The sequence below is a fragment of the Thiomicrorhabdus sp. 6S3-12 genome (genome assembly GCF_017571475.1).
Classification (GTDB): Bacteria; Pseudomonadota; Gammaproteobacteria; order Thiomicrospirales; family Thiomicrospiraceae; genus Thiomicrorhabdus.
On record NZ_JAGETW010000007.1, the window covers coordinates 1 to 56,569 of the forward strand.

55 protein-coding genes (1 of these 55 cut by a window edge) are annotated in these 56,569 nt (G+C 49.4%); 30 read left to right on the plus strand and 25 right to left on the minus strand.

Annotation, left to right across the window (positions count from 1 at the left end):
• Window positions 1–402 (plus strand): hypothetical protein (locus J3999_RS08810; protein ID WP_208127537.1); only part of this gene is annotated, 402 nt, incomplete at its 5' end.
• A gap of 81 nt (window positions 403–483) precedes the next feature.
• Here the strand turns inward: J3999_RS08810 and J3999_RS08815 are convergent.
• The gene (locus J3999_RS08815) at window positions 484–894 is read right to left on the minus strand and encodes a hypothetical protein (protein ID WP_208127538.1); all 411 of its coding nucleotides are present in this window, start codon (window positions 892–894) and stop codon (window positions 484–486) included.
• Between the two features lie 117 nt (window positions 895–1,011).
• On the opposite strand from J3999_RS08815, the gene J3999_RS08820 reads away from it, so the two are divergent.
• A complete protein-coding gene (locus J3999_RS08820; protein ID WP_208127539.1) occupies window positions 1,012–1,530 on the plus strand; it encodes an adenine phosphoribosyltransferase in 519 nt (172 codons plus the stop codon).
• 82 nt (window positions 1,531–1,612) lie between these two features.
• Here the strand turns inward: J3999_RS08820 and argH are convergent, their stop codons facing one another.
• Both argH and J3999_RS08830 read right to left on the minus strand, forming a co-directional pair.
• Window positions 1,613–3,010, minus strand: a complete 1,398-nt coding sequence (gene argH / locus J3999_RS08825; protein WP_208127540.1) for an argininosuccinate lyase — start codon at window positions 3,008–3,010, stop codon at window positions 1,613–1,615.
• A gap of 58 nt (window positions 3,011–3,068) precedes the next feature.
• On the minus strand, window positions 3,069–3,617 hold the full coding sequence (locus tag J3999_RS08830; RefSeq protein WP_208127541.1) for a thioredoxin fold domain-containing protein: 549 nt from the start codon (window positions 3,615–3,617) through the stop codon (window positions 3,069–3,071).
• 229 nt (window positions 3,618–3,846) lie between these two features.
• Here J3999_RS08830 and hemC point away from each other — a divergent pair, with 229 nt between their 5' ends.
• From hemC to J3999_RS08850, 4 genes are all read left to right on the plus strand, one after another.
• Entirely contained in the window at window positions 3,847–4,791 is a 945-nt protein-coding gene (gene hemC, locus J3999_RS08835; protein ID WP_208127542.1) for a hydroxymethylbilane synthase, read from the plus strand.
• 5 nt (window positions 4,792–4,796) lie between these two features.
• Window positions 4,797–5,591, plus strand: coding sequence for a uroporphyrinogen-III synthase (locus J3999_RS08840; protein ID WP_243755417.1), 795 nt, complete (start codon window positions 4,797–4,799; stop codon window positions 5,589–5,591).
• A gap of 131 nt (window positions 5,592–5,722) precedes the next feature.
• Entirely contained in the window at window positions 5,723–7,009 is a 1,287-nt protein-coding gene (locus J3999_RS08845) for a hypothetical protein (protein ID WP_208127544.1), read from the plus strand.
• Between the two features lie 8 nt (window positions 7,010–7,017).
• The gene (locus tag J3999_RS08850) at window positions 7,018–8,226 is read left to right on the plus strand and encodes a heme biosynthesis HemY N-terminal domain-containing protein (RefSeq protein WP_208127545.1); all 1,209 of its coding nucleotides are present in this window, start codon (window positions 7,018–7,020) and stop codon (window positions 8,224–8,226) included.
• Between the two features lie 34 nt (window positions 8,227–8,260).
• On the opposite strand, the gene J3999_RS08855 is transcribed toward J3999_RS08850, so the two are convergent.
• The 4 genes from J3999_RS08855 to xthA all read right to left on the minus strand — a co-directional run bounded on the left by J3999_RS08855 (window position 8,261) and on the right by xthA (window position 11,383).
• A complete protein-coding gene (locus tag J3999_RS08855) occupies window positions 8,261–8,617 on the minus strand; it encodes a PilZ domain-containing protein (RefSeq protein ID WP_208127546.1) in 357 nt (118 codons plus the stop codon).
• Window positions 8,618–8,746: 129 nt separating this feature from the next.
• Entirely contained in the window at window positions 8,747–9,784 is a 1,038-nt protein-coding gene (locus J3999_RS08860) for a phospholipase A (protein ID WP_208127547.1), read from the minus strand.
• Window positions 9,785–9,843: 59 nt separating this feature from the next.
• On the minus strand, window positions 9,844–10,518 hold the full coding sequence (locus J3999_RS08865) for an NAD(P)H-flavin reductase (protein WP_208127548.1): 675 nt from the start codon (window positions 10,516–10,518) through the stop codon (window positions 9,844–9,846).
• A gap of 43 nt (window positions 10,519–10,561) precedes the next feature.
• Window positions 10,562–11,383 (minus strand): exodeoxyribonuclease III, encoded by an 822-nt coding sequence (gene xthA / locus J3999_RS08870; RefSeq protein WP_208127549.1) that lies wholly within the window; start codon window positions 11,381–11,383, stop codon window positions 10,562–10,564.
• A 210-nt stretch (window positions 11,384–11,593) separates the two neighbouring features.
• On the opposite strand from xthA, the gene J3999_RS08875 reads away from it, so the two are divergent.
• A complete protein-coding gene (locus tag J3999_RS08875; protein WP_208127550.1) occupies window positions 11,594–12,019 on the plus strand; it encodes a rhodanese-like domain-containing protein in 426 nt (141 codons plus the stop codon).
• A 150-nt stretch (window positions 12,020–12,169) separates the two neighbouring features.
• Complete coding sequence (gene purU, locus J3999_RS08880; RefSeq protein ID WP_208127551.1) at window positions 12,170–13,027, plus strand: formyltetrahydrofolate deformylase; 858 nt, start codon at window positions 12,170–12,172, stop codon at window positions 13,025–13,027.
• A gap of 40 nt (window positions 13,028–13,067) precedes the next feature.
• On the opposite strand, the gene J3999_RS08885 is transcribed toward purU, so the two are convergent.
• Both J3999_RS08885 and msrB read right to left on the minus strand, forming a co-directional pair.
• Window positions 13,068–15,227, minus strand: coding sequence for a GNAT family N-acetyltransferase (locus J3999_RS08885; protein WP_208127552.1), 2,160 nt, complete (start codon window positions 15,225–15,227; stop codon window positions 13,068–13,070).
• Entirely contained in the window at window positions 15,227–15,628 is a 402-nt protein-coding gene (gene msrB, locus J3999_RS08890) for a peptide-methionine (R)-S-oxide reductase MsrB (RefSeq protein ID WP_208127553.1), read from the minus strand. Before msrB ends, J3999_RS08885 begins: the two co-directional genes overlap by 1 nt.
• Before the next feature lie 75 nt (window positions 15,629–15,703).
• On the opposite strand from msrB, the gene mnmC reads away from it, so the two are divergent.
• Window positions 15,704–17,719 carry a bifunctional tRNA (5-methylaminomethyl-2-thiouridine)(34)-methyltransferase MnmD/FAD-dependent 5-carboxymethylaminomethyl-2-thiouridine(34) oxidoreductase MnmC gene (mnmC, locus tag J3999_RS08895; protein WP_208127554.1) on the plus strand — a complete coding sequence of 672 codons (2,016 nt, stop codon included), beginning with the start codon at window positions 15,704–15,706 and terminating at the stop codon, window positions 17,717–17,719.
• Between the two features lie 95 nt (window positions 17,720–17,814).
• Window positions 17,815–18,045, plus strand: coding sequence for a hypothetical protein (locus J3999_RS08900; RefSeq protein WP_208127555.1), 231 nt, complete (start codon window positions 17,815–17,817; stop codon window positions 18,043–18,045).
• A gap of 4 nt (window positions 18,046–18,049) precedes the next feature.
• On the opposite strand, the gene thiD is transcribed toward J3999_RS08900, so the two are convergent.
• Window positions 18,050–18,919 carry a bifunctional hydroxymethylpyrimidine kinase/phosphomethylpyrimidine kinase gene (gene thiD / locus J3999_RS08905; protein WP_208127556.1) on the minus strand — a complete coding sequence of 290 codons (870 nt, stop codon included), beginning with the start codon at window positions 18,917–18,919 and terminating at the stop codon, window positions 18,050–18,052.
• A 154-nt stretch (window positions 18,920–19,073) separates the two neighbouring features.
• On the opposite strand from thiD, the gene J3999_RS08910 reads away from it, so the two are divergent.
• From J3999_RS08910 to gorA, 5 genes are all read left to right on the plus strand, one after another.
• Window positions 19,074–19,820, plus strand: a complete 747-nt coding sequence (locus J3999_RS08910) for a molybdopterin-binding protein (protein ID WP_208127557.1) — start codon at window positions 19,074–19,076, stop codon at window positions 19,818–19,820.
• Window positions 19,820–21,025: an NAD(P)/FAD-dependent oxidoreductase gene (locus tag J3999_RS08915; RefSeq protein WP_208127558.1), complete on the plus strand. Its 1,206-nt coding sequence runs from the start codon at window positions 19,820–19,822 to the stop codon at window positions 21,023–21,025. Before J3999_RS08910 ends, J3999_RS08915 begins: the two co-directional genes overlap by 1 nt.
• A gap of 20 nt (window positions 21,026–21,045) precedes the next feature.
• Complete coding sequence (locus J3999_RS08920) at window positions 21,046–21,495, plus strand: hypothetical protein (protein WP_208127559.1); 450 nt, start codon at window positions 21,046–21,048, stop codon at window positions 21,493–21,495.
• A gap of 255 nt (window positions 21,496–21,750) precedes the next feature.
• Complete coding sequence (locus J3999_RS08925; RefSeq protein WP_173283795.1) at window positions 21,751–22,491, plus strand: glutathione peroxidase; 741 nt, start codon at window positions 21,751–21,753, stop codon at window positions 22,489–22,491.
• Window positions 22,492–22,623: 132 nt separating this feature from the next.
• Entirely contained in the window at window positions 22,624–23,979 is a 1,356-nt protein-coding gene (gene gorA, locus J3999_RS08930; RefSeq protein ID WP_208127560.1) for a glutathione-disulfide reductase, read from the plus strand.
• Between the two features lie 86 nt (window positions 23,980–24,065).
• On the opposite strand, the gene J3999_RS08935 is transcribed toward gorA, so the two are convergent.
• Window positions 24,066–24,470: a PilZ domain-containing protein gene (locus J3999_RS08935; RefSeq protein WP_208127561.1), complete on the minus strand. Its 405-nt coding sequence runs from the start codon at window positions 24,468–24,470 to the stop codon at window positions 24,066–24,068.
• Window positions 24,471–24,746: 276 nt separating this feature from the next.
• Between J3999_RS08935 and J3999_RS08940 the strand changes: the two genes are divergently transcribed.
• Window positions 24,747–25,280 (plus strand): gamma carbonic anhydrase family protein, encoded by a 534-nt coding sequence (locus J3999_RS08940; RefSeq protein WP_208127562.1) that lies wholly within the window; start codon window positions 24,747–24,749, stop codon window positions 25,278–25,280.
• A 108-nt stretch (window positions 25,281–25,388) separates the two neighbouring features.
• Here J3999_RS08940 and aroE read toward each other — a convergent pair whose 3' ends face one another.
• From aroE to hemB, 3 genes are all read right to left on the minus strand, one after another.
• The gene (gene aroE / locus J3999_RS08945) at window positions 25,389–26,231 is read right to left on the minus strand and encodes a shikimate dehydrogenase (RefSeq protein ID WP_208127563.1); all 843 of its coding nucleotides are present in this window, start codon (window positions 26,229–26,231) and stop codon (window positions 25,389–25,391) included.
• Window positions 26,232–26,296: 65 nt separating this feature from the next.
• Entirely contained in the window at window positions 26,297–27,052 is a 756-nt protein-coding gene (locus J3999_RS08950) for a hypothetical protein (RefSeq protein ID WP_208127564.1), read from the minus strand.
• A gap of 136 nt (window positions 27,053–27,188) precedes the next feature.
• The gene (hemB, locus tag J3999_RS08955; RefSeq protein WP_173283802.1) at window positions 27,189–28,190 is read right to left on the minus strand and encodes a porphobilinogen synthase; all 1,002 of its coding nucleotides are present in this window, start codon (window positions 28,188–28,190) and stop codon (window positions 27,189–27,191) included.
• A 209-nt stretch (window positions 28,191–28,399) separates the two neighbouring features.
• Here hemB and J3999_RS08960 point away from each other — a divergent pair, with 209 nt between their 5' ends.
• From J3999_RS08960 to glp, 7 genes are all read left to right on the plus strand, one after another.
• Window positions 28,400–28,846 (plus strand): hypothetical protein, encoded by a 447-nt coding sequence (locus J3999_RS08960; protein ID WP_173283803.1) that lies wholly within the window; start codon window positions 28,400–28,402, stop codon window positions 28,844–28,846.
• Between the two features lie 246 nt (window positions 28,847–29,092).
• Window positions 29,093–30,454 carry a sulfite dehydrogenase gene (gene soxC / locus J3999_RS08965; RefSeq protein WP_173283804.1) on the plus strand — a complete coding sequence of 454 codons (1,362 nt, stop codon included), beginning with the start codon at window positions 29,093–29,095 and terminating at the stop codon, window positions 30,452–30,454.
• Window positions 30,441–31,511, plus strand: a complete 1,071-nt coding sequence (locus J3999_RS08970; protein WP_208127694.1) for a c-type cytochrome — start codon at window positions 30,441–30,443, stop codon at window positions 31,509–31,511. Before soxC ends, J3999_RS08970 begins: the two co-directional genes overlap by 14 nt.
• Before the next feature lie 341 nt (window positions 31,512–31,852).
• Window positions 31,853–32,854, plus strand: a complete 1,002-nt coding sequence (gene moaA / locus J3999_RS08975) for a GTP 3',8-cyclase MoaA (protein ID WP_173283805.1) — start codon at window positions 31,853–31,855, stop codon at window positions 32,852–32,854.
• A gap of 31 nt (window positions 32,855–32,885) precedes the next feature.
• Window positions 32,886–33,134, plus strand: a complete 249-nt coding sequence (moaD, locus tag J3999_RS08980; protein ID WP_173283806.1) for a molybdopterin converting factor subunit 1 — start codon at window positions 32,886–32,888, stop codon at window positions 33,132–33,134.
• Window positions 33,135–33,158: 24 nt separating this feature from the next.
• Window positions 33,159–33,620 carry a molybdopterin synthase catalytic subunit MoaE gene (moaE, locus tag J3999_RS08985; RefSeq protein ID WP_173286861.1) on the plus strand — a complete coding sequence of 154 codons (462 nt, stop codon included), beginning with the start codon at window positions 33,159–33,161 and terminating at the stop codon, window positions 33,618–33,620.
• Between the two features lie 267 nt (window positions 33,621–33,887).
• Complete coding sequence (gene glp / locus J3999_RS08990; RefSeq protein ID WP_208127565.1) at window positions 33,888–35,096, plus strand: gephyrin-like molybdotransferase Glp; 1,209 nt, start codon at window positions 33,888–33,890, stop codon at window positions 35,094–35,096.
• 138 nt (window positions 35,097–35,234) lie between these two features.
• Here glp and J3999_RS08995 read toward each other — a convergent pair whose 3' ends face one another.
• The 4 genes from J3999_RS08995 to J3999_RS09010 all read right to left on the minus strand — a co-directional run bounded on the left by J3999_RS08995 (window position 35,235) and on the right by J3999_RS09010 (window position 40,250).
• The gene (locus tag J3999_RS08995; RefSeq protein ID WP_173283808.1) at window positions 35,235–35,879 is read right to left on the minus strand and encodes a peroxiredoxin; all 645 of its coding nucleotides are present in this window, start codon (window positions 35,877–35,879) and stop codon (window positions 35,235–35,237) included.
• A 127-nt stretch (window positions 35,880–36,006) separates the two neighbouring features.
• Window positions 36,007–36,693 (minus strand): Fe2+-dependent dioxygenase, encoded by a 687-nt coding sequence (locus J3999_RS09000; protein ID WP_208127566.1) that lies wholly within the window; start codon window positions 36,691–36,693, stop codon window positions 36,007–36,009.
• On the minus strand, window positions 36,686–37,798 hold the full coding sequence (locus tag J3999_RS09005; RefSeq protein ID WP_208127567.1) for an alpha-hydroxy acid oxidase: 1,113 nt from the start codon (window positions 37,796–37,798) through the stop codon (window positions 36,686–36,688). Before J3999_RS09005 ends, J3999_RS09000 begins: the two co-directional genes overlap by 8 nt.
• A gap of 112 nt (window positions 37,799–37,910) precedes the next feature.
• Window positions 37,911–40,250 carry a TonB-dependent siderophore receptor gene (locus J3999_RS09010; RefSeq protein WP_208127568.1) on the minus strand — a complete coding sequence of 780 codons (2,340 nt, stop codon included), beginning with the start codon at window positions 40,248–40,250 and terminating at the stop codon, window positions 37,911–37,913.
• Window positions 40,251–40,564: 314 nt separating this feature from the next.
• Between J3999_RS09010 and moaC the strand changes: the two genes are divergently transcribed.
• Window positions 40,565–41,062 (plus strand): cyclic pyranopterin monophosphate synthase MoaC, encoded by a 498-nt coding sequence (gene moaC / locus J3999_RS09015; protein ID WP_208127569.1) that lies wholly within the window; start codon window positions 40,565–40,567, stop codon window positions 41,060–41,062.
• Window position 41,063: 1 nt separating this feature from the next.
• Here moaC and J3999_RS09020 read toward each other — a convergent pair whose 3' ends face one another.
• Window positions 41,064–43,400, minus strand: a complete 2,337-nt coding sequence (locus J3999_RS09020; protein WP_208127570.1) for an EAL domain-containing protein — start codon at window positions 43,398–43,400, stop codon at window positions 41,064–41,066.
• Entirely contained in the window at window positions 43,397–44,239 is an 843-nt protein-coding gene (locus tag J3999_RS09025) for a phosphate/phosphite/phosphonate ABC transporter substrate-binding protein (RefSeq protein WP_208127571.1), read from the minus strand. The genes J3999_RS09020 and J3999_RS09025 overlap by 4 nt, the downstream gene beginning before the upstream one ends.
• Window positions 44,240–44,543: 304 nt before the next feature.
• Between J3999_RS09025 and J3999_RS09030 the strand changes: the two genes are divergently transcribed.
• Entirely contained in the window at window positions 44,544–44,939 is a 396-nt protein-coding gene (locus J3999_RS09030; RefSeq protein WP_208127572.1) for a hypothetical protein, read from the plus strand.
• A 76-nt stretch (window positions 44,940–45,015) separates the two neighbouring features.
• Here the strand turns inward: J3999_RS09030 and J3999_RS09035 are convergent, their stop codons facing one another.
• A complete protein-coding gene (locus tag J3999_RS09035; protein ID WP_208127573.1) occupies window positions 45,016–46,776 on the minus strand; it encodes a DEAD/DEAH box helicase in 1,761 nt (586 codons plus the stop codon).
• Window positions 46,777–47,533: 757 nt separating this feature from the next.
• On the opposite strand from J3999_RS09035, the gene J3999_RS09040 reads away from it, so the two are divergent.
• The 4 genes from J3999_RS09040 (at window position 47,534) to J3999_RS09055 (ending at window position 51,513) form a co-directional block, all read left to right on the plus strand.
• Complete coding sequence (locus J3999_RS09040) at window positions 47,534–47,800, plus strand: hypothetical protein (protein ID WP_208127574.1); 267 nt, start codon at window positions 47,534–47,536, stop codon at window positions 47,798–47,800.
• 172 nt (window positions 47,801–47,972) lie between these two features.
• Window positions 47,973–48,650 (plus strand): YjbF family lipoprotein, encoded by a 678-nt coding sequence (locus J3999_RS09045; protein WP_208127575.1) that lies wholly within the window; start codon window positions 47,973–47,975, stop codon window positions 48,648–48,650.
• On the plus strand, window positions 48,647–49,402 hold the full coding sequence (locus J3999_RS09050) for a capsule biosynthesis GfcC family protein (RefSeq protein WP_208127576.1): 756 nt from the start codon (window positions 48,647–48,649) through the stop codon (window positions 49,400–49,402). Before J3999_RS09045 ends, J3999_RS09050 begins: the two co-directional genes overlap by 4 nt.
• Before the next feature lie 32 nt (window positions 49,403–49,434).
• Window positions 49,435–51,513 (plus strand): YjbH domain-containing protein, encoded by a 2,079-nt coding sequence (locus J3999_RS09055; protein ID WP_208127577.1) that lies wholly within the window; start codon window positions 49,435–49,437, stop codon window positions 51,511–51,513.
• A gap of 323 nt (window positions 51,514–51,836) precedes the next feature.
• Here the strand turns inward: J3999_RS09055 and J3999_RS09060 are convergent, their stop codons facing one another.
• The 4 genes from J3999_RS09060 to J3999_RS09075 form a co-directional block, all read right to left on the minus strand.
• A complete protein-coding gene (locus J3999_RS09060; protein ID WP_208127578.1) occupies window positions 51,837–53,210 on the minus strand; it encodes a TRAP transporter large permease subunit in 1,374 nt (457 codons plus the stop codon).
• The gene (locus J3999_RS09065; protein WP_208127579.1) at window positions 53,210–53,764 is read right to left on the minus strand and encodes a TRAP transporter small permease subunit; all 555 of its coding nucleotides are present in this window, start codon (window positions 53,762–53,764) and stop codon (window positions 53,210–53,212) included. The genes J3999_RS09060 and J3999_RS09065 overlap by 1 nt, the downstream gene beginning before the upstream one ends.
• A gap of 150 nt (window positions 53,765–53,914) precedes the next feature.
• Window positions 53,915–54,367, minus strand: a complete 453-nt coding sequence (locus tag J3999_RS09070; protein WP_208127580.1) for a hypothetical protein — start codon at window positions 54,365–54,367, stop codon at window positions 53,915–53,917.
• A gap of 51 nt (window positions 54,368–54,418) precedes the next feature.
• Window positions 54,419–55,030: a hypothetical protein gene (locus tag J3999_RS09075; protein WP_208127581.1), complete on the minus strand. Its 612-nt coding sequence runs from the start codon at window positions 55,028–55,030 to the stop codon at window positions 54,419–54,421.
• Window positions 55,031–55,339: 309 nt separating this feature from the next.
• On the opposite strand from J3999_RS09075, the gene J3999_RS09080 reads away from it, so the two are divergent.
• Window positions 55,340–56,569: the 5' portion of a primosomal protein N' gene (locus J3999_RS09080; protein WP_208127582.1), read on the plus strand. Its footprint extends 1,065 nt past the window's final position; the window shows 1,230 of its 2,295 coding nt (coding positions 1–1,230); it begins with the start codon at window positions 55,340–55,342; its stop codon lies beyond the right edge, outside the window.

The following is a 56,569-nucleotide window of genomic DNA, read 5'->3' on the forward strand; positions in this document are numbered from 1 at the left end:
GTTGGCGGTGTAACAGATGTTGTCGATCAGCTTTTGGGAACCGACACCACTTCAACGGACGACGGTCTGAACTTGGTTACCACCGATGTTCAGCAACTGTTGACCGGCGAAGACGATCTGATTTCTTCGGTTAATGATCTGCTTGGCGGTCATGCAGCTGACGATACTGCTGGTTCAGTCGATCAGCTGGTTGATGGTGTTACAGATGCAGTCGATCAGTTGCTTGGTACAGATACGGAGCAGGTTGATGATCTGTTGAACGAGGTTACCACTCTGGTCAGTGATCTATTGGGCGGAAATATTTCGCTTGATGCTGACGCAGGTGCGTCTACTTCCGGAGATGGCGGTTTATTAAGCCTGAATTTATTGAGCATTAATGACAATGATTTTAACAACGGCTAAGGTTTAGTCGTTTACAAAAGATCCCTTGTTGCCCGCTTTAGTTTACTGAAGCGGGTTTTTTTGTTTTCGAGTGTTACTTTTTTAGGCGTGGCGGATCTGGATCATTTGCGCAGCTTTGTATAGCCAGGCGCTGAAGAGAGGCATGCGGGTCTGTTGAGCGCTGATGACTTCGTTGAGCGAATATTCACTCAGTGGTTGGCCTAAGACTGCGCAGGCGCTTTTAACGAGGTAGTAGAGCTCTTCGGAAGAAAAGTTTTTCTGTATGTTGATATAGCTGAATTTCGCGATAATGGCGGCTTGCAGCGCCAAAGGCCATTCCTTTTCCTGGACCTTGAAGCTTTTTAACAGTTCGGTGTCGCTTTGGCGGCTTTCCCATAGCTCAAGCATCTCTGCCAAAGAGTAAGTGGTGAACAGATGGTCAACCAGATCTCTGGAGTTTGCCGGCAGGGCATTTCTTAAACTGAACTCGTAGTTTTCGTTGTATAGACTCATTTACGTTCTCTATCGATTCTCAGAATTGAGCAAAGCGAGTAGAATAAGGATAATTTCGAGCATATCAGGTTTCTGTTATCGCTTACAACTTAATTTATTTTTGTGAAAGAGTCTTTTATGTCACTGCATCCACTAGCTCAATATCTTGCCCAGGTTCCTGATTTTCCAAAGCCGGGAATTCTCTTCAGCGATATATCGCCTTTATTGAAAACGCACTTCAATGAAACCATTGATGCCATAAGTGACCTTTTTTCCGAAGAAGAGTGGGCGAAGATCGATTGCATTGCCGGTATTGAATCGCGAGGCTTTATTTTTGCTTCCGCTCTTGCCTACAAACATAACAAGGGATTTATCAAAGTTCGTAAACCGGGCAAGCTTCCGAACGTCCATGCTTCCGTAGAGTACGATCTGGAGTACGGTAAGGATAAATTGGAGATGCAGAAAGGCGACGGCAGTAATCTGATTCTACTGGATGATTTGATTGCGACAGGCGGCTCTATGGGCGCGGCGGCCGAACTATGCGAAAAGGTGGGTTATAAAGTTGTCGGATTGGCCTGTTTGATTGATTTAAAAGCGCTAAACAGTTTTGTTTATAAAGAGATGAAAGTACGTTCGGTTATGCAGTTTGACGATTAAACGATCGTAGTTTGTTTCCGTCCTTAGTAAAAACCCGGAGATTTTATTCTCCGGGTTTTGTTTTTTTACAGCAAAGACGGTTTTAAATCGTTTCCAGATAAGCTTTCGCGCGTCCGACTGCTTCCAGAACCTGTTTCGGTGCAGTCCCGCCAAAGTGATCGCGCGCGGCGACAGAGCCTTCCAGCGTCAGAACGTCATACACATCCTCACCGATTTTTTCGCAGAAGCCTTGCAGGGTCTCCAGGGACATTTCGGACAGATCCTGGCCGGTTTTTATCCCGTGAGCGACAGCAAGCCCAACGACTTCATGTGAGTCGCGGAACGCCAGTCCTTTGCCAACCAGATAATCTGCCAGATCGGTAGCGGTTGAGAAGCCGCGTTTCGCCGCTTCGTAGGTCATCTCTTTTTTAACGATCATTGCCGGGACCATATCGGCAAAAGCACGCAGACTGCCTTTCACTGTATCGACCGTATCGAACAAAGGTTCCTTGTCTTCCTGATTGTCTTTGTTATAAGCCAGAGGTTGAGATTTCATCAGTGTCAGCAGGCTGATCAAATGACCATAAACGCGACCGGTTTTTCCGCGAACCAGTTCCGGTACATCCGGGTTTTTCTTCTGAGGCATAATTGAAGAACCGGTACAGAAACGATCCGGAAGATCGATAAACTGGAATTGTGCCGAAGACCAAAGCACCAGTTCTTCCGAGAAGCGTGACATGTGCATCAGCAGTGTCGCGGCAAAATGGGTGAACTCAATGGCAAAATCACGATCGGAAACGCCGTCCAGCGAGTTTTCGCTGATACGTTCGAAGCCAAGCAGTTCCGCCGTATAATGGCGATCGATCGGGTAGGTTGTTCCGGCAAGTGCCGCTGAACCTAGAGGCATGGTGTTAACGCGTTTGCGGCAATCCTGAAGGCGTTCGATATCACGTTTAATCATTTCAAACCAAGCCAACATATGATGTCCGAAGGTGACCGGCTGGGCGGTTTGCAGATGGGTAAAGCCGGGCATAATGGTCTGAGCTTCCCGTTCCGCCAACGTAATCAATCCTTGCTGCAGACGCTTCAGTTCCGGCAGGATCTGATCGATTTCGTCACGCAGATAAAGGCGGATATCGGTTGCCACCTGATCGTTACGCGAGCGTCCGGTATGCAGTTTCTTACCGGTAATACCGATAATATCGGTCAAACGGGCTTCGATATTCATATGAATATCTTCCTGCTTGATCGACCAGTTGAAGTCACCGGCTTCGATCTCCTGCTGTACCTGACCCAGACCGTCGATAATATCTTGCAGTTCCTTGTCATTCAGGATTCCGACTTTATTGAGCATTCTGGCATGTGCCATTGAGCCCTGAATATCCTGCTTATACATGCGTTTATCGAACATGATTGAAGCGGTAAAAGCTTCAACAAAGGCGTCGGTGGATTCGCTGAAGCGTGCGCTGGAGAGTTTTTCTTGATTGTGTTGATTGCTCATAAATGTGCTCAAAGTTTTTAAAATGAAATTGATCGCTCTTTGCGGCGAGTGGATGCGGCTACCTTGAACCCTTCTGTTTTTCCAGAAGCTCCGGAGTCGCCGGTATGCGCTTGTCGAGCCCCATATTTTTATAGGCTTGATTAATCCGGCTATGGATCAGGCTGGCAAACAGCGTGATTTCCGAAATGCCGACAATGCGCTCCGCGACCTCCTTGCCTTTGCCATCGAAAAATACGATCGTCGGCGTCAGGTCGGCGTTCAGTTGATAGGCCCACTTGCTTTTAATAATCGGTTTGCCGTTCCAGTCGGGTATCGGGTCTTTTTCATCAATACCGACATGGCGCAGATAAACCACTTTTCCTTGATACATGCCGTTGAAAATCATCGGGTTCAGGACTTTTTCCTTTAGAACCTGACAGTATTCACACCATTCGGCGCTAAACAGCAGCAGAATCGGCAATTGTTGGGTTTGCGCCTGCTGCCCGAGAGTTTGCAGGTTCTGCAGTTCCGGCAGTCCGTCTGTCTGGGCAAAAACAGGCTTGCTGCCGAGGCTGAGCGCGAAGCCGGCAACAAATAACAGTAAGCGTTTGGAAACAATGGAAAACATAGCGTTTGTCTGCCTTATGGTTTTGTAAATGCCTAGCCCAAGCGTTTTTCAAGTCTGTGTAATTGTTGTACTATGTAACCCTTTATTTTAGCGAAAACGCTTAAGGGTTTTTCAGTAAAATGGCAAAACTTTAAGCGGTCTTTTTTAAAAAGATGGCACCTGCCGGAAGCCTTGCATAGCTGAGGTATCCGGCATAGATGATATTTTTACTGGTTAGATTGGAAGAGAAATGAGAGATACACTGCGGATCGCAACACGTAAAAGCCCACTGGCAATGTGGCAGGCCGAATTTGTTAAGGCGGAACTGGAAAAAGCGTACCCAGAACTGAAAGTCGAACTGCTTCCAATGACCACCAAGGGCGACAAGATCCTGAATGTGCCTCTGGCTAAAATCGGCGGCAAAGGGCTTTTCACCAAAGAGCTTGAAGATCGCATGATGGACGGCGATGCGGATATCGCCGTGCACTCGATGAAAGACGTTCCAATGGAATTACCGGAAGGATTTGCTTTGGGAGCGATTCTTGAACGACACAGCCCGACGGACGCCTTTGTTTCCAATAATTACGTCGCTTTCGAAGAACTGCCGCAAGGTGCGGTGCTCGGGACTTCCAGCCTGCGCCGTAAGGCGCAATTGATGGCAATCCGTCCGGATCTGGATGTTCGCGATCTGCGCGGTAACGTCGGAACGCGTCTTGGCAAACTGGATGCCGGTGAATACGATGCCATCGTTTTAGCGACGTCAGGACTGCAGCGTTTGGAACTGGACGAGCGTATCCGCCATGAAATCGTGCCGGAAGTCTGTTTGCCGGCGGTTACTCAGGGAACGCTGGGGATCGAGTATTTCGCCAAGGATAAAGATGTTAAAGAGATTATTTCGGTGCTTAACCATGAGCCGACTGAAATTCGAACCATTGCCGAACGTGCGATGAACCATCGTCTTGAAGGCGGCTGTCAGGTTCCGATCGGCGTTTTCGCCGAGCTGCTTGACGGCGATCGCATTCGAATTCGCGGTCTGGTGGCGAGTCTGGACGGTTCCACCGTTATTCAGAATCAGGTGGAAGGAGCGCAATCCGATGCACACGCTCTGGGTACTCAGTTGGGTGAGATGCTTCTGGACCAGGGGGCGAAAGAAATTCTGCAAGAGGTATATGCATCGGATCTGCATAAGGGTTGATCGTGATGCTCCGGCTTGCGGATCTGACGCTGTTGAATACCCGTCCGTCGCATCAGGCGACGGAACTTGAGAGTCTGCTGCAAGGGCATGAGGTCGCGGTGATCCCTTGTCCAACCATGGCGATCGAGTGGTTGCAGGACTTTTCCGTATCGGCGGATCTGGCGGATTACGATCTGGTGATATTTACCAGTGTCAATGCGATACAGGGATGGCGTCAAGCCGTCAGCAAGAGTCTCTCACAACAGGCTGACGCTCCGGCCAGAGTGCTGGCCATAGGTCGGGCAACCGCCGAGGCTGGGAAAAAACTGGGTTTGCCGATTCAGACTCTGTCCGAGGATCGCTTTGACAGCGAAAGTCTGCTGGCGCACCCAAGTATGCAACAGCTTCAGGGGCTCAAGGTTCTGCTTGTCAAAGGCGAAGGCGGTCGCGACCTTCTGCCGACTGCACTGGCCGCGCGTCAGGCGCAGGTATTCAGTCTACCCGTTTACCGTCGCACAGCACTTCCGTTCTGTCTGCAACAATGGTTGCGTTTCAAGGAAAGCCCCCATCCTGTATTATTGATCAGCAGTTATGAAAGTTTCCGCAATCTGGTGCAGGAAGCGGCTGTCGTGTCCCCGCAATATGGTGCTTTCGATAGCTCTGCATGGGATTTTCTGGAGCTGGCGGTGGTTTTCAGTCAAAGGATTGCCGACCATTTACGTCAAAACGGCTGGAAACGTCCGATTGAAGTTTTGCAGACACAGAGCAACCATGGTGTTCTGGACGCTTTACAGAGCTATATTGAAAAGTCGGCTTTGTGATACTTTTAGGTTGATAGCAACCTGAAAGTAAAGGCCGAACGGTCTTGACGAGATCTTTATGTGTTTCTCGGTCAAGCCCCTTGCGCACTCAACTTTTTCGCCCTACGGGCATGATCTGGAGCTTATAAGTTATGTCAGATACACAGAATAATAAATCCGACAGTGAAATTATCGAGGCGGAAGTCATTTCTGAATCCGACGCTGACCGGAATGCCGAGCGCAAAGAGAAGGGTACGGGTCAGTATCGCTCGACAAAACATGCTGCAAAACCAGCTGAAGGGCTGATCAGCCGAATTAAGCATGTCCTGTTGCATTTTGCGTTCGCCATCGCGGTGATTCTGGCGTTAATTTTCCTTTATAGCGAGCAGAGCTGGTTATCAAGCCGTTTTGCCACTGTAGACGGTGATTTACAGACTTTGGATCAGAAAATCAGACAGGCGCAGGCGATCGCGGCCGACGCTGAAAAAGCGCGCCAGGAGCAGCTGCAGAACATTGAAACGCTCAGTAAGCAGGTAGCACAGATCAAAGCTTCCCTTGAGGAGAATACCGCAGTTACTCCGGACAGTCTGGCTAAGCTGAAACAGCAACTGGAAACACAATTCGAGCAAAAACTTTCTTCGCTTCCTGTGCCAGAGGTTTCGTCCGATTCGGCGGATCAGCCGGCTGCGGTTGCAGAAAGTCGGGTCGAGGCGCTGGAACTTAAACTGGCGGCGTTGCAGAGCGCACAGGCTGCGCTCGAGGGTAAACAGGATCAACCGACGACCACAAATAAAAATGTTGAGCCACTGTCGCTTGACGAACTTAAGACTTGGGCGATCAAAATTAATACTCAATGGTTGTTGCAGGTTCCTCAGGAACAGGTCGAGCAGCAGTTATTGGCTTTCAAGCAAGCTTTGCAAGTGATGCCTGCGGCAACCGGCAACTCTTTGTCTTTGCTGCTGGAGCAGGATTTGACGCAGCTTAAAGAGCAGCAGATTGCAACACAGCAGCAGAAACCGTCGGTTGCTCCTCTACGGCGGTTGATTGAACAGATGTCTGCTCCGAAGACGGATTTTCAGGGAGAGTCCGAGCAATCGCCTGCCGAGCAAAGTGCCTGGGGCGCTTTATTGGAGAAGTTTTCAGGGTTGATCAAAATCCAGAAGCGGCAAAGCGAGCAGGTGAGCCATGTTGAGGCTTTGATGTTGCACGAAGTTATTCAGCAGCGCCTGTTGATAGAGATTGACCGTCTGGATTATGCATTGCAGATCGGTTCCGAGCCAATGCTTAAACGTTCTATAGAGCGTTTGCAGACGGTTGTTGCAGGACAAGCTCCGCAGATTGCCGACGAGTTCAAAGCGGCACTGGTGCCTTTCAAATCGTTGCGAGGGTGGCAGCGTCAGCCGTTGTTGATTACCCAAATCGCTGCTGTGAATCAATAGGAGGCGGTATGAAACTGGTTGTGACCTGGATTCTGGCGCTGTTACTGGCCTCTGCGGTAGCGACGCTCATGCTGTATGACAACGGTATCGTGTCCATGGCATGGGGCGAATGGATTATCGAAACCAGCCTGAGCTTTTTCGTTGCGGCAGTGGTGGTGTTTTTTATTTCCGCTTATGTCTTGATTCGTTTGCTTTTTATACTTTGGAATCTGCCTAAGTTCTGGCGAAATCACCGTCAGATCCGCCGTATCAGTAAAGCGCAGGACGCTATGACCGAAGGGATGATCGCGTTGGAGTACGGTGAGTGGCACAAGGCGGAAAAGGCTTTGATTCGGAGTGCCCGGCAGAGCGAAACGGGACTGGTGAATTATCTCAGTGCAGCGAAGATGGCCCAGAATCAGGGCGCCGAAAAGCGTCGCGACCGCTATCTGCAACAGGCGCGGGATGCTTATCCGGAAGAATATATGCTGATCGGTCTGGTTGAGGCGCGTCTGTTGCTTGAAAAGGCACCGTGGGAAGCACTCGCTCTGCTTCAGGCATTGCATGAGCAGGAACCGAAACACCAGACGGTATTGCAGGAATATGCGCAAGTGTTGATTCAATTGCATCAGTGGGGTGAGCTGGAATCCCTGATGCCGGAGATCAAGCGCAGCAAGGCTTATGTTCGGGAAGAACTCTGGTCTCTGCAACGCAAACTTTGGGCCGGAAAACTCAGTGTGACTAAAGACATCGACGAGTTGGATGCGCTGTGGCATGAGCTAAGCTCGAAAGAGCAATTGGAGCCGGAAATCTTGTCCGAGTATATCGAACAGCGAATCGGATTTTCCGAAGAAGTCGGATTGGAAAAACTGATCGAAAAGGCGCTTTCCAAACAGTGGGATAACCGTCTGGTCTATCAGTACGGGAGAATCTCGCTGGGGCCGGCATTCGATCGTCTTAAAAAAGCGGAAAAGTGGCTCAAGAGTCAGCCCGACAATGCGATTCTTTTATTAACTTTGGGGCGTTTGGCGTGCTGCGGTCAGATGTGGGCGATGGGAAAAAGTTATCTGAAACAGAGTCTTAAAATTGAACCGCAGCTCGAGACATTTCACGCCTTGGCTCGCTGTTATGAGGCGGAAGGACAGGAGTCGCAAGCGGCTTTGGTGTACAAGGAAGCGATCGAGCAGTTACAGGAAAAAAATCAGGTTCTGACCTATAAAGAAATTTCCGAAACTTGAGGTTATAAGACAGAAATGTGCCGTTATTAGGGGTTTAAGCTCGTCTTAAGCGTTTTGCTTTGTGCGAAGTGGAATCATGCACGACGCTTTCGAAAAATTCGCTGAATGCCTCCGGCGTCTTGTCCAGATGGCAGCCTACCCGGTCTATGCGCAAGCGGTTACAGCGGTTTTTGGCACTCAGTTTCAGTCTCAGCTGGCGCTCCCAATGAGGACTCCAGTCATCCACGACTAGCTCAACCTGATGGATTGCGCTCAGGGGCGGAACGTGACAGATAAAGGCTACGCCCGCAGCACTGATATCGACAATGGTTCCGTCAAGTTGTTTGCCGTCCAATATCAGCTTGCACGGTATGCAGACCGGATATCTTTGACAGTTCCTTCTTTCTCGCATGCAAAATAAAACATATTCATTAATATTAATGCTCTATTTTCAATGCTTTTTGTCTTTTGTAAAGTCGAATTCTGCCTTGATCTGTAGAAGCGCGTTACACCGAAGCCGGTATTTTTCATCGATAAGCGCTTAAATACGGTCTGCCAGAACAATGCCTATGCCCAGTTTTCTCGAGAAATACTGCATATCGATCAGGCTGTCGCCATAGCCGTTAAAGTATTGAACGTAGCCTTTTAAGCGACGATTGATCGGATAAGTGTATTCCAGTTGAACCGAGCCGTAACGATTGGCGTCATAGCGATTTCGCAAAGTCATCGCGAAAGTGTTCTTGTTCCACTTGTAGGCGGCTTCGAGCTCGTAATCGCCGAGATACTTCTGATAGTTGAAGCTGTTGTCGAATTCGTCTTTCTCATCAAAACGGCGCCAGGTTTTAAAGCTCAGGAAACTGTTTTTGTGTTGCAGGAAGCCCTGCAGAAAAATCCGGTTCCAGCCGCGCGACAAAATACTGGTCTGGCCGTTTGACTGGTGGTTGACGCCGAGCATCAGCTTATGCAGATTGAATTCGAACGGGAAATCGAAGTCGGCATCCCACTCGACCCAGACTTCCGGCTCATGATTGGTCTCGCGGAAGGGGATTGAATCCTGATCATCGAAAAACTGCCAGAAAGAACGGTTGGTATAGGCGGCATAAAAATCGAACGATTTGTCGAACAGTACAAGATCCTTATATAAAGGAAACTTGAAGCTGAGCTGAAACTGGACTTCTTCATCGTGGTAGGCCAGTGTTTTGCCGGCCTGTTCTTCAAACGGAGTTTCATTTACACCGTTGGCATAGTGAGACAGCAGGGCGTAGTTCAGCCTGTGCGGCGTTAGAACGAATGGGTTCTGTTCCGTGACCTCTTCGTTCAATTTTCGGCTGGAGAGCGGTTTGGGTTGATCAACCTGACGGCAACGGTTGCGGATGTCGCCCAGTGTGGTCGTATCGTCTTCGCTAAGCAGGGCTTTCTGCAGGCAGCTGGTATAGTCGAGATAAGACACACTGTCCTGAATCGGCTCTTGTGCATAGCTGTTAAGAGCGAGGCACAGCTGTCCCAGAGGTAACATGCGTGTTGCCCAGCCCCGGCTCTGAGCGGATCGGGGTTTCAGGTTGAGATTGAAAACTCGCATAGCACTATTTCTCGATTTATTTCCCGATTTTTGGATTCTGCAGCAGTTGTGCTCCGCGTTCAGGCGACAAAGTTATCAGGTGAGAGACCTGCTTCGATAAAGTCCGCTTTAGCGGTTTGCTGCATTGCCCATGGGCCGCAAAGATAAACTTGATATTTCTCGAGGTGAGGATGATCCTTGAGAACCTGCTGATGTACCAGGCCTGTAGCACCGTTCCAGTTCTCGACCTCGTCGGAAATGACCGGAATGTACTCGATGTTCGGGTGTTTCTGGCTCAGGTCGATCATCTGCTGATGCATATACAGGTCTTCCTTGCAGCGAGCACCCCAGTAGAAATCGATCGGCATGCCGGCCTGCTGTCTGATCAACTCTTCCAACAGCGCCTTCATCGGAGCAAACCCGGTGCCTCCGGCAACAAAGATCACCGGCTTATGATTGTCCGCCACCTGCATCTGTTCTTTCGGACCCTGCATTAAAAGCTGGTCACCGGTTTGCAGCGCGAAGAGACGTTGCATCCACTCGCCGTTGTCATGGTCACGGATATGGCATTCAATCAAACCGTCTTCACGCGGTGCAGCGGCGATGGAGAAAGGTTTGAGATCCGCTGAATCAAAGCCAAGCATAATGTACTGACCAGCATGATATTGAATCGGCTGCTGCGGCTTCAGAAGAAGGCTTACGATGGTTGGAGCCAGGGTTTCTTTATGAACCAAAGTAACGAGTTTGTCTGACATTTAAATTCTCTAGGATTATGGGTTTTAACAGCTTCGGGCGTAATTAAAATTTGAATTCAGTCCACACCGGAGCGTGATCGGACGGTTTTTCCATTCCGCGGATGTCGTAGCCTATATCACTGGAAACCGCTTTGGCATTCAAGGGTGCCGTGGCCAGAACCGTGTCAATCCGCAGGCCGCGTTTCGGTTCGCGGTCAAAGCCTTTGGAGCGATAGTCGAACCAGCTGAAACGGTCGCTGACTTCCGGGTGAAGGGTACGGAAGGTGTCGATTAGCCCCCAGTTGGTCAATTCGGCCCACATTTCACGCTCTTCCGGAAGGAAACTGGTTTTTCCGTCGCGTAGCCAGCGTTTGCGGTTCTGCTCTCCGATACCGATATCCAGATCGGTCGGCGAGATATTGAAGTCACCGATGACGGAGATATTCTGATCCGGGCGGCACTCCGAGTTCAAGTATGCCATCAGATCGGCATAGAATTTCTGTTTTGCCGGAAATTTTACCGGATGTTCACGATTTTCTCCCTGAGGGAAATAACCGTTGATGACGCGGACTTCGTTGCCGTCCGGCATAACGAAATCACCAATGATCATGCGTTTCTGGGCGTCTTCGCCATCGGTTTTCCAACCTTTCTGAAGCGCTTTTAATTCAATGCCTTTGCGGTACAGAAGGGCGACGCCGTAGTGGGTTTTCTGGCCCATAAATTCGGCGTTAAAGCCCATGGCTTCGATTTCTGCAAGCGGGAATTCATGATCCTGAACCTTCGTCTCTTGTAGACCGATAATATCCGGCGCAATTTCTTGGTTTAAGGCTTCGAGCTGGTGTAAACGCAGGCGTACACTATTGGTATTGAAAGAGACAATTTTCATAAATTTTCCAATGATTTAGCTGATTAATCAGGGTATAAAATTTAGTTCAAGATTATAACGGATAATTCCCGTTACTTTGGGGAAACTCGATTCAGTCCGCCTGTTGTGAGTAAAAATCCGTAAAAACCTGTCAGGCATTTATGTAATTTTCGGATAAATTGAGTATGATTAATGCACAATTGAATTCATGTATATCAAGAGGAAACCGTGATGAGTAAAGGGTTAATGGACTATGTTCAATCGGCAATGGCCAACATCAAAACCGCAGATGTGGCTGAAGCGAAAGAATTGATTGCCGCAGGTTATAAAGTATTGGATGTACGTGAGCCGGGTGAATACCTGACCTCCGCAATTCCGGGAGCGATCAATATTCCTCGCGGTGTTCTGGAACCGGCTGCCGACTTGAATTACCCAGGTGCCAATCCGGCTTTGCGCGATGCTCGCGACGCCGACTGGTTGATTGTTTGTAAATCCGGTGGTCGTGCGGCATTAGCCACTCAAACTCTGCAAGAGATGGGTTTCGGTAATGTCGTTAATATGATCGGTGGCATGGATGCCTGGACGGAATCCGGCGGCGATACAGAAATTCCGTCAGGGGAAAATTCGACGGTCATTCTTAAAGAGCCTTGCATCTAACCGCGCAGGAAGCTGCACCGTTCAAGCCCCTGCTTGCGTCTGCGCGTTCGGGGGCTTTTTGCTATGGGGGCCTTTGGGATGCAAAACGGTTGCTTTCTGATAAGATAAAAATTTGTCGTCATTTCATTTATTTAAGAGAGAATTAAAACTATGAGCCATGTCTATCGCCTGGTGATTTCTTGCCCCGACCAGATCGGGATTGTTGCTTCCGTTGCCCAGTATATCGCCGATCAGGGTGGGACTATCGTGGAGGCCAACCATCATACGGACGCCGCCAATAACTGGTTTTTTATGCGCCACGAGATTTTGGCATCGTCTCTGAAAAGTGGGTTGGAAGCTTTTGAAGAGGGCTTTAGACAAGTTGCCGAGCAATTTGAGATGGAATGGTTTATTTCCGATTCAAATCGTCCGAAAAAGATTGCCCTTTTTGCTTCTAAGGAATCGCACTGTCTGGCCGACCTGCTGCACCGCTGGCATGAAAAAGAACTGCCGGGCGAAGTGGTTTGCGTTATCGCCAATCACGATGATCTGCGTTCCATGGCCGAGTGGTATCAGGTGCCTTTCCATCACGTTGCGGTGACGCCGGATACTAAACCGAAGGCGTTTGCCGAAACCGAACGTCTGGTTGATGAATATGGCGCAGAAGTGATTGTGCTGGCTCGCTACATGCAGATCCTACCGCCTAAGATGTGTAAGGACTACACGGGGCAGGTGATTAACATTCACCACTCTTTCCTGCCTTCTTTTGTCGGTGCCAGACCTTATCATCAGGCAAGTGAGCGTGGCGTAAAACTGATTGGCGCAACCTGTCATTACGTAACCGAAGTGTTGGATGCTGGCCCGATTATCGAGCAGGACGTAATACGCATCAGTCATGCGCATAGTATCGACGATATGAAACGTCTGGGGCGTGATGTCGAGAAGACCGTTCTGGCTCGTGGTTTGCGTTACCACCTTGAAGACCGCGTTCTGATTCACGGCAATAAAACCGTGGTTTTCGATAACTGAGGAATTTTCCTTGGCTCAGGCGCGGCAAAGCGCCTGAGATCTATTTGTCCGTTTCCTGTTCCATCGTCTTCGTTAAAGCCTTTTTGAACGCCTGTTCTGCCTGCTTTTTCCCATTCAAATGATGTTTTTCAGCCAGTTGCGTCCAGTCTAGTCGTTTCAATAATTTGTCGTTCAGAATTTCACCTTGCGCCGCGTCTATTTTCGTCAGCAAGTCTGCTTGCTGCAGGATGAATTGATGAATGAAAGCGCTACAGGTCGTGAAAGGTCGCTTGCCCTGAAGATACAGTGAGACGATAGTGCGAGAGCGCGTAAAATCTTGGTGCTGCTCGTCTGGCGAGGCTTCAAGAAGCAGTCGCAGCTGGGTAAATTCCAACTCTTTGAGCTCATCGGACAGCAGGAAAGGCAGTTGCCGATAGAATTCTCGGCGGACGTTTTCCAGCGCTAGCACTGTATCCTTGAGCGGCTGGTACACCACGAGATTGTAACTGCCGCTGGCTTTGTCGCGCTTACAGCCGAGGTGCAAAGGTCGCATTTTTTGTTTAAGCCAGAAGCGGATCAGGTCGGAATCGGCGCCGAAACTGCTGCTTAGGAAATCGATTTGCTGTAATCTGGCAGCATCTTGCCATGCCTGAACCAGTAGCGAACCGACGCCGAAATTCTGCCACTGCGGTTCGACGGCGATGCGCATCAGCCTCCAGGAGCGCATTTGCAGAGCTTCGCCAAAAGCATACTGGCGGTTCAGAAGTTGCGGAACCAGATGACCATGCAGGCTTTGCGCGTTTTCCAGGTCGCCTTCCTGCTGGCTGAGAAGAATGCCTACGGTCTGGTCATGGTAGTACGCTGCCCAAAGATGGTTCGGGGCATCCAATAGTTGCTGCAGATCGTTCGGGCTGGTCTGGTAATGGGCTTTAACCAGTAGGCCGAAGATCTGTGGCAACCGTTCGATGAGTTCGCTTTTGCAGATCGGTTTGATAACGATCTGCTGTATCAGTTGCTGCTTGGTTTGAGTGTGCGGCGGGAACGACAGTTGATCCGCACTCTGTAAAAGCAAGGCCTGGTTGATCGCTTTTTCCAGAGGATCGTTACTGTTCCAGCGTAAAGGTTCAAGTAGATGCAGGCGTGTCCAATCGGGAGTCAGTTTGTGCAGTGTTTTGGTGAAGCGCAGTTCGAAACCGCGGCCGGAGCCTTCGTAGCCGTGTAGCGTCGTGGAAAATACTGTTCGATGGTACTTCTGTAACAGCTCGGCGAGAAGCGGGGTTGGAATCTGAGCGGCTTCATCGATCAGCAGCAGATCGCATTCCACCTGATTGAGATGCAAATAATCGGGCGCATAAAACTTGAGCTGTTTAGATTGATTGCCGTACTCGAATTCGATCCGGTCTTTGTGAATTTTCAGCTTGTTGAATTCAGGACCCGTCTGCCGTTCCAGCCACTGCTGTGCATGGGCGAATGCGGTTTGTGTTTGTTCAGGTGCGGCGGCGCTGATGGCAATCCGTTGTTTGCCCTTGATTAACGCCTGTACGGCAGCCAACCCGAGTGCGGCGCTTTTCCCGCGACCGCGGTCGGCACTGAGAACCAGCGGGCGCTTGCGATGCCCGAAAGCGACTTTCAATATCATTTGAATCGCCTGATGCTGTTCCTGGGTAGCGGCGCCATCGGCATGGTTTTCCCGCAAGGTTGGAATAAGTCTGCGAGCGGATTCCAGCTCCGTAACCAGAAACGCTTTGTCATCCTGTTGTCGGATCCAGATAACGTCGTTTTGCCAGCTGGCGACTAACTGGCGGTAAAACCAAGGTTCCTGTTCCCGGTAACAGAGTGGCGAATTTAAAAAGCGTTTATTTTCCGGATTGGGTATTTCCGGCCAATCGGGAGGGGTAACGAGAATCAAAAATCCACCGGCGCGGATCATCCCGGAGACGATACCGAGGGTATCGGCCCGCAGTCCTTGTGCTACCGATACGAGAACGTGGGAGAATTCTTGTCCCAACCAGTGCTTGAGCTGGTTTTGTGCGACTTCTTGCAGGTTTTCCCGCGCCGAAAAATCACCGATCGCCAGAGTCCTGGCATCGCTGCAGAGTGCATCAATAAGCGCCTGAGCCCAATTCGTATCGCCTTGCAGTATGCACAGTGCACGGTGGCCTCTCTGTTGCAGAGTCTGTTGCTGCTGCCGAAGGTAAGATAAAGGCTGATCGAGATGCATCATGCTTCGGCAATGAAATCCAGCGAGGCGGAATTGATGCAGTAGCGCAATCCGGTTGGTTCAGGGCCGTCGGTAAAGACATGTCCTAAATGGCTGTCGCACTTGGCACAGCGTACTTCGGTTCGCAGCATGCCGTGGGAGCTATCACTCACTTCTTTGATAGCGCCTGTGGAAATCGGTTGCCAATAGCTGGGCCAACCCGAACCGGAGTCGTATTTGTGTTCCGATGAAAACAGCGGCGTGCCACAACAGGCGCAGACATAGGTGCCTTTTTCCTTATGCTGCCAGTATTTTCCGGTAAAAGCGCGCTCGGTTCCGCCACAGCGGCAGACCTCATACTGCTCGGGCGTCAGCTTTCTTTGCCACTCTTCGGAAGATAAATCTTCAGGCTGTTTGTTCATATCGCCACTCCTGTTGCTTAGGCTGTTCACTCTATCCATTATAATGGTCACAGTTTTGATTAAGAAAATACAACCATGAAAAAAATTGCTTTGCAGCCGGCAGAATTGTTTTGGCAGGATAAGGTTCCCTTTGCCAGCGAATTTGATGACAGCTATTTTTCCCAGCAGGACGGGCTGAATGAAACCCGTTACAACTTTCTGCAACACAACTTTCTGGCGCAGCGTTTTGCAGACTTGAATCGCGGTCTGCCGAATAAGGTTTTTCGCATTGCCGAAAGCGGTTTTGGCTCCGGATTGAATTTTCTCGCAGCGGTGCAGCTCTGGCAGCAGATTTGGCAGGGGAAGGCGCCGGTGGGCGAGTTACATTTTATCTCCTTTGAAAAGTATCCGATGCGCCTGCAGGACCTGTGTCGGGTGCATCAGACGTTTCCGGAAATTGCCGAGCAATCGGCCCTGCTGCAGGCGATTTATCCGCCGTTGTTGCCCGGCTGGCATGATCTTTACCTCCCCGAATTGAATATCCGTTTAAGTCTGTGGTTCGGCGATATTCAGGAAGGGTTTAAAGAGTGTGATTCGAGCCCGATGGGTGCGGTCGATGCCTGGTTTTTGGACGGATTTGCGCCGTCGAAAAACCCGCAGATGTGGCAGGCTTCGCTGTTTCAGAATATGGCGCGTTTAAGTCATGCCGGGACAACGTTTGCCACCTTTACCGCCGCCGGTATCGTGCGTCGCGGTTTGCAGGAAGTCGGCTTTGAGGTTAGCAAAGACAAGGGCTTCGGCCGCAAACGCGAAATGTGTTACGGGAAAATGGCGCATAAGCGACCGGTCAGCAGCAAAGCCCCATGGTTTGAGCGACCGGAGCAACAGAATCTGCCGCAAGTGAAGACGGCGATTGTGGTCGGTGCCGGGCTGGCCGGCGCTACGACCGCTTACGCCTTGGCTGAAAAGGGCGTTAAAGTGACGGTTCTGGAGAAAGCGTGCGCGGTTGCGACTCAGGCATCGGGCAATCTGGCCGGTACTTTGCATCCGCTGATTACTGCAGACTGGAATCTGCGTTCACGCTGGTATTGGGCCGGATATCAAAGTGCCATGCGTTGGCTGAAGCCCTGGTTGCTTCAGGGCAAGGTTCAGGGGGATTTGAAAGGGCTTATTCAGCTGGCGACAGACGATAAGCTGCATGCGCACTGGTTGCAGTCTAAGGAACGAGTCGGGGTGCCTGAGGAGGTCGCCAGATGGGTCGACGAGCGGGAGGCTGCGGAACTTGTCGGAATGAATCGGGCCAGTCCGGGAATCTTATATGCCGACAGCGGCTGGATCTATCCGAAATCCGTTGTTGAAACCTGTCTGGCGCACCCGAATATCACTCTTGAGTTAAATAAGCAGGTTGACGAGTGGGATTATCAGCAAGGGCTATGGCAAGTTTCTGTCGGGGCTGAATTGTATCAGGCCGATGCGCTGGTGTTTGCCACCGCCAGTCTGGATCAAACGCTGAATTCAGTCCTTCAAGCGCCTTTGCGTCCGGTAAAGGGGCAGGTTACCCATCTTCAGGACAGTGATACTCAGAAACCGCTGCAAATGGCGGTCACTCATGGCGGCTACTCTTCTCCGACGGCGAGCGGACAGTGGGTCAGCGGTGCGACCTTTGAAGCGCCCGATATGGGAACGGAACTTTCACTTGCCGGACATCGGCATAATTTGCAGGCGGCTGAAGAGGCTTTGCCGGATTGGTTACTGGTTGCCGCTGCTGAGTTTGCACACACAGAGAACGGCCGGATTGCTTTTCGGCCGACAACACCGGATCATTTGCCGATCGTCGGGCCTGTGGCCGATTGGGATTTTATGCAGCAGGCGTATTTGGCGCAGTCGCATACTAAAGCGCTATTTCAGTATCCGCGGCAAGCGTATTTGCCGCATCTGTATATTTCCAACGGGCATGGTGCCCGCGGCATGATTTCGGTTTTTTTGGCGGCCGAGATGATTTGCGCCGAAATTTTCGGGCAGGCCTTGCCTCTGGCGCAGTCGCTGTATCAGGCTTCGCATCCGGCGCGTTTTCAGATTCGCGAATGGCGTTCCGGAAAGCGGCAAAAGTAGATAATTCCTATCGGGATCATTGGCTGTTATGATAGATTTCTGGAAAATCCCGGGCAGGTTCGGGCTTTTCGGTTCATGAGCAAAGGAAGCGTAGAATGAGAATTTTTGGCTTTATCAGTATTATTGTCTGGCTGTTGATTTTTATCGCATTGGCAATCATGTTTGACTGGTTCGGTAGCCGCGATCTGGCTAAGAGCGCCGTACAGGGGGCTGAAGAGGTCATCGAGTATTTGGAAAAAACCGGAGATTCCACCATGTCGGTGATCGACTCGGTTTCCGATGAAGCCAAAGACGTCAAAGAGGACGTCCATAAGGCGACCGAATAAGGTTTTATTCGGTTCCGTCCTGATTCATGCCCATCAGAAAATGATTCAGCCCGCCTTTGCGTTCACTCTCTTGCAACGATGAGCGGTAATGCGGTTGAGCCTGTCCGGCATAAGCGAGTGTCTGATGCAGATACTGTTTGCTTTTTTGAACCGCGTTAGGCAGCGTTTCGCCGCGGGCCAGAAAGGTTGCGATGGCCGACGAGAGAGTGCAGCCGGTCCCGTGGCTGTGCTGCACCTGCAGGCGGGGCTTGCAGAAAGAATGAATTTGAGGCTCCGACTGCAACTTTTCAAAGAGTGCGTCGCACGCCATACTCCCGGTCTGATGCCCACCCTTCAGCAGAAGATTCTGTATTCCCATCTCGGCAAAGGCCCGAGCCGGAATGGTTTCGTTATCCTGTAAAGCTTTTTGCAGAGAGTCGTTGAAACCCGCCTGTTTCAAGAGTAGTTGCGCTTCCGGAAGATTCGGTGTGACTAAAGTCACTTGCGGCAGAAGCTTTTCTGTCAGGTTTTGAATGGCTTTCTGTTGCAGTAAAACAGTGCCGCTGGAACTGACTAGAACCGGATCAAGCACGACCGGAACCGACAGGTTTTCAAGCAGCTCGGAGACGGTTTCAATTTTGCTCGCCTCCGCCAGCATGCCGATTTTAACCGCGTCAATCTGATAATCCGCAAGCAGGCTGTCGAGCTGCGCCTTGAAGGCGTCTGCGGATACCGGATAGACGCCTTGCACACCTTGCGAATTTTGCGCCGTCAGAGCGGTGGCGACCGATAAGGCATAACCGCCCAGTGCATGAATGCTTTTGCAGTCAGCCTGAATACCCGCGCCTCCGCTGGGATCCGAGCCGGCAATGGTTAATACGGTTGGCAAAGACATAGGATCTTAATCACTTTATAATAAGGCGCATTTAGCACCGGGGTTTGAGGACTTTGTTCGAACAAAACTCGAGCAACGAAACTCGGGATTAATGCACAGCTAACGGGCGCTTATTATGCCATAGCTGGCATTCTGCGATGGGAGGTAAGTTCGCGTGCCGACAATAGGCTTGATCATAATTGGGGATGAGGTGCTTTCCGGAAAACGTCAGGACCGGCATCTGGCGCAGGCGAACGAACTGCTTCGTCCGCGTGGTCTGGCGCTGAGTTGGGTGCAGATCCTCGGCGACGAACCTGAGCGTCTGCAACAGACGCTGAGTCGCAGTTTCGCCAGCGGGGATATCGTGTTCTGTTTCGGTGGCATCGGTGCGACGCCGGACGACCGCACTCGGCAATGCTCCGCGGCGGCTTTGGCGCTGCCGTTGGAGCGTCACCCGCAGGCGGTGGCCGAAATTGAAGCGCAGTTCGGCGCAGAAGCCTATCCGCAGAGAATTCGTATGGCTGAATACCCTGCGGGGGCGGAGATTATTCCGAATGCCTATAACCGTGTGCCGGGATTTTCCATCAGACAGCATCACTTTATGCCCGGGTTTCCGATGATGGCCAAACCGATGATGGAGTGGGTTTTGGATAACCATTATCAAGCGCTGTTCAGAGAGAGCAATGTGGAACACGCGGTGCTGATTACGGACGGTCAGGAGTCCGAATGGATCGAATTTATGGAGCAATTTGAGCTGCGATTTCCGACTTTGCGTCTGTTCAGCTTGCCGAAGATTAACGAAGATGGGCGGCGGTTTATTGAGTTGGGCGTAGAAGGAAAGGAAGATCAAGCCGAACGTGGCATGACTGAGATTAAAGCGGAGATCGAGCGCCGTAATATGCTGTGGGAGCCGCTGTACTGATGAGCCTGCAACAAGATTGGGATGTTATTATTCTCGGCGCCGGTGCGGCAGGGCTGATGTGCTCCGCGACAGCGGGTTATCAGGGGTTGTCGGTATTGGTGATCGATCATGCGCCCAAAGCAGCGGCGAAAATCCGCATTTCCGGAGGGGGCAAGTGTAATTTCACTAATCTGGATGTCACGCCCAAGAATTACATCTGCCAAAATCCGCATTTTGTTAAAAGCGCTCTGTCTCGTTATCCGAGTAGCGCTTTCATCGAGTTGGTCGATCGTCACGGACTGGAGTACGAAGAGCGTGAGCTGGGCAAGTTGTTCTGCACCAATCGCGCTTCGGATCTGATTCAGATTCTGCGTACAGAGTGCGATTGGGCGGGGGTGCAGTTTTCGCTGAAAAATGCCGTCGAAAAGGTGACTTATAGTGATCAGCACTATCAAGTACTGACATCTCAGGGGCGGTTTTTGGCAAAGCAACTGGTTGTCGCGACTGGCGCACGTTCTTTTCCAAAGCTTAAAGCCAGCGGCTTCGGTTATGAATTGGCGGAACAGTTCGGTTTACGGGTCTTGCCGCAAAGACCCGGATTGGTGCCGTTGAATTTTTCCGGAAAATGGCAGCAACGCTGTGCAGAGTTGTCGGGGCTTTCGCTGGATGTGGCGATTACAGCCGGTTCGATGCGTTTTGCAGAAGCGATGCTGTTTACCCATCAGGGTGTAAGCGGACCGGCAGTTTTGCAGGCTTCGAACTATTGGCGGGAAGGGGAGGCGATCGTGGTCGATCTGTTGCCGATGGTGGACGTTGTGGCCGAACTGAAAAAGCTCCGACAAGGTGCCGGCAGTCTTGCCAAATGGCTACACGAATTCTGGCCAAAACGTTTTGTTAACTTTTGGTTAGCGCTGTCCCCTTTGCAGATCGAACCGGCAAATTGCAGCGATGCGCAATTGGAGGCTTATGCCCGCCTTGTGACGCATTGGGAACTGTATCCGTCGCAAACCGGCGGATACGAGAAGGCCGAGGTCACTCTGGGCGGCGTCGACACGGATGAGATATCGTCGAAAACGTTCGAGGCGAAAAAACGGCCGGGATTGTATTTTATTGGTGAAGTACTGGATGTGACCGGGCAGTTGGGTGGTTTTAACTTCCAATGGGCCTGGGCATCTGCTGTGGCTTGTGGGGTGGCTTTGGCCGAAAGCCACTCGCGAAAAGATTGAATGAAAATTTGGATGTCATAATGAATTTATTAGGGTTTGATGAAAAAAATCGCGACTCTTTTTCGAATATCGTCAAGACACTGGTGAATCGTCACCAGACCGATCCGAAAGAGATGTTTATGCATGCATTGGAAAGCGAAGCGGAACCGGAGATGAACTATTGGATGACCAAGGTTCTGGTTCAGGAGTACTTTGTTTCTCCGCAGTTGGAGGTCGGTAAGGATGCGACCGGCGAGCCGGTTAAGGCCTTGCAGGCAGCCTGCCTATTGCAGAATGTCGGTGTCGCCGCCGCTCTGTTGGAGTTGGGCGGCTTTAAAGGGGATGTCACCGAAAAAGATTTTCAGTTGGCCGCTCGTATAGCCTCGCAGCACGAAGATCAGGCGGTATTGGGCTTGCTGATGAAATATGCTCAGGAAAAGGATCTTCTGGAGCCGTTTATGCGCAAACTGCAGGGTTCCACCTTGCAGTGATCTGAAAAAAAATCGCGGATTGGGACGCTTTTTTATCATCCGAATGCGTTCGGGGCTAAACATATTTGCGTAGCCGTGCTAATGTATTGGTCACAGTATTTTGTGACCGGTTCCTAATAGGTAAAAACTATCTATTTATAAGAAAGATTCAATTTTACTAATATATGGATTTTCTATAGACTAGCCACAAGTCACAAAAAAATCTAATGACTTATATTTTTCTAAGCTCAACCAAGTAATGAGGAGAATTCCTAAATGGCTCTACCAAATCGTGAAGGTCAAAGCGTACCTAATGTCACTTTCCCGACCCGTCAGAACAACCAGTGGGTCAATGTTACGACTGACGAAATCTTTAAAGGTAAAACAGTTGTGGTTTTCTCGCTTCCAGGCGCGTTTACACCAACCTGTTCATCTACTCACCTGCCACGTTATAACGAGTTGGCTCCGGTTTTCTTTGAAAACGGTGTAGATGAAATCGTCTGTATGTCGGTTAACGATACGTTTGTTATGAACGAATGGGCTGCGGATCAGGAAGCGGATAACGTTCGTCTGATTCCAGACGGAAACGGCGAGTTTTCTGAAGGCATGGGAATGCTGGTCAATAAAGAAGACCTAGGTTTCGGTATGCGTTCATGGCGTTATTCAATGCTGGTTAAAGATGGCGTTATCGAGAAAATGTTCATTGAGCCGGAAGTTCCAGGTGACCCATTCGAAGTTTCTGATGCAGACACTATGTTGAGCTACATCAACCCGAATGCGAAGCACCCAAGTGTTGCAACAGTCTTCAGTAAAGACGGTTGTCCTTTCTGCGCGAAAGCGAAATCAATGCTTGAAGATGCCAATATCCACTATGAAGAGATCAAGGTTTCTCACTCAGGTGTGACTTCTCGTACTTTGCGTGCGGTAGCCAATGCAGGAACGGTTCCACAAATCTTTATCGACGGGGAATACGTCGGTGGTTCCGAAGAGTTGGAAGCTTATCTAGCGAAGAAATAAGCTTCAACTCCTGTTGAAACACAACCGTTGAGGGCGCAATGGTCATGCTGCATGATATCGGCATGACCGGCGCCCTTTCTTTTACTGCGTAGTAAAACCTCTGTTGAAGATCAGAGGCAAGGATGAATTTTAATGGCATATGATTACGACTTAATTGCGATTGGTGCCGGAAGCGGCGGTCTATCCGTTGTGGAGCGTGCTGCCGAGTACGGAAAAAAGTGTGCAGTGGTTGAAGCGAAAAAGCTTGGTGGAACCTGCGTTAATATCGGCTGCGTTCCTAAAAAGGTAATGTGGTTTGGTGCGCACATCGCCGAAGCTTTACGCGATGCTCCGGATTATGGTTTTCACGTGAAACAGGATGGTTTCGACTGGGGCAAACTGGTTGAGCAGCGCGAGCAGTATATTACGAACATCAATACCTGGTATGGAGGCTATATGGCCGACAAGGGTGTGGATGTTCTGCATGGCTGGGGTTCCTTTGTCGATGAGCATACGGTTGAAGTTGACGGTAAAACCTATACCGCGGAAACGATTGTGATCGCTCCGGGCGGGCAACCGACGATTCCTCAGGAGACTGAAAACGGTGATCTGGGTATTACTTCCGACGGTTTCTTTGCATTGAAAGAGCAGCCGAAAAAAGTAGCAGTCATCGGTAGCGGCTATATTGCCGTTGAATTGGCGGGCGTTTTCCAGGCACTGGGAACCGAAACGACTCTTGTCAGCCGTAAGGATCTGGTTTTACGCGGATTTGACGATATGATTCGTGAAACCCTGACCGATGCGATGATTACCAGCGGCATTAAAAAAGAGTATCACTTTGCGGTTAAAAAGCTGCACAAAGAAGCCGACGGCACCCTGACGGTATTCAGTACTGACGGTCAGCAGATCGGCGGTTTCGACCAGGTTGTCTGGGCGGTAGGGCGCGAAACGCTGATCGAACCGCTTCAGCTGCAGAATGCCGGTCTGTCTGCAAACGGTAGAGGGTTTATCGAGGTTGACGAGCGTCATAAGACTTCTGTTGATAATATCTATGCGATCGGTGATGTTACCGGGCAGCCGCAACTGACGCCAGTCGCTATTCGTGCCGGACGTTACCTTGCGGAGCGTCTGTACAACAACAAGCCGGAAATGATCCTTGATCTGCACGCGGTGCCAACGGTGATTTTCTCGCATCCACCGGTCGGAACGGTTGGTCTGGCCGAACATGATGCGCGTCGCGAATACGGGCATGACAATGTGAAGGTGTACACTTCAATCTTTACTCCGATGCGTTATGCCTTTACCGAACATCAGATCAAAACGGCTTTGAAACTGGTGGTTGTCGGTGAAGAAGAGCGTGTTGTTGGAATCCATATTGTCGGCGACGGTGCGGATGAGATGTTGCAAGGGTTTGCCGTGGCGGTTCAGATGAATGCCACTAAAGCTGATCTGGATGCAACCATCGCTATTCATCCGTCCAGTTCGGAAGAATTGGTCACGATGCGTTAATCCATCTGCCGCCTTTGAAAACAAAAAAGCCGCTGAGTTTCTCAGCGGCTTTTTTGTTTACGGGGAAATTATTCGCTAAGTTTGGCTTAAGCGAGAATAAAACCGAGACGGTCTTTAAGTGAATTGCCGGTTTGTTTCTGGGAGTAGGTTTGCAACAGCATTTTAAGGCCGTCAAAGCAGTATTTGAGCTGCCCGCCGATGGAAAAGCTCTGCGGGTTCTCTTCACGGCAGTGTTTAACCGTTAATTTGACGTGCACCGGTTTCGCCAGAGGGTCGTTCTTAGGCTTAATGATTAATTCGACTTCATCGTCCGGTGCCAGCGGATAAGGAATATTCAGGCGTAACCCCGTATCGGAAAAGTCGGTAATTATGCTGTAACTCATCGTATTTTTATCTACCACAACGGTCGGAATGCACGCTTCGGTCCGCTCCGCGATCCGTCGATTCAAAACGGCTTCTTCGAGTTTGCTTTGTGCTGTTTGGCTGTTCATTTTGGACCTCCTTGGTTTTAAGGAGTTGAAATATCAAGAGTTTTGACTAATGACTTGATAATAAGGTTATTTCAAAATCAAGGAAAGAGTCAAAGAAATTTATACTTTTTGAAAGGATTCCTTTCATCCTCCGGCGTAGATTGAAAGCGCACAGTTTGCTATTGGCCGCCGGGCTTCAGGAGGTGGGGTCTATGGCTCTTTACATCGCCGCCACTGTTAATTTTGAGATTAATCATTACAATCCTACCTGAGAGTAAATTGATTATGGGAAATGTGATGAGCATTCGAAAATATAAAGGAATTGCCCCGAAAATCGAATCCAGTGCCTGGGTCGATGAAAGTGCGGTTGTGATCGGTAAATGCATTCTGGCGGAAGATGTCAGCATCTGGCCGAATGCCACCCTGCGAGGTGACGTTAACGATATCGAGATCGGTCCGCGTTCTAATATCCAGGATGGGGTTGTGGTGCATACCACTCATGAAAGTGATATTTCAAAAGGCTCGAAATGTATTGTCGGTCAGGATGTGACTATCGGTCATAATGCCGTTTTGCACGGTTGCATTATTGAAGACGAATGCCTGATCGGTATGGGTGCGGTGGTGTTGGACAATGCGGTCGTGCAAAAACACGTTCTGGTTGCCGCCAATGCACTGGTGCCTCCGGGGAAGGTGCTTGAGAGCGGTTATCTGTATGTCGGTTCACCGGTCAAGCAGGCGCGTCCGCTGACAGAAAAAGAGCTCGCTTTCTTCAAGTATTCGGCGGAGCATTATGTGAAGCTGAAAAATGATTATCAGCAGGATGAAGATTAATCGTGCTTTTAGTCGCAAACTCCCTGCCAAAAGTTGCTTGAAACACCAACTGAAATGGCCGAGAGCCTGAGAAAAGTCTTTTTCAGGCCCGATTTAAGAAGTTGGCGTTTACGAGTTTGCCATCATTTCGCGAACGGAGGCAATGACTGGAGCCGTTTCCGGTCGGACGCCGCGCCACAGATAAAACGCTTCGGCCGCCTGACCGACCAGCATGCCAAGCCCATCCATAACTTCGCACGCCGGCTGATGCTTTTTAGCCCATTGCATAAAGATGGTCGGCTCCGCGCCATACATCATGTCATATACCAGGCTGTCCGGCGTTAAGACTTTTTCGGAAACCGGAGGCAGTTTATTGTCCAGGCTGGCCGAGGTTCCGTTGATGATAATGTCATAGCCTTCGCTGCATGGAATATCTTCCCAGCCGCTGGCACTGATAGGGATTTCGGTCGTAAAGCGATTGCCGAGCACTTCCGCGCGTTTGGCCGTGCGATTGGCGATATGAACGCTGGCGGGATTTTTAGCCAACAGCGGTTCCATAATGCCCTGAACCGCACCGCCGGCGCCCAGAATCAGCACCTTTTGGCCCGAAAAAGGGCGTTGCCCGTTTTGTTCAATATCATTTACCAAGCCGATGCCGTCGGTATTGTCGCCATGAGTCTTGCCTTCGTCGTCAAACAGAAATGTATTGACGGCATGCGCGCTCTGCGCACGGCTGGACAGGGTGTCGGCATACTCGAAAGCGTCCAGTTTGAACGGGACGGTAATATTGATGCCTTTATAACCGCGCTGTTTCAAATCGGCCATGCTCCACTCAAAAGTGGTCTCTTCATTGTCGATTAGAATGGCTTCATAGCTGATGTCCTGATCGGTTTGTTCGGCAAACAGGCGGTGAATCAGCGGCGATTTGGAGTGGGCGATAGGGTAGCCGACTACGGCATATTTATCTGTCATGGCGTCTTTCTGTTTGAGTTGATGTTGCGGGTTATTTTACGTGGGCAGGGAACTATGGCAAATATTTAAAAGCGATAATTAAGCCCGACGTGAACCACAGGAAGAATATCGTATTTGGACGCGTCTTTATCGAAACTCTTGATCTGTTGTTCTTTTTCTTCGTTGACCTCCACGATGTTGTTGACATTTTCACCGTTGACTTCGCCGCTGGTGACTAAGTAGAGCTCCGGTTCGCCGAAAAAGAGCGCACCAAACTCCATTTTCAGATTCAGATTCTTGGTCAGATCGAAAAACCATCCGAGCGAAAAGCGCGGGCCACTCTCTTTCCAACGAATTTTTCCGTCAAGCGTGATGTCTTGGGTTGCCGTGGCGCTTAAACTGATCAGGTTGATTCCCAGAAGCTCCATGCCGCCGAAAGAGTAAGAGCTTCCCTCCGGAATTTGCGAATCGCCCTGAATCTTGAAATTATTTCTGACATAGCCGAAAGAGAGAAAAAATCCCCTTTTGAAGGGAAAATAATCCAGCATCAGCGATGTCATGCCGCCATTGGTGTAGTAGCGGTAGTCGTAATCCAGATAACGGTCATATTTTTTGTATTTGACGCCCTGGGCATGCGCCAGTCGGAGATTAATGTGCGGGTTGATTTCAATACTGCCTTCGAATGTCATGCCTTCAAGAACGCCAAATCCGATTCCGACATTAAGCGGTGTTTCGCTTGGTGCATACCCGAAAATGGCATCGAGTTGCTCATTTGCCTGGCATTTGTGGATGTTCAGTAGCAGGAGACCGAAGAGGATAATAAGGCTGTGCAGATAAGGCATGGATATAAGGGTATTGAAAATTTACTTATCAAAGTGCTTATTATTCCATGTAGAAAAAAGATAGGGAAAAGAAAAGTTTGTTAGGTCGAAAAATAAAAAAAGGCCTTACGTTTTAAGGCCTTTTTGTTGCGCTCGATTATTGATCCTGAAGCCACATTGCAGCCAGTTTGGCGTAATAGGTCAGAATGCCGTCGGCACCGGCGCGTTTACAACTAAGCAACGTCTCCAGAACTACCGGTTGTTCTTCGATCCAGCCTTTTTCGGCAGCCGCTTTAAGCATCGCATATTCACCGCTGACGTGATAGACGTAGGTCGGCGCCTTAAAGTTTTCCTTCACGTCGCGAACGATGTCCAGATAGGGGATGCCCGGCTTAACCATTACCATGTCGGCACCTTCGTTCAGGTCCAGAGCGACTTCATGCAAGGCTTCGTTGCGGTTGGCGGGATCCATCTGGTAGGTATATTTATTGCCTTTGCCAAGGTTACCCGCGGAACCGACCGCGTCGCGGAAAGGTCCGTAGTAGCTGGACGCATATTTAGCCGAGTAGGCCATAATACGGGTATTGATGTAACCGTGGTCTTCCAGTAGTTCGCGGATTTCGACAATGCGTCCATCCATCATGTCCGATGGAGCAACGACGTCGGCACCGGCTTCGGCGTGTGAAAGCGCTTGTTGCATCAGAACATCAATGGTGTCGTCATTCAGAACATAACCATCGTCATCGATAATGCCGTCCTGTCCGTGGGTGGTAAAAGGATCCAGAGCGACATCGGTCATAACGCCCAGTTCCGGAACCGCTTCCTTAATCGCGCGAACCGCTCGCTGTGCCAAGCCTTCAGGATTGTAAGCCTCAGCTGCATCCAGCGATTTTGCTTCGGCTGGCGTTACCGGGAAAATGGCGATCATCGGAATTCCCAGGGCGTGGATTTCTTTGGCTTCCTCGACCAGCAGGTCAATGCTTAAACGTTCAATGCCCGGCATGGATTTAACCGGCTCGCGGCTATTATGTCCCTCGATAACGAACATCGGATAGATCAGATCGTTAGGGGTTAAGACATTTTCTCGCATCAGGCGACGCGAAAAATCATCCTTACGCATGCGGCGCATACGGGTGATCGGGAATTGGCGGTTAAGCATAGGGCCTCTCAGAATCGGTTTATAGGGTTTGCTGGCTTCGACAGGAATAGTTTTCGAAGCTTTGTCGAATTAGTTTAGGAATAATACTCGGCTCATTTTTAAATTTAAAGCGTCAGAATCGACCGCAAGAGTAAATTCATTATTTTTTAGGGATTATCAGCTTTATAATCGACCGTTCATGTGTATTTTTGTATGGAGATAAGTGAAAAATGGAACCGATGCAGTTTACTTTCTTTAGTCGGACTCTGGCCCAGCGCTATATGGATTTCTGTCAGCAGAACAATGTGCAGGCGGAAATGGAAGAGGAAACTTCGCCGTCCGGAGACGATGCGGTTTTCAATGTGACCGCCAGTACGGATGATGAAAGTCTTATGGAAGTGCTTGAAGCGCACTACGACGAACTGTTTTTCGGGGATCAGGCAGCTGAAGTTGAAGGAAACGATGGTATGGGCGCTTTGGCCGATGCCTGTGGTGTGCAAGTCAAATTGCAGTCCGGTCTGTATACGACCGTCGCGATTCATCCGGAAATCATGAATAAGATTCTATCGGTTTTGTCGATTGATGAATTACAGCAGTTTTTAGCGCAAGTGGCTGAAGACATTGAAAATCCAAAAACCGGGCCAATCTGTTCTCGATCTGATCTACCCACAATATGATGTGTTTTTGTCAGATAGATTTCATGACATAGATTTGATCCATCGCTGCCATAAAAAAATTATATAAGAGAGTCCTAATTTTTCTCGGTGTTTGCACTTGCAGTCGCTGTGGATAAATTTTATGATTAGCGACCAGCAATAACTGTATAGCCAAAATGGTCGCTCGTTTAGGCTAAAAAATAATATTTAACTCTTGAATCTGGGGTAGTACTGTACGCAAGCAGTAAAACCTTCAAGGAGCAATAAATGACAGATAAAATCGTAGAAAAGGTTGCGGTTCAAACAGAAGAGAGCCGTAATCAAGGACGTCGTGCCTTTCTAAAAGGTTCGGCGGCCGTAGCTGGTGGTGTGATGTTCACTAAAGCAGCTAGCGCAGCAGACGGTGCAGGATTCGATCCTAAAAAAGCTGTAGCACCTTACGCGGGTAAAGAAGAAATTACTGAAGTACTACAAGATGGTGCGGCACGTAAATCTCTAGGTTTCGGTGTTCGTAAGTATCCTTACGGTATGCCTTCTCCTTTCGAGAAAGAAGTTCAGCGTCGTACTCTTGAGTGGTTGACTCCTGACTCTATGGCGTCTATCACAATGACTCCGCTGCAAAGCCTGCACGGTATCATCACTCCAAACGGTCTACACTTCGAACGTTTCCACGGTGGTGTTCCTACAATCAACCCTGATGAGCACCGTCTGGTAATCCACGGTCTTGTTGAGCGTCCATTGATCTTCACTATGGATGATCTAAAACGCTTCCCATCAGTTTCACGTATCCACTTCGTTGAGTGTCCTGCTAACGGTGCAATGGAATGGAAAGGTGTTCAGTTGAACTCTGTTCAGTGGACTCACGGTATGATGTCTTGTGTTGAATACACTGGTGTACGTCTATCTGACCTATTGAAAGAAGCGGGTATCAAGCCAGAAGGTAAGTGGATTATTCCTGAAGGTGCGGATGCAGCGGGTCTAACTCGTTCTATTCCTATCGATCTAGCGATGGATGACTGTTTCGTAGCTTACGCTCAGAACGGTGAAGCGCTACGTCGTGAGCAAGGTTACCCAATCCGTCTAGTTGTTCCAGGTTGTGAAGCGAACATGTGGGTTAAATACCTACGTCGTATCCAGGTTCACGATGTACCTGCACAGCACCGTGAAGAAACTTCTAAGTACACTGAGCTTATGCCTGATGGTACTGCACAGCGTTTCTCTTGGTACATGGAGCCTAACTCTGTTATCACTTACCCATCTCCAGACTTCAAAATGCAAGGTCCTGGTAAGTACTACGTACGTGGTCTGGCTTGGTCTGGTCGTGGTAAAGTTGCTCACGTTGATGTTTCTTTCGACGGTGGTAAAAACTGGAAAGAAGCACACTTTACTTCACCGGTTCTAGATAAAGCTTGGACTCGTTTCGAAGTTGAATGGGATTGGGATGGTTCAGAAGCATTCCTAATGAGCCGTGTAACTGACGAAACCGGCTACGTTCAACCGCCTATGCCGCAAATGCGTGCACTTGAAGGTACGAACAACGTTTACCACCGTACTGCGATGGTTACTTGGCGCGTACACGCTTGGGAAAACGGCAAAAACGGAGGCATGATTGAAAATGTTCAGTACTAAGAAAACTCTAGTTGCAGCATCAGTTGCAACCCTATTTGCCGGTTCTGCAATGGCGATGTCTGGTAACTCAGACAGCAACTCTGCTTCTGGTGAAAAAATCGACGGTAAATATGCTGCAAACTACGAACAGATCATTCGTGATGCAGACGGTAAATACCTGGATGCTAAAGTTATCGAAGCTATCCTGGGTAAAGACGCTACTTACGGTCGTGACGGTCTTGAATCTAAACTAGATCCAGCTAACCCTTACTCTTTCGAAGTAGATGACAGCATCGATGGTGGTAACCACGGTAACGCGCAATGTAAGATCCCTGCGGCATTCGTAGAAGTTCACGACAGCGCGAAAGCTAACTACTACAACGATTCTGGTTTCGAAGCTCGTGGTTTCGGTACGCCTATCGCTGAATCAGCGCTAGAAAAGTGGAACATCGTTGTTGACGGTGACGGTAAAGGTCTTCCTGATCCTTCAGTTGGTATGACTGTTGAAGAAGGTGCGAAAGTTTACGTTCAGTACTGCGGTATGTGTCACGGTGAATTCGGTGAAGGTGCTAAAGGTTACCTACCTCTAGCGGTAGAAGAGAACCTAGTTACTTCATCTTTCTTCGATCCAGCACCAATGAAAACTGTTGGTAACTACTGGCCGTACGCTGTAACGTTCTTCGATTACATCCGTCGTACAATGCCTTTCTGGACTCCAAACGCTCCGTTCATCGGTGATGCGGGTTACATGGGTATTACTGGTTACATCATGCAAGCGAACTACATTCCGGTTGATGCGGAAGGTACTGAGCTAGAAGATGATACTTTCTACAACTCAGAAATCCTGATGAAACAGAACAAGTTCATGAAAAACCAGGGTAACTTCTTCTGTGACCACCGTCCTGTAATCCATAACACTCGTTGTATGGAAAACTGTGCGGATGAGCAAGTTGGTGATGGTAAAGGTGATATTCACAACTATCGTCAAGCGCGTCGTCTACCAGACGGAACTCCTCAGTATAACGTTCCACAACGTATGCATGAAGATCCGCCAGGTGTCGGTCACGCAGGTATGTAATTTAAAACCTCGTGTTTTAAATACCTAGCTTGAAAAGCCCGCTTTATGCGGGCTTTTTTTGTACTTAGCAACCCGTGTGCTTACCAACCCCTGCGCACGGCTTTCTTTTCTGGCTGTGCAAGCCGTTTTTTCTTATTTATTCAGCACAATCTCCGGTGATCTTTCCATCTTTCGCTATTTCTTTTGGGGAATAACGCTTTGAGAATAATTTATCACAATATAAGTTTTTTCTAATAAACTGCATTTTTCATAAAAAGAATTTGGTGTAGAATGCGTTATTCCCAGACAGCAATAACGTTGCTGTTTGTTTCAGCGGGTGAATAAGAGCTAATAATACTATTATGGGTAAATCATTAATCGATCCATTTAACCGTACAATCGAGTATGTACGCGTCTCTGTGACCGATCTGTGTAACTATCGCTGCGGCTACTGTATGCCGGAGCAGGGCGTGCACCCTGATGGGCATCATAAAGAGTATCTTTCATACGAAGAATTGGCTCGGATAATCAAAGCTTTTGTTAATTTGGGCGTCAGTAAAGTTCGTCTGACGGGCGGTGAGCCTTTGGTTCGAAAACGCCTGTATGAGCTGGTGGAGATGATTCAGCCATACGACGGCCTGGAAGACATTGCGCTGTCGACAAATGCGCACCATCTGGGCCGTGAAGCCGAAGCACTGGTTAAAGCCGGGGTCAATCGCTGTAATATCTCGATCGACTCTCTGCGCCCGCAGCGGTTTAATAAAATTACCCGCGGCGGCGATCTGGAGAAAGTTCTTGCCGGAGTCGACAAGGCATTGGAAGTTGGCATGAAGCCGGTTAAATTCAATATGGTCGTTATGAAAGGAACCAATGACGACGAAATTGAAGCGATGGTCGATTACGGGATCGAAAAAGGGGTTGAAATCCGCTTTATCGAAACCATGCCGATCGGACCGGCCGGCGTCAGTATGATGGATCAGCACTATGCAGCCGAGAAAATTCTTAAACGTGTCAAAGCGCATGTCGGTGCCGATCTGATTCCGTCAACCGATCGTTCCGATGCCGGCCCGGCCAGAAATTTCAAAATTGCCGGAACCAACGCACGAATCGGCGTGATCTCAGCGGTTTCGCAGCATTTCTGCGAGAGCTGCAACCGGGTTCGCTTGACGGCCCGCGGCGTGCTTGCTTTGTGTCTCGGTCAGGAAGATTCTGTTGACCTGCGTACTCCTTTGCGCGAAGGAATCAGTGACGCAGAGCTTGAGCAGCTAATTATTAAGGCGATTGCCAAAAAACCGGAACGTCATTTCTTCAATGAAAACGTTCACAACATTGAATTCAGACAAATGGTGCAATTGGGCGGTTAAGGCCCGATTTGATTGAGTAGAGGATCAAAGCATGTTGAATGTTCTATATTTTGCCAGTTTCCGCGAAATTCTAGGTCAGGCTCAGGAACAGTTGCCGGCCGATTATCAGACGGTTGATTGCCTGTTAAAGGATCTGGCTGCGCGCGGTGAAACCTGGCAGCAGGCTTTATTGCATAATCAGAATTTGCAAATCGCCGTTAATCACGATGTTGCCAACCGTCAGACCGCAATCAAGGCGGGTGATGAAGTAGCTTTTTTCCCGCCGGTAACGGGAGGCTGATCCGTGACGCACAACCCTGAACCGATGTTTCCGCATATCTGCATTCAGGAAGAGGATTTCGACCTGAGCACCGAAGCGGCGAAGCTGCGTGAAGGCCATAAGGATATTGGCGCGGTAGTGACTTTTGTCGGAACCGTTCGCGATATTAACGAAGGCGACGAAGTCTCGATTTTAGAGCTGGAACACTATCCGGGCATGACTGAAAAGGCTTTGGAGAAAATCCGTCTGGAAGCGCATGATCGATGGCATCTAGAAGCGAGTCATATTATCCACCGCATTGGCAAGATGTACCCTTGCGACCAGATTGTTATGGTCGCCGTTGCCAGTCGTCACAGGGAAAACGCGTTTCACGCGGCGCATTTTATTATGGACTACCTGAAAACCAATGCGCCTTTCTGGAAAAAAGAAACGCTCCCGGACGGAGCCGAGCGCTGGGTCGATGCACGGGTTTCCGATAAAGAAGCGGAATCCCGTTGGGCTAAATAAAAAGGCTGTGCACGCTACTGCGAAAACTTAACGCTTTGTTGCAAGCCTGCTTAAAGTGCTTATTTACTCTTTGTAGCGTGAGTACACCGACTTGTGTCTCGATTTAAGTCTTCTCATAACGCCCGCAAATTTTTTTGGCTTTATGTTGAATGAATGCTTGAATTGCTCGCCAGTCTTACGCCTCGACTGTAAACCATCCCTCCACATTATTTGAAATGTATTTTTAATCACTTTTGATTTTGAACCGAATTGCTTTAAGAGAAAACCATGAAAACCTTTGATGAAGCCTTATATGCCCTGCTATCCGATGTGCAGGTGACCACTGAATCCGAAACTATTAATGTCGGCGAAGGTCTGCAGCGCATTCTTGCCGAAGATATTGTCTCCAGCGTTAATGTGCCGCCGCATGACAACAGTCAGATGGATGGTTATGCGCTTCACAGTTTTGATCTGGAGCATGGAAACCTTTTCCCTGTCAGTCAGCGCATAGCAGCCGGAGAGGTTGGCGCCGAGTTACAGCACGGAACCGTGGCACGAATCTTTACCGGTGCGCCGATTCCGTCAGGCGCCAATATGGTTGTGATGCAGGAAGATACTGAAGAGGTTGACGGCCAGATTCAGATTAATATCAAGGCGCAGCCTGGCGCCAATGTACGCAAGAAAGGCGAAGACATTCAGCAAGGGCAGGTGATTTTACAGGCAGGAACCCGTCTTCGACCGCAGGAACTGGGACTGATCAGCTCGATCGGTATCGGCGAGATCAAGGTGTTTAAACCGCTTAAAGTTGCGACCTTTACTACCGGTAACGAACTGCTGGAACCGGGCAGTGAGCCGCAGGAAGGCAAAATTTACAATGCCAACCGCTATACCTTGCAGGGGTTGATTCCACAGTTGGGCTTTGAACTGATTGATCTTGGGCATGTCGCGGATACGCTGGAAGGCACCATAGAGGCGATGAAGAAAGCGGCGGATATTGCGGATGTTGTGATGACCACCGGCGGAGTATCGGTTGGTGAAGAAGATCACATCAAACCGGCACTCGAGAGCCTGGGTGAATTGAATATGTGGAAGGTGAAGATGAAGCCGGGTAAACCGATCGCTTACGGTAAGATCGGTGTCGATAAAGGTCAAGTACCGTTTATCGGTTTGCCGGGGAATCCGGTTTCCGCCTTTGCAACTTTTAAGTTGTTTGCCCGTCCTTATCTGATGAAAATGCAGGGTGCAGAGCAGATCAAAACCAATCCGATCTGGTTGCAGGCCGATTTTGACTGGCCGAAAGCCAATTTCCGTCGAGATTTCTTACGTGCGCGAATGACCAATAAACGTCAGCAAACGGTCGCTGAAATCTACCCGCATCAAGGCTCCGGAGTTTTGATGTCCACTTCCTGGGCGGAAGGCTTTGTCGTTATTCCGGAAGACAGCACGATCAAGAAAGGCGACACGGTGGCCTTCTATCCGTTTAGCGCCTTTGTCTGACGCTTCCCGAAAGCAGTAGATATCGTTGTTTACCGCTTGTCTTCAGGTATAAAAAAAGCCGCAGTGATGGCGTCGTCACGGCGGCTTTTTTATCCAATCTGTTTAAATCAGGCTTAAATGCTGATTTAAGTCATTAGATTACAGAGATTTTTTACAGAAGTAGAAATCTACACACTCGTACTCGCCAGATTCCATACGGGCTTTTGCTTCTTCAACCGTCGCCGCTGGTGGAACGATTACTTTTTCGCCCTTGCGCCAGTTTTCCGGCGTTGCACAAGCGTTCGCGTCAGAAGTCTGCATCGCTTCAAGAAGACGAACGAATTCGTCGATCTGACGGCCGTTGCTCATTGGGTAGTAAACCATTGCGCGCAGAACCCCTTCAGGGTCGATAATGAAAGTAGCACGTACCGCTGAGGTATCCGCTGCACCAGGGTGAACCATTCCGTAAGCCTGGGCAACTTTCATGTCCAGATCGGCGATAATCGGGAACTGGATATCGATGCCGAATTTCTCTTTGATGTTCAGAACCCAAGCGTTATGCGAGTGATGCGAGTCGATTGAAAGGCCAAGAAGTTCACAGTTCAATGCATCAAACTGATCTTTACGTTCCTGGAAGGCCATGAATTCCGTCGTACAAACCGGAGTGAAATCCGCCGGATGCGAGAAAAGAACCAGCCATTTCCCTTTATAGTCTTCAAGCGTTTTGCGGCCGTGAGTCGTTACGGCATCAAATGCAGGTGCGGCTTCATTCAAACGTGGTAATCCAAAAGTTGTGTTTTCCATATCAATGTCCTGTATAAGTTTTATTTATCTATTTATCGAATGCGTGAATAAGTTTAGCGAAGTGATTTTAATAAATCTAATTTAATGTTTTTAATTTAACGATAGAAATAAACTAATGCCCTCCTGTTTATTGTGTCCAGTATCTGAGAAGGTTGTGATACAACTCGGTCAATTGCAGAACGTCATCGTATTGCTGTGAATCGTTCAGCTGGCGGCGCAGACTTTGAATGCTCTGATCCAGTTGATAGAGCATGCTACGAGCTTTGCTGTCCTGAATCAGGCTCTGTATCCACATGAAACTGGCGATCCGCTGTCCCTCGGTGACCGGAAGTACCTGATGCAGCGCCCCGGAGTCGTACAGCACCATGTCGCCGGCTTTGAGTTTGATTTCCTGCACACCCATACCGGTATCGATCTGCAGTTCGCCGCCCACATAACTGTCGGGATCGTTTAGAAACAGAGTGGCGGAAAGATCTGCACGTAACTTTTCTCCGCTGTATGGATGATTCAGAATGGCATTGTCGACATGAGCGCCGTAAAAACCGCCATTCTGATACAGGTTGAATTTCGGTGGGTAGAAGTAATTGGGCAGGGCGGCACTGACAAATGACTCGGTTTTCAGGAGACGTTTTTCTACCTGTCGACTCAGTGCTCGGGCTAGTTCTGAAGCATCGTCAAGTTGCAGATTCTGCTTAACCTGCCGTGCCAGAGAGCCGGCCGTCGCCGCTCCGTCAGTCCATTCGCCCTGTTCCAGCTGGCGGCGGATTTGCAGGCACTCTTGTTCACTGAAAACGGAGTGAATAATTTTAAACATCGTTGTTGTCTCCTAAATTAATCATTCGAATGTCCTGTAAATTAGAACAGCCGCAGAGCGCCATGGTTAACTGTAATTCCTCGGTCAGAAGCTTAAGCAGATGCGCGACACCGAGCGCACCGGCGACACCGAGTGCATAAGCCTGTAATCGACCGACTAAAACCGCATCCGCACCTGAGGCTAAGGCTTTGAAGATATCCTGGCCGCAGCGAATTCCGCTGTCCAATAACAGTGTCATTTCAGGGCCGACCGATTGGCGTATCGTCGGTAAGGCTTCCAGGCTCGAGATGGCGCTATCCAAGGCGCGGCCGCCGTGATTGGAGACAATCAGAGCGTCAGCCCCCATTGTTTGCAGCTTTTGTGCCTGTTTCGGGTCTAATACCCCTTTAACCCATACTTTCAGGCCAAGTTGGCGGCTGTAATCCATCAGGCTTTGCAGGGATTGCCAATTAAGCGCCTGAGCCATAATGCCCTTAAAAATATAACTTTCATCAGGCTTGATGTGCGCAGAAGGTGGATCTTCGTACGGGCGCAGATTGATCGGTTTTTCCGGTGGCAATTTGAATCCCAAATGGCGGGCTTGTAACGAAACTTGTTGCACCGGTGCATCGACGGTAATCACCACGGCCTGATAACCGGCCTGATGCGCACGATGAATCAGGTCGAACGAGTCTTGCTGGCGTGGCTGAGCATAGAGTTGAAAGGCTTTCCAACCGTTCGCCGCATCGGCAACGTCTTCCAGCGAGTAGCCGGAAAGTGTGCTTAATACCATGCCTTGCTCAAGCGCTTCTGCCGCTTGGGCGCAGGCGCGTTCGCCATCTGCATGCAGCAGCGTCTGATGGGCCACCGGCGCTAATAAAATCGGCGCGGAGAAGCGCTGTTCCCGGTAGTGCCAATGACTGTTTCCGTCGGTAACATTTTCAAGACTGTTGGGCGTTAACGTCATTCCGGCAAAGGTGTCCAGGTTGCGTTTAAGACTGAGCTCCTGTCCGCTTCCGCCACTGAGATAGGCGAAAAGCGCATGGTCAATTTTTGTCTGCGCAAGCATTTCAAAATCTTGCGCACACAGAACGTGACTTTGTAGTTGTGCGTAATCTTCAAACAAGTTGCTCTCCAATGAAGAAAATCTCAGCAAACATCGTAGCGTGTTTGCCGAGAGAGGATAAATACAGGCTGAAAATTTTCAGCCTGCTTACGGTTACGGGTTTTAAAGTTGTTTAAAACTCATAGTTGAGCGTCAACTGAATACTGCGCCCATCGCCTTTATAGGCAAAGGCACCGCTGCGGTAGGCCGCAAGATAATAGTCTTCGTCAAACAGGTTATTGATATTTAGCTGCATATCCAAATCCTTATTGACGCGATAGCTGGCAAAGGTATCGAAGACCGTATAGCTTGGGATTTCTATGCTTTCCGAAGCGGCGGCATCCGGTTGGCCAGCATACATTTCGCTTGAGTAAGTCATCGAGCCACCCAGGGCTAATTTCTGCGTTAGCTGGTAGCGCAACAGAACATTTGCCTGGTTGTCTGCGAAGTTGCTTAACGGCTTGCCGATATTATCCGCATACATGGATTCGGTGATTTCCGATTCCATGGCGGTTAAGGAAATCTGCCCGCTCAGCTTGTCGGTCAGGTTACCTGCCAGCCCCAGTTCGATTCCGCGTACCCGGTTCTCACCGGTATTCGGCGTTCCCGCATTGCTGTAATCCGCTCCGCGTTCCGGTTCCATAACATTGCTTTTGGTAATCTGGAACAAGGCGGCGGTTGCCAGTAGTTTCTTGTTGTTAAGCTCCCATTTGGTTCCCAGCTCATAGCTTTTCACGGTTTCCGGTTCAATGCTGTCGGCATTGATGAAGCCGCCGTAGCCGCCGTTGGTCGCCACATCCGACTCACCGCCGTTAACATTTGCCGCCGTACTGTATGAAGCATACACATTCCCGTTATCGGCGACTTTATAGACAAAGCCGACATGACCGTTCCAGAGTCCGTCCGAATAGTCATAGCGCTCGGTTGTTGTGGTCAAGTCCAAGTCGAACTTGTCGTAGCGAAGTCCGCCGTGCAATGCCAGTTTGTCTGTCACATCGACGGTGTCCATTAATCCTACCGAGGTGGTTTTCATGCGCCACAGAGAGTAGAAGCTTTCATCGCCGATCTGTTTCGCCAGCAGACTGTTGTAGTTGTCGACCATTTGCCCGTTTTCGTCCTTGAAGCAATAACCGTCGGTAAGGCCGCTGCGGCCGTCAACACGGCAGTTAGTTGATCCCGCGTTATTGACGTTAATGTCATTACGCTGAACTTCGTGATCCGAGTATTCGAAACTGACCACAAATTGATGTTTCTTTCCGCCCAGCTCGGTGTCGATGTAGGTATTCAGCGCATTGGCGAAGTAATCAACATCCTGGCTGGCCGCTTTGGGTTTGGCGGTTACTGTATCGTAGGTGTATTCATCCGCCTGGCCTTCATTAGCGATCGCTGTACCGTACTGGGCACCGGTTACGACATAAGAATTCGTGGTGGTTCCGACACGGGTCGAGTTTTCGATGCGAACGTTATCCGTCGCCTGATAGCCCAATTTTAAAGTTGTCGTATCAATGACCGACTCGAAGTAGTCGTTATCCTGGGTGATGGCTGGAAATTCATCATCGACTTCTCCGGTGGTGCGGTTGATATAGGAACCAAGGTCCGGTTTGTCTTTGGCATTCAAGTGGTAGTGGTCAAGGGTAACGTCCAGTTTGTCGGTCGGAGCCCAGAAAACCGAACCGGCGATCCCTTTTCGGTCTCGGTCGGCAGGCGCGCGATCCGGTACTTCTTCGTAGGCGTCAAGAATGTTTAAACGCAGCGCCATATCGTCGGTCAGTACGATATTGGAATCCAGCGTATAGCGGTGATATTCGTCGGTACCAAAGCCTCCAGAGAGCTTGTTGAAGCTTCGTCCCAGATTGGCCTGTTTGGTTATAGAGTTGACGGCACCACCGGTCGAACCGCGACCGGCAAAAGTGGAGCTCGGGCCTTTGGTAATCTCGATCTGTTCGGTGGCAAAGCTTTCGCGGGTAGTCATGCCCGGATCGCGCATACCGTCGACAAAGACATCGGAGCGCGCTTCGTGACCACGAATAATGTAGCGGTCGCCGAACATGTTGCCGCCTTCACCGGTTCCGACGGTGATTCCAGGCTGGGTTTGCAGAATTTCTTTAAGGTCGGTTTTACCGGATTCTTTGAGTTGAGTCTGGGTGATAACCTGGATGGTTTGCGGCGTTTCTGCCAGTGGTTTAACACGACGACGATCGCCGGATTCATTGACTTTGTATGGGGCGCCTTTTTCGGCATACGGGTTATCGTCGACTTTGAGTCCTTCGACTTCGACGGTTTCCAGGGTTGAACCTCCTTCACCTTCCGCCCAGACGGGTGCAGCAGAGAGACTGACAGCCATTCCGAGGGTAATGGCTTGAGTGGTCGCACGGCTTAAAGGTTTTTTTTGCAGTCGATTTAAGCTCTGGTTCGCTTTTAGTTTCGTCCCTTCCAGAGACTGGTTGAGACGGTTGGAAAGTTTTGTAGACATGTTTTACTCCTCATTCTACCGTTGCGCACGAATATGAAAGGCGTGCGCTTCCTTTTGCAAAACCCAATCGTGCCCGATAAATTCGGGCTTTTAGCCGGCATTGATTGGGGAATGAAAACCTGTAAGTTAATTGATAATAATTCGCATTATATTTACATTTGATCAATATTCAAGAAAATAATAATAATTCGCATTAAGTTTAAATTTTGTGTAAAAAGACGAGGAATGAAACTTTTAAGGAGGTTGGATTTTTTAAGATCAGGGCGATGGTTTAGAATAGCCGGATCGAAATTCTGTTATCTAAAGGAAAGACTATGTCGAATGCAGTAAGCGGCGAATTGACCCATCTGGATGAAAAGGGTCAGGCAAGAATGGTAGATGTCAGTGCCAAGGCGCATACCGAGCGGGAAGCGCGCGCTATGGCCGTCATTAATATGTTGCCGGAGACTTTGCAGATGATTGCCGAAGGAAAGCATAAGAAAGGCGATGTACTGGCAACGGCGCGCATTGCGGGGATCATGGCGGCAAAACGCACTCCGGATATCATTCCCATGTGTCATCCTCTGCTGTTAACGTCCGTTAAGGTGGAATTAACGCCGAACTTCGAAAACAGTTCGGTCGAGATCGTTGCCATCTGTAAGCTGGTCGGGCAGACCGGCGTCGAAATGGAAGCTCTTACGGCGGCTTCGGCAGCGGCTTTAACCCTGTATGACATGTGCAAAGCGGTCGATAAAGGCATGGTTATCGATCAGGTTCAGTTGCTGGAGAAGAAAGGCGGTAAATCCGGTCACTGGGTGCGCAGCGGAGCCTGAATCAGTTCTCTTCCCAGTGCAGTTCGGAATGGATATTGCCTAACGACGGGTGCGTTTTCTGCGGTTTGTCGAGGTAATATCCTTGTCCCATATCCACGCCCAGTTCGCGGCAGGTTTCGAGAATTGCCTCGCTTTCGATGAATTCGGCAATAGTGCGTTTACCTAGCCCTTTGGCTACGGTCACCATGCTTTCAACAAACAGACGGTTTTCCATCGAAGTATCCAGATTCTGGATAAAGGTGCCGTCTATCTTCAAAACATCCACTTTTAAGTGCTTCAGGTAGGCAAATGAGGCGAAACCGGTTCCGAAATCGTCCAGACAGACGGTACAGCCGATGTCGTGCAGCGCGTCGATAAACTGGCTGGCATCCTGGATATCGGCGACGGTTTCCGTTTCGGTGAGTTCAAACAGCAGCCGCTGCGGCTTGACCTGATAAAAGGCAATCATTTTGGCGATATAGTCGGGAAGTGAGACATCATCGAACGAGCGTCCGGAAAGGTTGATGGCAATATCCGGAATATTCGGATTTTGCGCCAGCATTTCGATACTGCGATGAATAACATAACGGTCGATTTCGACGATCTGGCCATTTTTTTCCGCAATCGGGATGAACTCGTTCGGATGGACAAGTTTGTTTTCTTCGTCACGGATTCTGACCAGCGCTTCCAAGTGGCGCAGCTTCTGATCCTGGATGTGGTAGACACCTTGAAAGTGCAGTTCGATCTTGTTCTGATTCAAGGCTTTGTTAATCGATTCCGCCCACGACAGTCGGGCCATTTCACGGTCAAGTCGGCTACTGCGCGGATTGTAGATTGTATAGGTGTTTTTGCCTCTCTCTTTGGCTTCATACATCGCGATATCGGCATGTGACGGCAGCATTTCCGGATCGGCGCTCGGATGCGGGTAGAAGGAGATACCGATACTGGTGGTAATCCTTAACTGCTGGGAGCCAAACTGGTGCGGGGTATTCGCCAGCGCATCAATAATGCGTTCAGCAAGAAATTCGGCCTGCCGCTGGTCGGAGACAATTGATAGCAAGGCAAATTCATCTCCGCCGAGGCGGAATAACCACTCCTCCTTGCGGATATGGGTACGCATGGTATTGGCGACCAGGATCAGGGTTTCATCGCCTCGCGCATGACCAAAGGTGTCATTAATCAGTTTGAATTCATCCAGATCGAAAAACAGTAAGGCCAGAAACTGGTTGCGGCGTTTGGCAAAAGAGGACATGCGAAAAATCTGCTGTTTAAAACCGTGTCGATTATTCAGGCCGGTAAGAGGATCGTAAGTGGCCAGAGTAGTCAGCTCCTCTTCCAGTTCTTTCTGCTGGGTAATGTCTTCGAACACCCAGAGGTTGCCACCACCGGTTTGCTTTTCTTCAACATCCATCTGCGTCTGCAGAATGATGCGGCCATCGGAAAGCTGGCATTCGTAACGCCGTTCGCCGACCTGGCGGGCATCAATTTTCTGCTCGGATAACACCTTCAGAGGTGAGCGTTTGAGAACATTTTCCAGTGGCTGGTGGTAGATGGAGATGGAAGGATTCAGTCGCCAGATGTCAAAGAAGGTCTGGTTGTGGTATTCGATCAGTCCGTCGGAGTTTTCGAACAGAATTCCGACATTCATGGTGTTGAGCAGGGACTCCATTCGGCTCTGTTCAAGTTCAAGAAGGTGTGTTCGACGCTGGATGGACTCGCGTAATTCGTCAAAACTTTGCCCCAGTCGGCCGATTTCATCGTGCCCCAGAAAGGGAATCGGGCTTTGATAATCGCCGTTTAACATTTTCTGACTGGCGTGGGTCAGCTTGCGCAATCCTTTGGTTAAAAAGCCCATTAATAGGGTTGTCAGAATGATGGTCAGAAGAATGGCCAGCGTCGTCAGAAAAACCATCTCCTGACGAAGCTCCTGTTTAAGTTTTCCGTACTGCTGCAAACTTAAGCTGTAGACCAAATGGCCGACCAATTCGTCTGCAAGGCGTAACTCGATTTGTGCAAATTGAGTACCATTGTGCGGTTCCTGAGTGTCTTTTCCCAGGTTGTCTACGTGGGCAATACGGCGATTGTCGATATTGAGTACTTCAATATGATCCAGACCGGGATGGTCTTTTATCAGTTGGTTCATGCGTTCAACCAGACTGGCATAATCCTGATTGAACAGCAAGGGGGCTAAAGCCGAGTTAAGAAATTCGCTGAACTGCTCTCTAACGTTTTTCTGCTCTTTATTCGAGAAACTGGTGATTGAATCGTTGATATTTAAAATCAGCAGAAACAGCAACAGGCTCAAAACCGCGGCGATGCTGATATTGATGCGGTTGGCGAGGGAGACGAACCATTTCATGGGGTTACCTCAAGCAGACCGACACCTTTGAGAAAACCGTCCAGTTGCGGCATATCCTGAGGAGTTTCCCGTCGAGTGCCTGTCAGTCCGGTGTTGGCAAAATAGGTTTTGCCTGCTTCGGTATTCGGAAAGTTCAGAAAAGCTTCCCTTAAGCGCCGAATGCGTTCCTGCCCGAGTTTGGGATTGACCATGACGGCAAATCCCGGAATCAGTTCGGATTTGAACAGCAGACGCAGCGACTCTTTGCCTTTCGGGTTGAAGTCCTCCCAAGCCGGTTTGCCAAAAGCGCCAAGAGGCTGAATTTTATTAATCACGGCAAGCATGGCGTTATGGTGCGAATTGGTTTCTATGACCGTGATGTCTTTTCCCGGTGTCAAGCCGGCATTTTGCAATGCTTGACGGCTCAAATAGTTCACTATGGCGCTTTTCGGCGGCATGATAATTTGTTGCCCTTTAAAGTCTTTTAACTGCTTTCCAGCGTTTTCTTCACGTGTTGTGATTACGGCATAGGACGAGTTGGCGGTAAAGCCGAGCCAGTAGTAACCGCTGGCCAGTTCAGCCAGACGTCCCATATGCGGAGCGCCCATGATGATGTCGTATTTCTGTTGCAAAATGCCTTGGTTGTACGATTTGAAGTCTTTGGCGCTGATCAGGTAGACCGGCTCTTTCAGAGCTTGCTCGAAATAGCGTTTAATCGGCTGATGCACTTTTGCAATATAGCTGGGGTTGGCATAGGGGAATACGGCAAAGCTGATATGCGAGGAAGCATAAGCGCCAGCGCATAAAGTTGCGAGAAAAATTGCGCTAATAAACTGGAATAGGGGGCTAAGCTGTATCACGAATAGGCCAGATTTACTCGTAAAATGGATTTCAAAACAGTCCAGATTCTACCTTAGTTTTCGTACTGAAATAAACTAAGTTGCCTAAAAAATACCTGCTCTTACGATGGGATAACTCTTGGTGAATCAGCCGAGAAAGAGCTTCAGGTTAAGGCTTTAATATAAGATTGTGTTTATATTGTCCGATTGTTAGCGATCATTTGAGGCATGGCCTGGGATCGGAAAGGCTTCTTGAACGCGGTACTGTTTCCCTTCGGATGTCCGGTATATTTCATCAGTTCAAGCAAAGAATGGAGTTGGAATTATGAGTGTTTTTTTACGCTTTATGCAGATAACGGTCGTGTATTTCAGCGTATTTTCCGGTTTCTGTTATGCACAGGAGGCGGTCGAAGTTCCGGGGCGGGATGTGATTACGGGTTATGTGCTGACATCGAGCGAGAAAGAGGTCAGTAAACAACTGAAAAAAGTTTTTAATGTGACCATGCAAGTCAGGGTGGAAACGGTTTTGAAAACCAGTAACCGTGTGCAAGCCAATCAAATCATCGATGTTGTCTACACCGAACAATATCCGGATAAGCAGGTTGGGAAGCCGTTTTTAAAACGAAAAATTAAAGCGGGCGATCAATACCGTTTTTATTTACAGAAGCGTTCGGAGAGTCATTATTTCATCTGCAATAAAATGGAGACGATAGCCGATTGAAAAGAAACGGCCCAGGTCGGAAATAAATCCGGCTTGGGCCGTTCAGGCGATTGCCATCAAGAAATGGCAGGCAAACTTAATTGCGTGGTTTCTTGTGGCTTCTGCCGTTGTCCGGTGCTCTTCGGCTTAGACGCTTACGTCCGGCACCTTGTGTTTTGACTTCGGAAATTTGTAACTGCTGACCGCATACCCAGGCTTTTTTCAGGTCGTTTAAAGCTTCACGCGGCATTTTTTCCGGCAAATCAACCATAGAGTAACTGTCTTCAATGGTCAGCTGACGGATAAACTCACTGTCCAGACCGGCTTCATTGGCGATACAGCCGACAATGTTACCCGGGCGGACACCGTGGGTACGACCGACTTCCAGACGGTAGCGCGCCATTCCTTCATCCGGCGAAGAGGATTGACGACGACGCTGGCGACGTTCTCCACCGTCACGATCACGATCTCCGCGGCCGCGACGGTTATCGCGATCAAAGTCACGATCACGGTCGCGTTTGGATACTTCACGCACCGGCTTGTCTTCGATAAAGAAAGGAACGTCTCCCTGCATTAGACGAGCCAGTGCCGCGGCCACTTCGACAGCCGGAACATTCTGTTCGTTTTCTACCTGTTCGATCAGGTCTTGATAGAAGCCTAATTCATCCATTTGCAGCGCTTCGACAATACGGTTTTTGAAACGTTCGATACGGCTGTCGTTAATCATCTGCGCCGAAGGCAGGTGCATTTCGGCAACTTTCTGTTTGGTGGTGCGTTCGATCGACGCCAGTAGACGGCGCTCGCGCGGAGTAACGAACAGAATGGCCGTTCCGGAACGACCGGCACGGCCGGTACGACCGATACGGTGTACGTAAGATTCGTTGTCTTGCGGAATATCGTAGTTAACAACGTGACTGATACGCGGTACGTCAAGACCACGGGCAACAACGTCGGTCGCAACCAGGATGTCCAGCTTGCCGTCTTTTAGCTGGTCAACGATACGCTCACGTTGATTCTGTGCGATGTCACCGTTTAGAGCCGCCGCGGCATAACCGCGTGCTTCCAGTTTTTCGGCCAGTTCAACAGTCGCGTTTTTGGTGCGGACGAAGATGATCAGGCCGTCGATGTCGGCGGAATCGGCTTCCAGAATTCGGGTTAAGGCATCCAGTTTATGACCGCCGCTGACCATCAGGTATTTCTGGGTAATGGTGGTTGCAGTCGCAGTTTTCTGCTTGATAATCACTTCGGTCGGATTATTCAGGTAGTTGCTTGCGATACGGTGAATTTCTTTCGGCATGGTTGCCGAGAAAAGTGCAATCTGACGGCTGTTTGGCGTGTGTTCAAGTACCCATTCAACATCGTCGATAAAGCCCATGCGCAGCATTTCGTCGGCTTCGTCGAGAACCAGAAGTTTCAGCTCGTCCAGTTTAAGGGTGCCTTTACGCATATGGTCCATAACACGGCCAGGCGTACCGACCACAACATGCACACCGCGTTTCAATGCGCGGATCTGTGAACCGTAGTCGGAACCGCCGTAGATCGGCAATACGTGAAAGCCTTTCATGTGGTGGGCGAAGCTCTGAAAGGCTTCGGAAACCTGAATCGCCAGTTCGCGGGTTGGCGCTAGAACCAGAACCTGTGGGTTCTTCTGTTTAATATCGGAGTTGCTTAGTGCAGGCAGAGCAAAGGCTGCAGTTTTACCAGTACCGGTCTGTGCCATTCCCAGAATATCGCCGCCTTGCAGTAACGCAGGGATCGCCTGAGCCTGAATCGGGCTTGGTGTTTCGTAGCCGATCTCGCTGATTGCGGAAAGAATTTCTGGTTTTAGACCGAGGTCTTTAAAAGTGATTTCACTCATCGGGGGTCCTTATCTCTATGGATATGACTTTGCCCGGAATATACAAGGATGGCGGTCAAACAATGGACAGCGCAAAGACTCAGTAGGGTTGCAGGCTTGTCGGCAACGCTGAATGAGGTACTATTCTGGGGCAAATCTGTGTTCATTAAAACGAGCACCTTTGCATCAAAACAGCATCGCATCATAACGAGGCCAGTGGCGTGGCAAACGGCTCTTGGTAGGCATTAATTTTCAGTAGTCGACCAATAAATCAAAACGGGTCGGGGATTTCAGGCTTAAAGATTTTAATAGCCGTATTAATGCGGGGGGCGAATTCTACTAAATCCTTGTGATAATTGCAAATTTTAGATTTCGTTGCAGTGGGGAGTCGGTGAAAAGTCGGCGTTTTCAGCTGAAAAAACTGGAATACAGTTTCTTACGATCTGTTTAAAAGGCGTTTTTGCCTTGTTAAGCAAGATGGCTGTCCGAAGATCCCGTTCACACCCCTTAACGGAGCGGATTTTGTCGGGTTGCAGGAGTAAAAGTCAAAAGCTGTGCGTATTAAATTTCTATTCATGGAAATCATTTAAAGTGAAAGTGTATGAAATCTTTATGATTTTGCTTAGCTTTGATACTGATTTTTTAGTAGCAATGCAAAATATAATGCTATAGACTAAAGCTGAATTTATTTTTACTTAAGGGTTGGGTGTTTTTGCAGTTAATGCGATAAGGCACAAAACCATTAGGTTGAGTTTTGATTTTGTAAGGGGATTTTGTAATGACTAAACTAGCTAAAATGACTTTGGCATCGGTTTTTTCCGCAGCTCTAATGCTTCCTGCGGTTTCTAACGCGGCGCCTGCTGGCGCAGCTGCTTCTGGCGGCGCGGCGGCTTCTGGCGGCGCGGCTGCTGGTGGTGGGGCTGCCGTTGCTGCAGCCGGTGGTGTAGGGATTACTGCCGGTATGGTTGTCACTGCGGTTGCAGTTGGTGCGGTTGCTTTTGCTGCTACTGATGACAATGCTACTGGTACCACGGGTACTAACTAAAAGTAGCGGTTTTTAATGTAACCGTTTCTTTTGAAAAGCCGCTTAATGCGGCTTTTTTTATGCATTGAACCGACCAGAGATTTTGTGTTGTTGGTAACCTCGGATCTTTGACTGACGTTATAATTGCTGAAATACGTTAAAACGGACAATCAATCCGCACTTCTGATATTTTATGAAAAGAATTTATTTACTGATCCTCTTAGGCGTTTTTGTTTCCGGTTGCAGTTCAACTTCCGATAAGAATTCCTCTTCATTTTTTTCTTCCTCGGCAAAACTCTTAACTAATCTGATATCGACGCCGGTCGTGACTAAAGCGCAGGCAAATAAACTGCCTTATGCTTCGATTTACGCTTCATTTGGCGGTGGTGCCTATGGGGTGATGGTGCTCGGCTTTTATCAGGAGCCTGTGCGCAAGTGGCATAGTGCGGATCATTATGCATTGGCGTTCAATGGCGATCAGATCCAGAAGATTTATACGCCAAAAGGCGTTCAGGTCGAAGCCAAAGCAGTCAAATTCTATGCGGGTGAACCTTTTAAGGACGTCAGCGCTGAACGTAGCATGCCGGTTATTTATAAAGTTAATTTCCCGGAACAGAATCGCTACGGTCTGCTTGCCGAAGGTGAGTTACGTATTGCCGGTGAAGAGGTTCGCACGCTGTGGGGCGAGCCAGCCCGATTACAGCGGTTGGAAGAGACGCTTTCGATTAAGGTGTTGAATAAAAGTTGGGTCAATATTTACTGGCGTGATCCCAGAACAGGTTTTATCTGGGAGTCGGAACAGTATTGGGGAGCCGGACCCAATGTTAAATTTCAGGTCTTGAAGCCGTGGATGGAGGTATTTTATCCATGAGTATTAAAATGATCTTTCGCTTTATGTTGCCGTTGTTCCTTGGCCTTTCAATAAATACAGTTTGGGCTCAGGAGGTTGATATCTCCTTTTCGGGTTGTGTGTCTAAAGAAGGCACCATGCGCTTTGAACAACCGCCAAGATTGTCTCAAGTGCTGCAAGTGGCCGCTATTCAGGAGTGCGCTTATTTTGCCGGCGCTTCCTGGCGCAGCGAATTGGCTAAGGAAGCCCAGCTTAAGCAAAAGCAGGCGCTATTGGCAAAGATTGACCTAGTGTTGAATGCCAACCAAGATCAAGCTTTGCAGAGTTATTTGCAAGCACTGCGCCAGTTAATCGATTCCCAGAAGGTTACAGGGCGTATTTTTGCGAGTTTGACTCCGCTTGAGGTCGATACGGCTGCGCGGGCCAACAGAAAAGTTATGAGCCGTGCATATTTCCATTTTCCAAAGCAACCACAATCGCTGCTTTTCATCGGTTTTAAATACCCTTCGATACCCTATGCCCCCGATTGGGATCTGAACCGCTATGTCGAGAAAAATCCGCCTCTGGCGTTTACTGAAAACGGCTGGGTGATCGTTGTTCAGCCCGCCGGTGCAATCGAACGCCGTAAAGTGGGGCTTTGGACGCATGAGCAATTTTATGCCGCTCCCGGCGCCTGGATTTTGGCTCCGGTCAAAGATGCCTATCTGCCGGATTCGGCACAGGATTTTAACCAGCAATTAGCCCGATGGTTGGCTACACAAACGATACGTTAGGAGCAAAAGAAGTGTTTCGTAAGCATCCATTAGTGGCTTCAATTTTACTGGGATTCGCAGCTTTACCGTCTGCTCAGGCGGAGCCTTTATCTTACTCGCAGACAAACTCCGGCGAAGTTGGTCTGGTTGAAATGCCGACTTCAAGAATGTATCCGGAAGGCGCTTTCGGCGTACATCTTTCCTATGCGGATCCCTATTCAAGGGTGGCGGTAATTGCTCAACCGTTACCGTGGTTCCAGTTCCTGTTTAAGTATACGGACATCTCCAACCGTCTTTACGGAGAAGAGATAGCGGGATCGCAGAGTCTTAAAGATAAATCGACCGATATTAAAGTACGTCTGTTCGAAGAAAGCTATTATTTGCCTGAAGTGGCGGTCGGGATTCGTGATGTCGGCGGGACGGGGTTGTTTTCCGGTGAATATGTCGTTTTGAGCAAGCAGATCAAAAATCTTGATCTTAGTTTTGGTATGGGGTGGGGCTATCTCGGCCAGCAAGGGCACCTGGATAATCCATTAAGCCTTCTTGGGGATTCGTTTGATTACCGTGATGGTCGGGATGCAGGTGATCAAGGCGGTAATATCTCTTATTCCAATTTCTTTTCCGGTGAAAAGGTCGCGCTGTTTGCCGGTGCCGAATACTATTTCGAATCCATGCCTCTGCGCTTGAAAATCGAATATGACGCAAATGATTACCAGAATGAACCCTTAGGAAACGTGCTGGAACAGAAATCGCCGATCAATCTGGGGGTCGTGTATTCTCCGCTAAAAGGAATCGACCTCCAACTCGGTATGGTTCGAGGGAATGAAGTCTACGCAGGGGTAACTTTCCGCACCAACCTTAAAACAGCAGACAACCCTAAACTTCTTGACCCGAAACCGGTTCCAGTGCAGGAAGCGGCTCGCCCCGACGAAGCGGATTGGCCGACAATTGACCAGCAGCTCAGAGCGAATGCAGGTATCGATGTCGAGCGGATCGAACAACAGGATCAGGAACTTTATATCTACGGCAATCAAAAACAGTACCCTCTGGCCAAAGGGGTCGGGCGAGCAGCTCGTCTGCTGGATAATCAGGCACCGGATGAGATAGAGCAGTTTCATTTTGTCGATCTGCAATTCGGCCTGCCGGTCTCTCAACTAAATCTTCAACGCGAAAGTTTCCATGCAGCAGCGAATTTGGAAGCGGAAGAAAGCGTGATTACCGAGACAACGTCATTCAGTAATCCGAAAGCCGTCAATGACGAGCAGCGGGTTTATCAAAGTAGTTCCATCGGGCAGTTTAATTATGATGTCAGTCCATATTTCTCCGGAAGTTTCGGCGGGCCGGACGCTTTTCTGCTGTACCAGTTGGGGCTTAAGGCAAATGCCGATTATCGGCTGACCGAAGGCTTGTTGTGGAGCGGATCTTTGAAACTGGGGTTATTGGACAATTATGATAATTTTGAGTATCAGGCAGATTCGCTTCTACCGCGCGTGCGAACCAGTATTCGAGATTATCTTAAGACCTCCGTTTTGCGCATGGATAATATGCAACTGTCTCATTTCGAGCGCTTGGCCCCGAACTGGTATGCCAGCTTGTATGGCGGTTATCTTGAATGGATGTACGGTGGAATCGGTGGCGAGCTTCTTTACCGGCCTTTAGGTAAAACTTGGGCGCTCGGACTGGACGCCAACCGTGTTAAGCAGCGAGATTTTGATCAGGGACTTGGTTTCCGTGATTATGAGGTCACTACCGGTCACTTAACCGCGTACTATCAGAGTCAGGCAGGGGTACAGGCGAAAGTCAGTGCCGGACAATATCTGGCGGGAGACCGCGGCGTCACGATTGATTTGAGCCGACAGTTCAAAAATGGCGCCAGTATCGGTGTCTGGGCAACTAAAACCGACGTTTCAGCCGAAGAATTCGGCGAAGGGAGTTTTGATAAAGGGTTCTACTTCCAGCTGCCTTTGAATATGTTTAGCTTCAAGTCAACCAATGAAGTTGCAGAACTGAACTGGCGCTTCCTGACACGGGATGGCGGACAGATGCTGAACCGCAGATATGAGCTTTATGATTTGACGCGTTCCCGCGATCAGCAGCGCATATTGAACAGCTTCGACCAGATTCTTGATTAGAGCTGGTCTGCTCCCTCTAGTTCAGAATTCGGGCGGTAAGCCTGCCAGTCCGGCTATCTCGATCAACTTGGATCTTGAATAACCGGTTTGTCGGGTAGCTGCCGCTTGCTGAACCGAGAGTGACCTGTCGAGTGCCTAAGACGCCATCGGCATCTGTAGAAACCTGCACGGTTGCTACTCGGTCATCAGCCCGCGCGAAATTGGTAATAGATACGTGATAAACGCCGGAAAATTTGAGTTGAGCAATTTTGACTCAGGTAGTTTTTGGGGCAATAAAAAACCAGCATAAAGCTGGTTTTTTTACATTTAAATGGCCGTGAAGGTTATTCGCTATAGACTACGCTTGGCAGCCAGGTGACGATTTCCGGCCAGATGGCAATGACAACCAGAACGCTGAGTTGTATGCCGATAAACGGGATAGAGCCTCTGTAGAGGTCAGCGGTTTTCAATTCCGGAGGCGCGACTCCGCGCAGATAAAACAGTGCGAAACCGAAAGGCGGCGTTAGAAACGCCGTTTGCAGGTTTATGGCGATCATAATACCCAGCCAGATCGGATCCACCCCCATCATCAGCAGAATCGGAGCGACTACTGGAACCACGACGTAGGTGATCTCAATAAAGTCGAGGAAGAAGCCCAGAACAAACATCAGTGCCATAACGATTAACATGGCGGTAAAGATGCCACCCGGAAGATCCGAAAGCAGATCATGCATCAGATCGTCGCCTCCCAGACCGCGGAAGACCAGCGAGAAGAAGGCCGCTCCAATAAAGATCAGGAAGATCATACTGGTCACTTTTAGAGTATCTTGCATGACGTTCTGTAAAACCTTGAAACCGAGCTGGCGGTTGAACAAGGCCAGCAGCATAGCGCCAAGAGCACCAAGTGATGCAGCTTCAGTCGGAGTAGCGAATCCGCCGAGAATGGAGCCCAGAACCAACAGGATCAGCAGCAGGGGCGGTAAAAGGCTTTTCAGTACACGTTTTCCCAGACCCGGAGTGACCGGGGTGCCGATATGGTTCGGAACCTTAGCCGGGTGACGTACGGCCTGGAAGAAAAGATAAGCCATATAGAGTACGACCAGTAGCATGCCCGGCAGAAGCGCTCCGATAAACAGGTCGCCTACCGACAAGGTTTCCGGCGAGAATATGCCCTGGTTAAGTTGGGCCTGCTGGTAGGAGGAGGAAAGCACATCGCCGAGCAGAATCAAAACGATTGACGGCGGAATAATCTGCCCGAGAGTTCCTGAGGCACAGATGGTGCCGCTGGCCAGTTTCGGGCAATAGCCTTGCTTAAGCATGGTCGGCAGGGCCAGAAGCCCCATGGTGACGACAGTTGCGCCGACAATGCCGGTGCTGGCGGCCAGCAGCATGCCGACCAGTATGACCGCCAGACCAAGCCCGCCTTTAATACCGCGCATGACTTCATCCATTGTATGCAGCAGGTCTTCGGCAAGCTTGGATTTTTCCAGCATAATTCCCATAAAGACGAATAAGGGTACGGCGATCAGAGTCTGGTTGTTCATAATGGCAAAGATTCGGTTTGGAATGCTTTGCAGGAATGCCATGTCGAAAGCGCCGAAAGCGTTGGCCGCCAGTGCGAAAAGCAAGGAAGCGCCGGCCAGGGTCAAGGCTACCGGAAAGCCGAGTAGAAGAGCGATGAAAATCACCGCGAACAGTAACAGGGAAAGCCATTCCATTAAAGTTTCCCTCCTTGCGGTTTTTGCTCTTCGCTGTCGTTAGGGGCTGCGTTTTTGAGTTGTAACCAACTGTTCCCGATCACTGCTATAGCCTGTAAAAGCAGCAGGGTGGCCATAAGCAGAATCAGGGTTTTAAGCAGGTAGACATAGCCGAGTCCGCCGGCTTCCGGAGAGGTTTCCGAGATTGCCCAGCTGGCGGAGACATAATCCCAGCTGCTCCAGAGGATATACACTGTAACCGGCAAGGTAAAGAGTATAGAGCCAAGAAGATTGACCCACTGTTTACGTTGCGGAGTGTAACGGCTGTAGAACACGTCTACCCGGACATGTTCGTCATGCAGGTAGGTATAACTGATGCCGAGCATAAAAAGGATGGCATGGTTATAAGTGATGGTTTCCTGCAAAGCGATGGAGCCGGTTTCGAAACCGTAGCGGAGAATAACAACCAGAGAAGTAATAATTACGAGGCTTAAAACACCCCAAGCGAAAATACGTCCGATAATATCCTGAAACGGATAGTGGAAACGCAGGTAGGTCTGTACGAGTTTATCCATAAAAATTCATTAGAATTGAGCAGTCATTGCTGCCTATTTTAGCGATTTTTATGCATCTCTGGGGGTTTGTCTTAAAAATGCTGTGCGAGTCGGTGGCGTTGCGGTCTACCCAGTGTGCCGGAGTAGACCTTTATGAAGGATTTTTACGGGTTACAGGTTAAAAATAATGTCGTAGATAACCCGTGTTTTGCGATGCATTAAAAGGATGTCGCTACCGATGCGAATTCGGATCATATCGTTTGGCGGAGGAGGAAGGTGGCGCTCTAAATCTCGAGGCAAACGCTGATAGCGAACATTATGCGGAAGCGGCTTATGCAGATTGTAAGGGCGCTTGTAATGTCCGGGAGGAATCGGTTTCTGGCGCTTTTTATTGCGTTGATTCGGGTGGTAGTAACGATAAAACTCATCCCGTTCGCGACTGCTGAAGCGGTAGTTGTAGTCGTAATACTGCCGATCATGATATTTCTTATAGTGCGGGTATGCCTGCGGAGGGGATTCGATCACGGCTCTATGTTGAACCACACAGCCGTTAAGCAGTAACGCGGCACCGAAGGTCGCCAGTACTAATGGGCGAAAACTCTTTTTCTGCTTTGTCGTAGTCATGGGTACTCCTCTAACGGAAAAGGCCATTAAACCTCACAAGTCGAGACAGGCTTAAGGGGCCGAGCGATAACCAAAGCTTTTTCCCTTAAATTTATCACTTCTATTGCGGTCGGTTGCAGTTTTTTTTGTATATTTATCGTTTGAATCGTCGGTCTTTTTCACTTCCGGCGTCCGATGGGCGGGTATTTTGGGCGTTTTGACATAGGCTTCCCGGCGGCTTTGCGAGGCATGCTGTTTGTCCTCTTTCACTTTCTGGTTGAAAGAACGGAAAGGTTTTCCCTGATTTTGGGATTGTGTTTTTTTCATCTTGGGCGGTGATGGAATCACTACTTTGGGCGCACGAATCGGTTGCGTTTGATTCCATTGTGAATGGTGCTTTCCAGCCGTTTCCGTACGTTTTTTCTCATGCGGATGATGTTTGTGGCGATACTCTTTTGAATAGCTTGGCGGGTAAGAAGAGTAATACGGATGTGAATAATAGTAGTTAACCGGTTGTGGGGAGTAGTAATAAGGTACATATTCGACCTGCGTTTGCGCGGATGGGTGGTGAACCACGGTGCAGCCGCTTAGCAGAAGTACGGCGGTCATTGCCATGACCGATACAAAGCGAAAAAACGATTTACCGCTTAAAAATGGCGTGGTTTGTGGAATTGAGCTCGGCATACGACGTCTCCTGAGATTGATATGGGCGTTTATGTAGCGGCGCTTGTAGATCGTATTATCGTATTCTGAATGGTTCGTGTTCGGATCTTCCATTCTTAAAAGTGGAGTTGCCGATATGTATTTAACAGTTAATCACCTTTTATTGCTCAGAAATTGACAAAAGGCTTCCTAAATCTTTAATAAGCCGTGAAGCGGATTCTTCACAAGGATTGAATTCCCAGTTTTTCTTGGCTGTCTTCTTGGGCCGAAAACGCATTACAATAGTCCCGTTCACGGGCATAATTTTATTGACGGTGTTTGGGAGGAAATTTGCAGTCTAATACTTCAGGGCAGGATGGAGCCGGTACTTCTGTTACTAAGGCGGTTTTAAAAGTCGCCGTATCGGGGCCATTTCTAACCCCGCTTGACTACCTTGATTGCGATAACTTAACCGAAACACCTGAAATGTGGCCGAAGTTAATCGGCCGGCGGGTGGAAATTCCTTTTCGTAACCGTTCTCTGGTCGCCATTGTGGTTGCCGTTGCGCCGGCGGATTATGCGCTTGAAAAAATCAAAACCATTCTCCGATGGATCGATGAAGAACCGGTACTGCTTTCACAGGATCTGACCTTCCTGCAGTGGGTCAGCGATTATTATCACGCGCCTATGGGCGAAGTGATCAATACCGCCTTGCCAAAGCGTATTCGTGCCGGTGAAAACGCATGTCTCCAAGGACAGGATGTCTGGATGCTTACTGCACTCGGGCGCGAACACCTGCAAAACCTACCTGCTAAAGCCAAGGCGCAACGAGCTTTGGCCGGGCAATTTCTAACCTCCGAAACCCCTCTCAACCGGGAAGTCTGTAAAGCTCAAACCTCAAGTTGGCGAAAGTTTGTTAACGAATGGCTTGACCGCGGCTGGTTAAATCAGACCAGCGGGGCATGCTGGCAAGAAGCGGTGACGGTTTCGGGGCCGCAGCATGCGCTCAATAACGAACAGCAGTCGGCGGTGGACCAGGTGGTTAACCATGTCCGTTCCGAAGAGGGCTTTGCCAGCTTTCTGCTGCAGGGAATTACCGGCAGCGGTAAAACCGAAGTTTATCTGGCTATGGTTGAGCATGTACTTGAGATGGGGAGGCAGGTATTGATTCTGGTTCCGGAAATCGGCCTGACGCCGCAGATGATTCAGCGTTTTTCGGCCCATCTTCAACGTCCGATCGCATTGATGCATTCGGCAATGAACGATACTCAGAGACATTGCGCCTGGCATTCGGTACGCAGTGGCGAAGTCTCTGTTCTGATGGGGACGCGATCCGCGGTGTTTGCGCCCTTCAAAGACTTGGGTCTGTGCATTATCGATGAAGAACATGACACTTCTTATAAGCAGCAGGACGGTGTGCGCTATTCAGCGCGGGATATTCTGGTGCGTCGCGCCTATCAGTTGCAGGTGCCGATTGTATTAGGCTCAGCGACCCCCTCATTGGAAAGTCTGTTCAATGTCGATCAGCAAAGATATCGTCTGCTGACCTTGAGCCGGCGGGCCGGAGCCGCCAAGCCGCCG

What these genes read in the sequence shown, in the direction of transcription:
- argH (WP_208127540.1), bottom strand. Translation starts at nt 3,010, where the DNA reads ATGAGCAATCAACACAATCAAGAAAAACTCTCCAGCGCACGCTTCAGC.
- J3999_RS08995 (WP_173283808.1), bottom strand. Translation starts at nt 35,879, where the DNA reads ATGGAAAACACAACTTTTGGATTACCACGTTTGAATGAAGCCGCACCT.
- J3999_RS08915 (WP_208127558.1), top strand. Translation starts at nt 19,820, where the DNA reads ATGAGCCTGCAACAAGATTGGGATGTTATTATTCTCGGCGCCGGTGCG.
- aroE (WP_208127563.1), bottom strand. Translation starts at nt 26,231, where the DNA reads ATGACAGATAAATATGCCGTAGTCGGCTACCCTATCGCCCACTCCAAA.
- J3999_RS09035 (WP_208127573.1), bottom strand. Translation starts at nt 46,776, where the DNA reads ATGAGTGAAATCACTTTTAAAGACCTCGGTCTAAAACCAGAAATTCTT.
- J3999_RS08900 (WP_208127555.1), top strand. Translation starts at nt 17,815, where the DNA reads ATGAGAATTTTTGGCTTTATCAGTATTATTGTCTGGCTGTTGATTTTT.
- J3999_RS09065 (WP_208127579.1), bottom strand. Translation starts at nt 53,764, where the DNA reads ATGGATAAACTCGTACAGACCTACCTGCGTTTCCACTATCCGTTTCAG.
- J3999_RS09050 (WP_208127576.1), top strand. Translation starts at nt 48,647, where the DNA reads ATGAGTATTAAAATGATCTTTCGCTTTATGTTGCCGTTGTTCCTTGGC.
- J3999_RS09045 (WP_208127575.1), top strand. Translation starts at nt 47,973, where the DNA reads ATGAAAAGAATTTATTTACTGATCCTCTTAGGCGTTTTTGTTTCCGGT.
- J3999_RS09020 (WP_208127570.1), bottom strand. Translation starts at nt 43,400, where the DNA reads ATGAAATGGTTCGTCTCCCTCGCCAACCGCATCAATATCAGCATCGCC.
- J3999_RS08820 (WP_208127539.1), top strand. Translation starts at nt 1,012, where the DNA reads ATGTCACTGCATCCACTAGCTCAATATCTTGCCCAGGTTCCTGATTTT.
- purU (WP_208127551.1), top strand. Translation starts at nt 12,170, where the DNA reads ATGAGCCATGTCTATCGCCTGGTGATTTCTTGCCCCGACCAGATCGGG.
- J3999_RS08815 (WP_208127538.1), bottom strand. Translation starts at nt 894, where the DNA reads ATGAGTCTATACAACGAAAACTACGAGTTCAGTTTAAGAAATGCCCTG.
- hemC (WP_208127542.1), top strand. Translation starts at nt 3,847, where the DNA reads ATGAGAGATACACTGCGGATCGCAACACGTAAAAGCCCACTGGCAATG.
- msrB (WP_208127553.1), bottom strand. Translation starts at nt 15,628, where the DNA reads ATGAACAAACAGCCTGAAGATTTATCTTCCGAAGAGTGGCAAAGAAAG.
- moaD (WP_173283806.1), top strand. Translation starts at nt 32,886, where the DNA reads ATGTTGAATGTTCTATATTTTGCCAGTTTCCGCGAAATTCTAGGTCAG.
- gorA (WP_208127560.1), top strand. Translation starts at nt 22,624, where the DNA reads ATGGCATATGATTACGACTTAATTGCGATTGGTGCCGGAAGCGGCGGT.
- J3999_RS09075 (WP_208127581.1), bottom strand. Translation starts at nt 55,030, where the DNA reads ATGCCGAGCTCAATTCCACAAACCACGCCATTTTTAAGCGGTAAATCG.
- J3999_RS08935 (WP_208127561.1), bottom strand. Translation starts at nt 24,470, where the DNA reads ATGAACAGCCAAACAGCACAAAGCAAACTCGAAGAAGCCGTTTTGAAT.
- J3999_RS08860 (WP_208127547.1), bottom strand. Translation starts at nt 9,784, where the DNA reads ATGCGAGTTTTCAATCTCAACCTGAAACCCCGATCCGCTCAGAGCCGG.
- J3999_RS08845 (WP_208127544.1), top strand. Translation starts at nt 5,723, where the DNA reads ATGTCAGATACACAGAATAATAAATCCGACAGTGAAATTATCGAGGCG.
- moaE (WP_173286861.1), top strand. Translation starts at nt 33,159, where the DNA reads ATGTTTCCGCATATCTGCATTCAGGAAGAGGATTTCGACCTGAGCACC.
- J3999_RS08925 (WP_173283795.1), top strand. Translation starts at nt 21,751, where the DNA reads ATGGCTCTACCAAATCGTGAAGGTCAAAGCGTACCTAATGTCACTTTC.
- J3999_RS08850 (WP_208127545.1), top strand. Translation starts at nt 7,018, where the DNA reads ATGAAACTGGTTGTGACCTGGATTCTGGCGCTGTTACTGGCCTCTGCG.
- mnmC (WP_208127554.1), top strand. Translation starts at nt 15,704, where the DNA reads ATGAAAAAAATTGCTTTGCAGCCGGCAGAATTGTTTTGGCAGGATAAG.
- J3999_RS09000 (WP_208127566.1), bottom strand. Translation starts at nt 36,693, where the DNA reads ATGTTTAAAATTATTCACTCCGTTTTCAGTGAACAAGAGTGCCTGCAA.
- J3999_RS08840 (WP_243755417.1), top strand. Translation starts at nt 4,797, where the DNA reads ATGCTCCGGCTTGCGGATCTGACGCTGTTGAATACCCGTCCGTCGCAT.
- J3999_RS08970 (WP_208127694.1), top strand. Translation starts at nt 30,441, where the DNA reads ATGTTCAGTACTAAGAAAACTCTAGTTGCAGCATCAGTTGCAACCCTA.
- J3999_RS09040 (WP_208127574.1), top strand. Translation starts at nt 47,534, where the DNA reads ATGACTAAACTAGCTAAAATGACTTTGGCATCGGTTTTTTCCGCAGCT.
- hemB (WP_173283802.1), bottom strand. Translation starts at nt 28,190, where the DNA reads ATGCTTAACCGCCAATTCCCGATCACCCGTATGCGCCGCATGCGTAAG.
- thiD (WP_208127556.1), bottom strand. Translation starts at nt 18,919, where the DNA reads ATGTCTTTGCCAACCGTATTAACCATTGCCGGCTCGGATCCCAGCGGA.
- J3999_RS08920 (WP_208127559.1), top strand. Translation starts at nt 21,046, where the DNA reads ATGAATTTATTAGGGTTTGATGAAAAAAATCGCGACTCTTTTTCGAAT.
- xthA (WP_208127549.1), bottom strand. Translation starts at nt 11,383, where the DNA reads ATGAAAATTGTCTCTTTCAATACCAATAGTGTACGCCTGCGTTTACAC.
- moaC (WP_208127569.1), top strand. Translation starts at nt 40,565, where the DNA reads ATGTCGAATGCAGTAAGCGGCGAATTGACCCATCTGGATGAAAAGGGT.
- J3999_RS08960 (WP_173283803.1), top strand. Translation starts at nt 28,400, where the DNA reads ATGGAACCGATGCAGTTTACTTTCTTTAGTCGGACTCTGGCCCAGCGC.
- J3999_RS08950 (WP_208127564.1), bottom strand. Translation starts at nt 27,052, where the DNA reads ATGCCTTATCTGCACAGCCTTATTATCCTCTTCGGTCTCCTGCTACTG.
- J3999_RS09010 (WP_208127568.1), bottom strand. Translation starts at nt 40,250, where the DNA reads ATGTCTACAAAACTTTCCAACCGTCTCAACCAGTCTCTGGAAGGGACG.
- J3999_RS08865 (WP_208127548.1), bottom strand. Translation starts at nt 10,518, where the DNA reads ATGTCAGACAAACTCGTTACTTTGGTTCATAAAGAAACCCTGGCTCCA.
- soxC (WP_173283804.1), top strand. Translation starts at nt 29,093, where the DNA reads ATGACAGATAAAATCGTAGAAAAGGTTGCGGTTCAAACAGAAGAGAGC.
- J3999_RS08830 (WP_208127541.1), bottom strand. Translation starts at nt 3,617, where the DNA reads ATGTTTTCCATTGTTTCCAAACGCTTACTGTTATTTGTTGCCGGCTTC.
- J3999_RS09070 (WP_208127580.1), bottom strand. Translation starts at nt 54,367, where the DNA reads ATGACTACGACAAAGCAGAAAAAGAGTTTTCGCCCATTAGTACTGGCG.
- glp (WP_208127565.1), top strand. Translation starts at nt 33,888, where the DNA reads ATGAAAACCTTTGATGAAGCCTTATATGCCCTGCTATCCGATGTGCAG.
- J3999_RS08875 (WP_208127550.1), top strand. Translation starts at nt 11,594, where the DNA reads ATGAGTAAAGGGTTAATGGACTATGTTCAATCGGCAATGGCCAACATC.
- J3999_RS08855 (WP_208127546.1), bottom strand. Translation starts at nt 8,617, where the DNA reads ATGCGAGAAAGAAGGAACTGTCAAAGATATCCGGTCTGCATACCGTGC.
- J3999_RS08885 (WP_208127552.1), bottom strand. Translation starts at nt 15,227, where the DNA reads ATGCATCTCGATCAGCCTTTATCTTACCTTCGGCAGCAGCAACAGACT.
- J3999_RS08940 (WP_208127562.1), top strand. Translation starts at nt 24,747, where the DNA reads ATGAGCATTCGAAAATATAAAGGAATTGCCCCGAAAATCGAATCCAGT.
- J3999_RS09060 (WP_208127578.1), bottom strand. Translation starts at nt 53,210, where the DNA reads ATGGAATGGCTTTCCCTGTTACTGTTCGCGGTGATTTTCATCGCTCTT.
- J3999_RS09030 (WP_208127572.1), top strand. Translation starts at nt 44,544, where the DNA reads ATGAGTGTTTTTTTACGCTTTATGCAGATAACGGTCGTGTATTTCAGC.
- moaA (WP_173283805.1), top strand. Translation starts at nt 31,853, where the DNA reads ATGGGTAAATCATTAATCGATCCATTTAACCGTACAATCGAGTATGTA.